Source organism: Phenylobacterium sp. (assembly GCF_030698145.1).
Classification (GTDB): Bacteria; Pseudomonadota; Alphaproteobacteria; order Caulobacterales; family Caulobacteraceae; genus Phenylobacterium.
Window position 1 is genome coordinate 1 of sequence record NZ_JAUYNW010000070.1, and the last position, 56,540, is coordinate 56,540.

46 protein-coding genes (1 of these 46 running past the window's edge) are annotated in these 56,540 nt (G+C 68.9%); 28 read left to right on the forward strand and 18 right to left on the reverse strand.

Annotated features, from left to right (window positions below; all coding sequences use genetic code 11):
• Positions 1-226: 226 nt before the first annotated feature.
• From Q8Q77_RS10275 to Q8Q77_RS10285, 3 genes are all read right to left on the reverse strand, one after another.
• Entirely contained in the window at positions 227-3,319 is a 3,093-nt protein-coding gene (locus Q8Q77_RS10275; RefSeq protein ID WP_305583480.1) for a TonB-dependent receptor domain-containing protein, read from the reverse strand.
• A gap of 387 nt (positions 3,320-3,706) precedes the next feature.
• The gene (locus tag Q8Q77_RS10280) at positions 3,707-6,646 is read right to left on the reverse strand and encodes a TonB-dependent siderophore receptor (RefSeq protein WP_305583481.1); all 2,940 of its coding nucleotides are present in this window, start codon (positions 6,644-6,646) and stop codon (positions 3,707-3,709) included.
• A gap of 374 nt (positions 6,647-7,020) precedes the next feature.
• The gene (locus tag Q8Q77_RS10285; RefSeq protein ID WP_305583482.1) at positions 7,021-8,028 is read right to left on the reverse strand and encodes a beta-eliminating lyase-related protein; all 1,008 of its coding nucleotides are present in this window, start codon (positions 8,026-8,028) and stop codon (positions 7,021-7,023) included.
• 133 nt (positions 8,029-8,161) lie between these two features.
• Between Q8Q77_RS10285 and Q8Q77_RS10290 the strand changes: the two genes are divergently transcribed.
• Together Q8Q77_RS10290 and Q8Q77_RS10295 are read left to right on the forward strand one after the other, a co-directional pair.
• On the forward strand, positions 8,162-10,486 hold the full coding sequence (locus Q8Q77_RS10290; protein ID WP_305583483.1) for an ATP-binding protein: 2,325 nt from the start codon (positions 8,162-8,164) through the stop codon (positions 10,484-10,486).
• A 35-nt stretch (positions 10,487-10,521) separates the two neighbouring features.
• Positions 10,522-11,136 (forward strand): excalibur calcium-binding domain-containing protein, encoded by a 615-nt coding sequence (locus Q8Q77_RS10295; protein ID WP_305583484.1) that lies wholly within the window; start codon positions 10,522-10,524, stop codon positions 11,134-11,136.
• Position 11,137: 1 nt separating this feature from the next.
• On the opposite strand, the gene Q8Q77_RS10300 is transcribed toward Q8Q77_RS10295, so the two are convergent.
• Complete coding sequence (locus tag Q8Q77_RS10300; protein ID WP_305583485.1) at positions 11,138-12,286, reverse strand: epoxide hydrolase family protein; 1,149 nt, start codon at positions 12,284-12,286, stop codon at positions 11,138-11,140.
• 49 nt (positions 12,287-12,335) lie between these two features.
• Positions 12,336-12,935 carry a TetR/AcrR family transcriptional regulator gene (locus Q8Q77_RS10305; RefSeq protein ID WP_305583486.1) on the reverse strand — a complete coding sequence of 200 codons (600 nt, stop codon included), beginning with the start codon at positions 12,933-12,935 and terminating at the stop codon, positions 12,336-12,338.
• 89 nt (positions 12,936-13,024) lie between these two features.
• On the opposite strand from Q8Q77_RS10305, the gene Q8Q77_RS10310 reads away from it, so the two are divergent.
• From Q8Q77_RS10310 to Q8Q77_RS10325, 4 genes are read left to right on the forward strand one after another with little or no spacing between them, the layout of a single operon-like run.
• Positions 13,025-14,074, forward strand: a complete 1,050-nt coding sequence (locus Q8Q77_RS10310; RefSeq protein WP_305583487.1) for a DUF2855 family protein — start codon at positions 13,025-13,027, stop codon at positions 14,072-14,074.
• Between the two features lie 26 nt (positions 14,075-14,100).
• On the forward strand, positions 14,101-15,489 hold the full coding sequence (locus Q8Q77_RS10315) for a carotenoid oxygenase family protein (protein WP_305583488.1): 1,389 nt from the start codon (positions 14,101-14,103) through the stop codon (positions 15,487-15,489).
• Between the two features lie 34 nt (positions 15,490-15,523).
• Positions 15,524-16,507 (forward strand): NADPH:quinone reductase, encoded by a 984-nt coding sequence (locus Q8Q77_RS10320; protein ID WP_305583489.1) that lies wholly within the window; start codon positions 15,524-15,526, stop codon positions 16,505-16,507.
• The gene (locus Q8Q77_RS10325) at positions 16,504-16,878 is read left to right on the forward strand and encodes a nuclear transport factor 2 family protein (RefSeq protein WP_305583490.1); all 375 of its coding nucleotides are present in this window, start codon (positions 16,504-16,506) and stop codon (positions 16,876-16,878) included. The genes Q8Q77_RS10320 and Q8Q77_RS10325 overlap by 4 nt, the downstream gene beginning before the upstream one ends.
• On the opposite strand, the gene Q8Q77_RS10330 is transcribed toward Q8Q77_RS10325, so the two are convergent.
• Together Q8Q77_RS10330 and Q8Q77_RS10335 are read right to left on the reverse strand one after the other, a co-directional pair.
• Complete coding sequence (locus tag Q8Q77_RS10330; protein ID WP_305583491.1) at positions 16,875-17,534, reverse strand: energy transducer TonB; 660 nt, start codon at positions 17,532-17,534, stop codon at positions 16,875-16,877. The two genes, Q8Q77_RS10325 and Q8Q77_RS10330, sit on opposite strands and share 4 nt — an antisense overlap.
• Before the next feature lie 2 nt (positions 17,535-17,536).
• A complete protein-coding gene (locus Q8Q77_RS10335) occupies positions 17,537-19,609 on the reverse strand; it encodes a TonB-dependent receptor domain-containing protein (RefSeq protein WP_305583492.1) in 2,073 nt (690 codons plus the stop codon).
• Positions 19,610-19,771: 162 nt separating this feature from the next.
• Here Q8Q77_RS10335 and Q8Q77_RS10340 point away from each other — a divergent pair, with 162 nt between their 5' ends.
• Positions 19,772-20,572: a DUF4198 domain-containing protein gene (locus Q8Q77_RS10340; protein WP_305583493.1), complete on the forward strand. Its 801-nt coding sequence runs from the start codon at positions 19,772-19,774 to the stop codon at positions 20,570-20,572.
• Between the two features lie 8 nt (positions 20,573-20,580).
• Positions 20,581-21,042 (forward strand): hypothetical protein, encoded by a 462-nt coding sequence (locus Q8Q77_RS10345; protein ID WP_305583494.1) that lies wholly within the window; start codon positions 20,581-20,583, stop codon positions 21,040-21,042.
• Position 21,043: 1 nt separating this feature from the next.
• Here Q8Q77_RS10345 and Q8Q77_RS10350 read toward each other — a convergent pair whose 3' ends face one another.
• The 5 genes from Q8Q77_RS10350 to Q8Q77_RS10370 all read right to left on the reverse strand — a co-directional run bounded on the left by Q8Q77_RS10350 (position 21,044) and on the right by Q8Q77_RS10370 (position 28,788).
• Positions 21,044-22,537 (reverse strand): serine hydrolase, encoded by a 1,494-nt coding sequence (locus Q8Q77_RS10350; RefSeq protein WP_305583495.1) that lies wholly within the window; start codon positions 22,535-22,537, stop codon positions 21,044-21,046.
• A gap of 28 nt (positions 22,538-22,565) precedes the next feature.
• Positions 22,566-23,813, reverse strand: a complete 1,248-nt coding sequence (locus tag Q8Q77_RS10355) for a flavin-dependent oxidoreductase (RefSeq protein ID WP_305583496.1) — start codon at positions 23,811-23,813, stop codon at positions 22,566-22,568.
• A gap of 37 nt (positions 23,814-23,850) precedes the next feature.
• Positions 23,851-24,540 (reverse strand): class I SAM-dependent methyltransferase, encoded by a 690-nt coding sequence (locus tag Q8Q77_RS10360; protein WP_371130443.1) that lies wholly within the window; start codon positions 24,538-24,540, stop codon positions 23,851-23,853.
• A 111-nt stretch (positions 24,541-24,651) separates the two neighbouring features.
• On the reverse strand, positions 24,652-27,357 hold the full coding sequence (secA, locus tag Q8Q77_RS10365) for a preprotein translocase subunit SecA (protein ID WP_371130444.1): 2,706 nt from the start codon (positions 27,355-27,357) through the stop codon (positions 24,652-24,654).
• Between the two features lie 255 nt (positions 27,358-27,612).
• A complete protein-coding gene (locus tag Q8Q77_RS10370; RefSeq protein ID WP_305583498.1) occupies positions 27,613-28,788 on the reverse strand; it encodes an acetyl-CoA C-acyltransferase in 1,176 nt (391 codons plus the stop codon).
• 153 nt (positions 28,789-28,941) lie between these two features.
• Here Q8Q77_RS10370 and Q8Q77_RS10375 point away from each other — a divergent pair, with 153 nt between their 5' ends.
• From Q8Q77_RS10375 to Q8Q77_RS10395, 5 genes are all read left to right on the forward strand, one after another.
• A complete protein-coding gene (locus Q8Q77_RS10375) occupies positions 28,942-29,928 on the forward strand; it encodes a peptidylprolyl isomerase (RefSeq protein WP_371130441.1) in 987 nt (328 codons plus the stop codon).
• Positions 29,925-31,385 (forward strand): bifunctional glutamate N-acetyltransferase/amino-acid acetyltransferase ArgJ, encoded by a 1,461-nt coding sequence (gene argJ, locus Q8Q77_RS10380; protein WP_305583499.1) that lies wholly within the window; start codon positions 29,925-29,927, stop codon positions 31,383-31,385. Before Q8Q77_RS10375 ends, argJ begins: the two co-directional genes overlap by 4 nt.
• A 101-nt stretch (positions 31,386-31,486) precedes the next feature.
• Positions 31,487-32,956 carry a serine hydrolase gene (locus tag Q8Q77_RS10385; protein WP_305583500.1) on the forward strand — a complete coding sequence of 490 codons (1,470 nt, stop codon included), beginning with the start codon at positions 31,487-31,489 and terminating at the stop codon, positions 32,954-32,956.
• Between the two features lie 106 nt (positions 32,957-33,062).
• A complete protein-coding gene (locus Q8Q77_RS10390; RefSeq protein ID WP_305583501.1) occupies positions 33,063-35,285 on the forward strand; it encodes a S9 family peptidase in 2,223 nt (740 codons plus the stop codon).
• Between the two features lie 136 nt (positions 35,286-35,421).
• Positions 35,422-36,366, forward strand: coding sequence for a hypothetical protein (locus tag Q8Q77_RS10395; RefSeq protein WP_305583502.1), 945 nt, complete (start codon positions 35,422-35,424; stop codon positions 36,364-36,366).
• On the opposite strand, the gene Q8Q77_RS10400 is transcribed toward Q8Q77_RS10395, so the two are convergent.
• From Q8Q77_RS10400 to Q8Q77_RS10410, 3 genes are all read right to left on the reverse strand, one after another.
• A complete protein-coding gene (locus tag Q8Q77_RS10400; RefSeq protein ID WP_305583503.1) occupies positions 36,363-37,967 on the reverse strand; it encodes a hypothetical protein in 1,605 nt (534 codons plus the stop codon). The two genes, Q8Q77_RS10395 and Q8Q77_RS10400, sit on opposite strands and share 4 nt — an antisense overlap.
• Before the next feature lie 229 nt (positions 37,968-38,196).
• Positions 38,197-39,663 carry a DEAD/DEAH box helicase gene (locus tag Q8Q77_RS10405; RefSeq protein ID WP_305583504.1) on the reverse strand — a complete coding sequence of 489 codons (1,467 nt, stop codon included), beginning with the start codon at positions 39,661-39,663 and terminating at the stop codon, positions 38,197-38,199.
• A 298-nt stretch (positions 39,664-39,961) separates the two neighbouring features.
• On the reverse strand, positions 39,962-41,488 hold the full coding sequence (locus Q8Q77_RS10410; RefSeq protein WP_305583505.1) for a M10 family metallopeptidase C-terminal domain-containing protein: 1,527 nt from the start codon (positions 41,486-41,488) through the stop codon (positions 39,962-39,964).
• Between the two features lie 326 nt (positions 41,489-41,814).
• Here Q8Q77_RS10410 and mutT point away from each other — a divergent pair, with 326 nt between their 5' ends.
• The 4 genes from mutT to Q8Q77_RS10430 all read left to right on the forward strand — a co-directional run bounded on the left by mutT (position 41,815) and on the right by Q8Q77_RS10430 (position 44,086).
• Positions 41,815-42,219 carry an 8-oxo-dGTP diphosphatase MutT gene (gene mutT, locus Q8Q77_RS10415; RefSeq protein ID WP_305583506.1) on the forward strand — a complete coding sequence of 135 codons (405 nt, stop codon included), beginning with the start codon at positions 41,815-41,817 and terminating at the stop codon, positions 42,217-42,219.
• A 35-nt stretch (positions 42,220-42,254) separates the two neighbouring features.
• Positions 42,255-42,383: a hypothetical protein gene (locus Q8Q77_RS10420; RefSeq protein ID WP_305583507.1), complete on the forward strand. Its 129-nt coding sequence runs from the start codon at positions 42,255-42,257 to the stop codon at positions 42,381-42,383.
• A 185-nt stretch (positions 42,384-42,568) separates the two neighbouring features.
• Positions 42,569-43,648: a ribosome small subunit-dependent GTPase A gene (rsgA, locus tag Q8Q77_RS10425; protein ID WP_305583508.1), complete on the forward strand. Its 1,080-nt coding sequence runs from the start codon at positions 42,569-42,571 to the stop codon at positions 43,646-43,648.
• A gap of 21 nt (positions 43,649-43,669) precedes the next feature.
• Positions 43,670-44,086: a secondary thiamine-phosphate synthase enzyme YjbQ gene (locus tag Q8Q77_RS10430; protein ID WP_305583509.1), complete on the forward strand. Its 417-nt coding sequence runs from the start codon at positions 43,670-43,672 to the stop codon at positions 44,084-44,086.
• Between the two features lie 61 nt (positions 44,087-44,147).
• Here Q8Q77_RS10430 and Q8Q77_RS10435 read toward each other — a convergent pair whose 3' ends face one another.
• Positions 44,148-45,602 (reverse strand): catalase, encoded by a 1,455-nt coding sequence (locus tag Q8Q77_RS10435; RefSeq protein WP_305583510.1) that lies wholly within the window; start codon positions 45,600-45,602, stop codon positions 44,148-44,150.
• A 94-nt stretch (positions 45,603-45,696) separates the two neighbouring features.
• On the opposite strand from Q8Q77_RS10435, the gene Q8Q77_RS10440 reads away from it, so the two are divergent.
• Positions 45,697-46,566 carry a hydrogen peroxide-inducible genes activator gene (locus Q8Q77_RS10440; protein ID WP_305583511.1) on the forward strand — a complete coding sequence of 290 codons (870 nt, stop codon included), beginning with the start codon at positions 45,697-45,699 and terminating at the stop codon, positions 46,564-46,566.
• On the forward strand, positions 46,563-47,426 hold the full coding sequence (locus tag Q8Q77_RS10445) for a kinase (RefSeq protein WP_305583512.1): 864 nt from the start codon (positions 46,563-46,565) through the stop codon (positions 47,424-47,426). The genes Q8Q77_RS10440 and Q8Q77_RS10445 overlap by 4 nt, the downstream gene beginning before the upstream one ends.
• Positions 47,427-47,531: 105 nt before the next feature.
• On the opposite strand, the gene Q8Q77_RS10450 is transcribed toward Q8Q77_RS10445, so the two are convergent.
• Positions 47,532-47,909, reverse strand: coding sequence for a DUF4168 domain-containing protein (locus Q8Q77_RS10450; protein WP_305583513.1), 378 nt, complete (start codon positions 47,907-47,909; stop codon positions 47,532-47,534).
• Between the two features lie 244 nt (positions 47,910-48,153).
• Between Q8Q77_RS10450 and Q8Q77_RS10455 the strand changes: the two genes are divergently transcribed.
• The 3 genes from Q8Q77_RS10455 to Q8Q77_RS10465 are packed head-to-tail and all read left to right on the forward strand — an operon-like array spanning position 48,154 to position 50,663.
• Positions 48,154-48,840, forward strand: a complete 687-nt coding sequence (locus Q8Q77_RS10455) for a hypothetical protein (RefSeq protein ID WP_305583514.1) — start codon at positions 48,154-48,156, stop codon at positions 48,838-48,840.
• Between the two features lie 3 nt (positions 48,841-48,843).
• Positions 48,844-50,073: a M48 family metallopeptidase gene (locus Q8Q77_RS10460; protein WP_305583515.1), complete on the forward strand. Its 1,230-nt coding sequence runs from the start codon at positions 48,844-48,846 to the stop codon at positions 50,071-50,073.
• A gap of 2 nt (positions 50,074-50,075) precedes the next feature.
• Entirely contained in the window at positions 50,076-50,663 is a 588-nt protein-coding gene (locus Q8Q77_RS10465; RefSeq protein WP_305583516.1) for a hypothetical protein, read from the forward strand.
• A 36-nt stretch (positions 50,664-50,699) separates the two neighbouring features.
• Here the strand turns inward: Q8Q77_RS10465 and Q8Q77_RS10470 are convergent, their stop codons facing one another.
• Positions 50,700-51,611 (reverse strand): methyltransferase domain-containing protein, encoded by a 912-nt coding sequence (locus Q8Q77_RS10470; RefSeq protein ID WP_305583517.1) that lies wholly within the window; start codon positions 51,609-51,611, stop codon positions 50,700-50,702.
• Between Q8Q77_RS10470 and Q8Q77_RS10475 the strand changes: the two genes are divergently transcribed.
• From Q8Q77_RS10475 to Q8Q77_RS10500, 6 genes are all read left to right on the forward strand, one after another.
• Positions 51,611-52,396 (forward strand): ComF family protein, encoded by a 786-nt coding sequence (locus tag Q8Q77_RS10475; RefSeq protein ID WP_371130442.1) that lies wholly within the window; start codon positions 51,611-51,613, stop codon positions 52,394-52,396. The two genes, Q8Q77_RS10470 and Q8Q77_RS10475, sit on opposite strands and share 1 nt — an antisense overlap.
• Positions 52,397-52,429: 33 nt before the next feature.
• The gene (gene grxC / locus Q8Q77_RS10480; RefSeq protein ID WP_305583518.1) at positions 52,430-52,687 is read left to right on the forward strand and encodes a glutaredoxin 3; all 258 of its coding nucleotides are present in this window, start codon (positions 52,430-52,432) and stop codon (positions 52,685-52,687) included.
• Between the two features lie 32 nt (positions 52,688-52,719).
• Positions 52,720-53,553, forward strand: coding sequence for a carbon-nitrogen hydrolase family protein (locus Q8Q77_RS10485; RefSeq protein WP_305583519.1), 834 nt, complete (start codon positions 52,720-52,722; stop codon positions 53,551-53,553).
• A complete protein-coding gene (locus Q8Q77_RS10490) occupies positions 53,550-53,978 on the forward strand; it encodes a DUF1178 family protein (RefSeq protein WP_305583520.1) in 429 nt (142 codons plus the stop codon). The genes Q8Q77_RS10485 and Q8Q77_RS10490 overlap by 4 nt, the downstream gene beginning before the upstream one ends.
• 234 nt (positions 53,979-54,212) lie before the next feature.
• On the forward strand, positions 54,213-55,622 hold the full coding sequence (locus Q8Q77_RS10495; protein ID WP_305583521.1) for a M20/M25/M40 family metallo-hydrolase: 1,410 nt from the start codon (positions 54,213-54,215) through the stop codon (positions 55,620-55,622).
• An 11-nt stretch (positions 55,623-55,633) separates the two neighbouring features.
• Positions 55,634-56,540, forward strand: the beginning of a protein-coding gene (locus tag Q8Q77_RS10500; RefSeq protein WP_305583522.1) for an arylsulfatase. Its footprint extends 1,319 nt past the window's final position; the window shows 907 of its 2,226 coding nt (coding positions 1-907); it begins with the start codon at positions 55,634-55,636; the stop codon falls past the right edge of the window.

Sequence of the window (56,540 nt, forward strand, 5' to 3'; positions counted from 1 at the left end):
CGACCGCCCGGCACGAACGGCTCGATCCGCGCCCACTGATCGTCCCGAAGAACCTCGCCTTCCAACACACCCTCCAAAGAGAAGCGTTGAATCAGAACAGCGCCAGTCAGGGAATCCTAAATCGTCACTACCGCCTAGACCCAAAACAAAGCCGCCGGCGCGAACGCCGGCGGCTCCGTTGCTTTCCTTTCAGGCCGCCCGCCAAAGCCGGCGGCCCATCTGGATCTTAGAAGCGAGCGGTCAGGCCCACCTGATAGTAGCGGCCGAGCACGTCGTAGGTCCCCAGGCCGGTGGTGCCGAACGGCGCCTCGACATCGGCCACGTTGCGGACGATGAAGCGCGCCGTCATGTTGTCGAGACCCATGCCCCAGTTCTCCACCAGGCTGTCCAGCTTGTAGGAGAAGGCCAGGTCGTGGACCATGTAGGAGTCCACCTTCAGCGGCAGGCGGGTCTCCAGGGTGAAGTCGTTGTTGAACTCCGACTGGCCGATGTAGTTGACCGTCCAGATCACCGAGAACGGGTCGCGCTTGTAGGTCGACTCTAGGTTCCACTGCAGGTCGGAGTTGCCGATCTCGTTTTTGTCGTCGTTGAGATCGAAGCCCAGGCCGGTGACCGAGGTCTCCTGCTTGTTCACGTGGAACAGGTCAAGGCTGAACCCCAGGCTGCCGGGATTGCCGCCCAGCCAGTCGCGCATGTCCGACAGGTCGCCCAGGTCGACGCGGTAGTCGAGGCCCAGGGTGAAGCCCTGGAAGTTGGTGTAGCCGGCGTTGACGAAGCCGGTCTGCGGACCGATCGAGGTGACGCCGGCGCCGTTGGACTCGCCGTTGGTCAGGATCTGGCCGGGACGGGCCGCCGCCGCAGTGCCGCGCAGGAAGCGGTTGCAGGTGTCGACCGGCGGGGTCGGGGAGTCGTAGCAGACCTGCAGAATGGCCCCCAGGTTGAAGTTCCCGATGGCATTGGTCAGGTCGATATTGACCCAGTCGAACGACACCGCGAGACCCGGGGCGAACGACGGCTGATAGACGAAGCCGGCCGACCATTGCTCGGCGATTTCGTTGACCAGGTTCGGGTTGCCCGAGGTCGCGCCCTGCGCCGTCGCCACCTGAATCTGCGAGGTCAGCGAGAAGGTCGCCGGCAGGCCGAGCGCCGTGAAGGCCGCGCGGCAATTGGCTGTTCGGTTGGCGGGGCTAGGACCGCTGGCGATGTTGCGGAAGTCACAGGGGTCGACGGCGGCGGACACGAAGGACGTAGCGGTCGGCAGATTCACCTCGGTGATCGCCGGAGCGCGGAACGAGCGGCTCTTCTGGGCGCGGAGCATCAGGTCCGCGACCGGCTTCCAGCGGAGGCCATAGGTCCAGGCCTTGTCCTTGCCCGCCTGGCTATGGTCGATCTTGCGATAAGAGCCTTCGACCTCCAGGCTGTTGAAGAAGGGCAGGGTGAAGTCGCCGCCGAAGATCGGCACCAGCAGCTCGGCGGCAAGTTCTTTGGTGTCGAACTCGCCCTGGAGCGCCGTGATCGCGGCCGAACGGCCGATACCGAGGCGCTGGGGATTGTTCGGCGAGAAGTCCGACTCTTCCTTGCGGTACTCGAAGCCGACGGAGCCCTTGACTGGACCCGCCGGCAAGTCGAACAGGGCGCCGTTCAGATTGCCTTCGTAGACAGTCTGGACGAGCTCGAAGTCGCTCTGGAACTGGACCTGGATATAGGCCAGGGCCGCGGCGCTGGGCGAACCGAAGCCGAACATGTTCAGCGGTGCGCAGCCGGCCGCGCGGGCGGTGGCGTCACGGCAGACGACGGCACCGCTGGCGTCACGCACCGCATCGATGGCCTGGACGAACCGGGACTGGTCGATGTTGGGGCTCTTGAAGTTGCCCTGGGAGCGGCCGCGGTTGGCCGAGATGTTCCACGCATAGTCGCGGCCCATCAGGTCGAACTCGCCTTCCAGGTTCACGACGACGCGCAGGGTGTCGCCTTCGGCCGTGGTCTTGTTGGTGCCGATGTCGGTGGATGCGCGCGACAGGAAGAAGACGCCGTCGCCGGGGCTGGCCGCATCGGGGGTCAGGGCCGTCGGCTGCGCCAGCAGGGTCGCGCGGGTCGCCGCCGAGAGGAACGGGTTGGCGGTCGAAAAGCGCAGGGCCGCCGAGTTCCCGCCGAACAGCGGCGCGTTGTAGATCGGCTGGTTGAACGGTTCGACAGAGTCCAGGGTCGAGTAGAACAGCTCGCCGGTCACCCGCACCTTGTCGGTGAAGTCGTACTTGGCGAAGCCGGTGAAGACATGGCGCTCGACGGGCGACTGCAGCGCGGCCAGCTCAGCCAGGTTCAGGCCGTCGCCGCCCGAGGCGACCGAGGCCTGGTAGAAGGTGCCGGTCTTGAACGGGATGAGCGTGCCGCCCGGGCCGAACTGCGCGGCGATGCGCTGACCGGGATTGGCGGGATCGGGCATGGTCAGGATGCCCGAGAGGGCCGCGCCGCCGGCGCGGGACGGCAGGCCGCCGAGGGTGACCTCGGGGATCCGGCGGTTGAAGATGAGGATCGAGCCGGGGATGCCGTCGCTGCCGCTGGTGTTCTGCGGATTGGCGGCAAAGGCGATCTGGCGGGACGTCACGTCCCGGTCGGTGAAGGCCAGCTGGCTGGTCTTATCGTACTCGTAGCTGCCCGACAGGTTCAGCCTGTTGTCGAGGAAGTTGCGGCCGGCGGTGATGCGGGCGCGGTAGCCCTCGGCGTCGCCCTTGTCGGAGATGCCGTACCGGCCGTCGATCTCGACGCCGTCATATTCGCGCTTGGTGATGATGTTGATGACGCCGGCGATGGCGTCCGAGCCGTAGACCGCGCCGCCGCTCGCCTGGATCGTCTCGATCCGTTCGACGAGGCCGGTGGGGATGGCGTTCAGGTCGACCTGACCGCCGGCGGGAGCGCCGCTGAAGATCGAGCCGGCGTTGCCGCCGACGAACCGGCGGCCGTTGACCAGGGTCAGGGTCCGGTTTGTGCCGAGGTTGAAGATGTTGATGAAGTTTCGGCCGGTGCCGAACGAGCCCTGGTCGCCGATCGGGTTGATCGGAATGCCCGACGACGGCAGTTCGTTGAGCGCATCGGCGACGTTGGTGAACCCGCGCTCGTCGATGGTCTCGGTGGTGATGATCTGGATCGGCTGAACCGAGGTCAGGTCGCTGCGTCGGATGCGCGAACCGGTGACGACGATTTCGTCGACGTCGACGGCCGCCTTGGGAGCGGGCTGGGTTTGGGCGAAGGCGGAGTTCGGCAAGGCCACGCAGGCCACCGCGGCGGAACCGAGCAGAGCGGTTCGGAGCAGGTTTTTCATCACAATCTTCATCTGGCCCCCCGGCCTTAAGCTTGAACGTGAGGTCGCCGGATGGGTGCTCCGACGCCGCGATTCGTTCGCCGGACGACACGTCCAAACTGTTCTCATCGACGCTCTAAGCGAGGATGGTCATGGAGCATGTCGTTACGGCGGTCGCGAACGCTGTCACGCTGGTGTTACCTCCGCAAATAGAAAGTGACACTGATGTATTCAGCGGCGCACGGTCCTTGCACAAACCGCGGTGACTGCGGCGTTGCGGTCACACACGAGCGACCTAGGCGGCTATTCCATGCCCGCGCAGCGGCCGACCCGAGCATGAGAAGACCCGCCGGCGTGGAGCGCCGACGGGTCTCAAGGCTCAGGGATTCGCGCCGCAGCGGCGAAAGCCTAGTAACGCAGGGTAGCGCCGACGAAGAAGAAGCGGCCCCTGTTGTCGTACATCGACGACCCTGTCCCGGTGCCGGTGAACACCTCCGGGAGCTCGGGCGGATGTTCGTCGGTGAGGTTCTGGATCCCCGCGCGGACATCCAGCTGGTCGTTGACCTTGGCCCTGATCCGCAGGTCGTGGATGAAGTAGTCGCCGGTGTAGTAGGGCGACAATGCGGTAGGCGCGAAGGCGGTGGTGGAGGCCAGCGAGCCAATGAACCGGGTGGTCCAGTTGACGCCGATGTCGCCGCGGGTCCACTGCGCCGTAGCCGACGCCCGCCATTCGGGCGCCGTGCTGCTGGTGATGGTGTTGGCGAGTTGGGTATAGGCCTGCCCCGGCAGGCCCTGCAGGGCGAACCGGTACATCCAGGTGGCGTCCAGCCGCACGGCCAGGCGGCCCCAGTCCTTCTGCAGCCACTCCTCGAAGTCCACGCCGTACTGCACCGAGGCGTCGTAGCCCTCGATCTTCATGCTGGCCACGTTCTGGGCGGTGAGCGTCACAAGTGTGACCCCGCCGGGCACGCCGGCCTGGGCGCCGGTCGGGTCACGGGTGATCAGCCGGCACAGGGGGTTTGAAGCGTATGGCGTCGCCGACTGGTAGCAGAGGTCCTGCAGCAGCGTGTTCACGGGTACGTTGCCGACCATTTCGGTCAGATTGTACTTGAAGTAGTCCAGCGAGAACTTGAGGTCCGGGATCCAGCGCGGCTGGATCACGACACCGAGGTTATAGGTGTTGGCGGTTTCCGGGCCGAGGTCCGGGTTGCCGCCCTGGCGCAGCTGCAGCGACGAACGGCCGGGCCCGAAGTTCGAGACGAAGGTCAGGGGATTGTAGCCGGAGATCGCCGCCGAACAGGTGGCCAGGCGCAGGGCCTTGTTGGCCGCGCTGGCCGTGGCGTAGCTGTCCCTGTCGCAGGGGTCGACCGCCGCGATGGTGAAGTTCTGCGACTGCGGCGCGAAGAGTTCGACGATGTTGGGCGCACGCACGGCCGTGCCCTGGGAGGCGCGGAAACGGATGTCCTCGATCGGCGCCCATTCCAGGCGGGCCTGATACTGGTCGGTCTTGCCGATGGTCGAATAGTCGGCCAGGCGGCCGGCGACCTCGAAGGTCAGCTCCTTGGCGAACGGCAGGTCGCGCAGCAACGGGACGCGCAGTTCGGCATAGCCCTCCCAGGTGTCGTACTCGCCGCCCCGTGCGCCGATCGCGTTGAAGAACAGTTCACCCGAGGCGCCGGCCGCATCCTGGAAGAACTGGCTCTCCTCCTTGCGATATTCCGCGCCCATGGCGAACCCGATCGGACCGGCCGGGAGCTCGAAGAGGTCGGTGGCGACATTGCCCGAGACCACGGTCTGCTTGACCTCCTGGTCGGAGGTCGACTGGGCGTTGGCCCAGGCCACGGCCTGCTGGTTCGGGCCATTGACCAGGTCCCAGGGCACGCAGCCGGCGGCGCGGGCGGCGACATCGCGGCAGACCGGCGCGCCGCCCACCAGGATGACGTCGGTGGCGTGCTGGACGCGCAGGATCCGCGGCACGTTGAACGACGTGGTCGAGCCGCTGGTCTTACCGAGCTGGGCGTACCAGTCCCAGTTGACCTCGCGTCCGAGGGCCTCGAAGTCGCCTTCCATGCCGACCACGAAGCGGACGGTCTCGCGCTCGGTCTTGACGTCCCGGCCGCCGAACTCCAGCCAGAACTTGCCCACCTGCGCGCTCGAGGTCGCGGTGAAGGTCTTGCCCGCGGCGAGCCACTCGGTCCGCAAGGCCGCGGCGGTGGCGCCGGCGCCGTTCAGGTAGGCGTTGTCGCCCTTCAGGGTAACCGGCATCAGGCCGCCGCCCACGGCGCTGGAGAACGCCGGCTGGAACATGCCGTAGCCGTCGACCTTGGAACGGGTGAGGTCGACGAAGGCCTTCACATTGGCGGTCAGCTCATAGTCGGCGTAGCCGCGCACGGTCCCGCGCTGCGACTTGGCCTGCAGGGTGTTGAAGACCTGGCTGTAGATCAGAGCCTCGTCCTGGCAGGTCGGCTGAACGGTGGGCGTGGCGCAGGCCGCGCTCAGACGGACCACGTTCGACGGATTGCGAGCATCGAGCGTCACGGCGCGCGCCGCGCCGAGCTGGAAGGTCGCGAACGGCGAGGAGTTCGACCTGGACTGCGGGATCACGGTCTGGGGGTTGAGCAGATTGTTGCGGCGGATGCCGGGATAGGCCCAGTCGCGGTCCTTCTGCATCACCGGCTCTTCGCGCGAGACCTCGCCGCCGACCAGGATGTTCAGCCGGTCGTCCAGCAACTTCGCGCCGTACAGGCTGGAGACGCGGAAGCTCTCGCCGTCGCCTTCCTGTGAGACGCCCATCTGGCCCTCGATCTGAAAGCCTTCGAACTCCTTCTTCATGATCAGGTTGACCACGCCGGCGATGGCTTCGGAGCCGTAGACCGCCGAAGCGCCGCCCGCGACGGTCTCGATGCGCTCGACCATCATGGCCGGGATCAGGTTGAGGTCTACGGCGGGCGAGGAGGCGTCGGAGAAGACGATCCGGCGGCCGTCGGCCAGCACCAGCGTGCGGCTGGGCCCGATGCCGCGGATGTCGGCGCGGGCCTGTCCGGCCAGGAACAGGGTGCCCGAGGTGTTCTGGGCGTTGCTGGCGGCGTTGATGATCGGCGCGTCCATCAGCATGTCGCCGATCGAAAGGTTGCCCGACTCCACGATCTGCTCGGCGCTGATCACCGACACGGGCACCGGGGCGTTGAAGGTGTCGCGGCGGATGCGCGACCCGGTGATCACGACCTCGTCGACCTCGGCGGCGGCTCCCATGCCCGCGTCAGTCGCCTGGGCGAGGGCGAAATTCGGCAGGGCCATGGCGGCCACCGCGCCGGAGCCGAGCAGTACGGCGCGAAGTGCGTTTCTCATCATTCTCATCAATCTGGGCCCCCCGGCCGCTACGGGATCGAGACGCGGCGCCGGTCGGGTTTCCCGACGCCATTTCGGTCGCGCTCCGCCGCAGCGCGCCGCCCGCCGAGGGACCGCGCCGCGCGTCCCGCGACCCCGACCCACTGTCACGCGGTTAAAAACCCGGCAAATTCAATTTCGAGAAAATCCTGCAATTTGTGCAAGTAAATTGCTATATAAGGTCAGCATTAGGCATATATATCACTCAAGTAACTCATGAGAGACAAATTTTGCCTATCTGCATGTTTTTGAGGCGCTGCATTTGGCCCGCGCGGAGGCGCCTCGCGGCCGACCCGTAGCCGCGCAGTTTCAGCCTCGGTCTGGGAAGGCTTGGCCTAGGTCAGGGCCGTCAACGCGGCGCCGATCTCGTCGACGGCCTCGGGAGTCGTCGCCCAGGAGCACATGAAGCGGACCGAGCCGTCGAGGAACCGGTAGACGAACCAGCCGGCCTCATGAAGGCGCTTCAGGGCCGCTTCGTCCATCTCCACGAAGACGGCGTTGGCCTCCACCGGATGGCGCAGGACGAAGGGCATGAGGCCGGCCAGTCGCCTGGCCATGGCGTTGGCGTGCGCCGCCCGATCGACGAAGGCGCCGGTCTCCAGCATGCCGATGAACGGCGCTGCGTAGAACCGTCCCTTGGAGGGCAACTGACCGGCCTGCTTCAGCCGCGCGTCGAAACGATGGGCGAGCTTGCGGTCGAAAATGACCACCGCCTCCGAGGGGGTCATGCCCGCCTTGGTCCCGCCGACCACCAGGATGTCGACGCCGAGGGCCTTGATCTGCTTCAAGTCGAAGCCGGCCGCCGCGGCGTTGGCCAGGCGCGCGCCGTCCAGATGGACGCCCAGACCCTTGGCCTTGGCCGCACCGACCAGGTTGGCCAGGGCGTCGTGGGCATAGACCGTGCCGTACTCCGTGGCGTTGGTGACCGACAGGGCGGCCGGCGACTGGCGATGAGCGACGTCGGGCTCGGCCAGCGCGCCGGCGAGGGCGGCGGGATCGATCCGCCCGGAGAGGCCGGGCAGGCTGATAAGGCCCAGGCCCTGGCCGAAGAAGCCGGGCGCCCCCGTCTCGTCGGTGCAGACATGGGCGTGCTCGTGGGCGAGCACCGCTTCGAACGGACGGCAGAGCGCCGCCAGGGCAAGGGCGTTGGCCGCCGTCCCGGAGGCCACGAACCGCACCTCGGCGTCTGCGTCGAGCAGCTTGCGCACGGCGTCGGCCGCCCGGGAGCTGACAAGATCGGCTCCGTAGCCGGGGGTGAACCCGGAATTGGCGGCGGTCAGCGCCGCCATCGCCTCGGGGGCGGCGGGCGCGGTGTTGTCGGAGGCGAAGTCGTAGCGAGCCATCAGACCAGGGTTCTAACGGCCTCGACCGCAAGGTGGGAACCGGTTTCGCGCGGCCATGGCGGCGTTCGCCAAACGGCGGAGAATTTCTGCTTTCTTCACGGGACTTGCGGCATCGTCCGCGAGGGAGCGCTGGATGGACGTCGCACGAGTACCGGATCTGAGTTCACGGCTTGCGGACATGGTGCGCACGACCTCGCGCGCTGTCATGCTTTGCGACTGCGAAGGGCGGATCGAGTGGGTCAACGACGGCTTCGGCCAGCTCAGCGGCTATGGCCTGGACGAGGTGGTGGGCCGCCGCCCGGCGGGCTTCCTGCAATGTCCGGAGACCGACCCCCAGACCATCGCGCAGATGTCCGCGGCCTTGGCGGCGGGCGAGGGGTTCCGGGTCGAGATCCTGAACCGCGCCAAGAGCGGCCGCACCTACTGGATCGATCTCGACGTCCGGCCGAGCTTCGACGCCCAAGGGGTGCGGATCGGCACGACCTCGGTGCAGACCGAGATCACCGCGGCCTACGAGCTGCAGGGCCGCCTGCACGCGACGACCGTGGCGCTGCGCCAGGCCGGCGCCCTGGCGCGCCTGGGCGGCTGGGAAGTCGATCTGAAAGAAGGCGTGGTGCGCTGGAGCCCGGAGCTGGCCCGGCTGCTCGGCCGGCCGGCCCTGGTGGAATCGCATATCGACTCCCTGGAGCTCTATGACGCCAGCGAACGTGAGCGGGTCCGCGAACACCTTCGGGTGGCGGTCCGCACCGGCGAGCGGGTCGATTTCGAGTCCTCGGCCGTAACCGGCGCGGGAGAACGGATCTGGCTGCGGGTCATCGGCGAGCCCGAGATGCTCGACGGCGTGTGCGTGGCCCTTCACGGCGCGAGCCAGGACGTCACCGCCCAGCGCGCCGCCACGGCCGAACTGGCTGAGGCCGAGCGGTTCGGGCGCGGTGTAATCGACGGCATGGCGGCCATGCTCACCGTGATCGACGAGTCCGGTGCGATCATCGCGGCCAATTCGGCCTTCAAGAAGCTGGGCGCCGAGATCGTCCATAGCGAGGTCTATCCCATGGGCCGCAACCTGTTCGCCGTCCTGGCGAAATTGCCGGACGGCCATGGTCGGGCGATGGAGCGTGGCGTCCGCGCCGTGCTGGACGGCCGCCAGGAAAGTTTCGTGCGGGCCTATTCCGCCCAGTCTGGCGAGTGGTTCCGGATGACGGCGGCGCGCTTCGCGGGCGAGGGCCCGGTTCGCTGCGTGGTGATCACCCAGTCGATCGAGGACATCAAGCGCTCGGAGCGGCGGCTGAAGGTGGTCAACGCCCGGCTCAAGCGCGCCCGCGACGAGGCTAACGCCGCCAACGCCGCCAAGTCCGCCTTCCTGGCCACCATGAGCCACGAAATCCGCACGCCATTGAACGGGGTGCTAGGCATGGCCCAGGCCATGACCCGCGACGAGTTGCCCGAACACCAGCGCGAACGCCTCACGGTCATCCGGCAGGCGGGGGAGACCCTACTGGCCCTGCTGAACGACCTGCTGGACCTGTCACGCATCGAGGCCGGGCGCCTGGACCTCGAGGACGGGCTGGTCGATGTCGGCGCCCTAATGCTGGGCGCCCAGGCCACCTTCACGACTCTGGCCAGCGAGAAGGACGTCTCCTTCACCCTGAACGTTGCGCCGGACGCGGCGGGTGTCTGGCGCGGCGATCCGACCCGGGTTCGCCAGGTCGTCTACAACCTGATCTCCAACGCGGTGAAGTTCACCGGCCGCGGCGAGGTCGCCGTCTCGGTCGCCCATGACGTGGCGAACCTGGTGTTCGAGGTCACCGACACTGGACCGGGGATCGCCGCCGACCGCCTGGGCAAGCTGTTCCAGAAGTTCGTTCAGGAGGACGCCTCGACCACCCGCCGGTTCGGCGGATCGGGCCTGGGCCTGGCCATCTGCCGCGAACTCGCCGGCCTGATGGGCGGAGAAATCACGGTCCGCTCCAAGGTGGGCGAGGGCTCGGTGTTCACCGTGCGCCTGCCCCTGGTCCGCGCGGAGGGCGCGGCGCCGGTCGCGTCGGCGGTCGAGGCCGGCCCCGCCGCAGGGATCGGCGAACTGAAGATCCTCGCCGCCGAGGACAATCCGATGAACCAGCTGGTGCTGAAGACCCTGATGGCCCAGCTCGGCGTCAACGTGCGCTGCGTCGACGACGGCCAGGCCGCGGTCGAGGCCAGCGCCGCCGAGGCCTGGGACGTGATCCTGATGGATGTCCAGATGCCGGTGATGGACGGTCCCACCGCCACGCGCCTGATCCGCCAGCGGGAGCTGGAACAGGGCCTGCGCCGCACCCCGATCATCGCGCTCACCGCCAACGCCATGGCCCATCACCAGGTCGAGTACCTGGCCGCCGGCATGGATGTGCTGGTGCCGAAGCCCCTGGAGCTCGACCGTCTGCTGAGCGCGATCCAGACCGCCCTGGACGACGCGGCCTAGCTTGACACGCAGCGGCGCGAGATCAGCAATGCTCCATGCGCCGTCTCCTGGTCCTGACCGCCGCACTGTTCCTGCTCCAGGCGCAGCGGGCCCATGCCGATCCCTGCGAGGCCATACCTGAGGGCGGGCCCATGCCCGCGAGCCTTGGCTTCGGCGCCACGTTCTCGGGCCCAGTGGTCCACGTCATCGACGGAGACTCGCTCTGCGTCGCCGTCGGGCCGGGCCATGAGAACTGGGTGGAAGTTCGACTGGGCGACTTCTACGCGGCCGAGGCGAGCGAGCCCGGCGGCCCAGCGGCCAGGGCGGCGCTGGAGCGACTCGCCCTGGGCCGTCAGGCGGTGTGCGTGGCCAGCCTTGGGACCCACGACCGCATCGCCGCCAGATGTCGCATCGACGGCCGCCCGCTGGGCGACCTGATGCGGGCCGCGGGCATATCCGAGGGTGGGCGGGCCGCCGGCGACGGCGCGCCGAGGACCAGGGCCAGGACATCAATGCCCGCAAGGTCACCGGTGAGCGCGGGCGCCTTCAGGAGCTGCGACGCCGCACGCGCGGCCGGCGCGGCCCCCGTCCATCGCGGCCACCCTGGCTTTAATCCCAACCTCGACGGCGATCACGACGGCATAGCCTGCGAGCCCGTCAGGGGGCGCTGACCTAGGTCCCGCGTCCCCACTCGCGGACGTCGGCGACGAAGAGGTCGGGCTCCTCCATGGCGGCGAAGTGGCCGCCCCGCGGCTGGTCGGACCAGCGGACGATGTTGTAGGCGCGCTCGGCCCAGGCCCGCGGCGGGGCGGTGTAGAGCGGCTCGCCGGGGAAGTTGGCGAAGGCGGTCGGGGTCTCGCACCGCTCGCCGTCCTTCAGCGCCACGCCGCCCTCCTCGAGGAAGCCGCGATAGTACCAGGCGCCGGTCGCGAAGCTGTCGGTCATCACATAGAGCATGATGTTTGTGAGCAGCCGGTCTTTCGGGTGGGCCTGGTCGAAGGACTTCTCGCGCAGGTCGGACCAGTCGTGGAATCGCTCGGCGATCCAGGCGGCCTGGCCGACCGGATTGCCCGCGCCCATCCAGGCCAGGGACTGGGGCTTGGACGCCTGCAGGCGAAAATAGGCGCCCATCAGGTCCATCATCGCGCCCTGGCGGGTGATCCAGGCGATCTCGGCCTCGTCCTTCGGCCCGCCGAACGGGCGGAATGCCATCATGTTGAGGTGTATGGCGGTCACATGGTCGCCGTGGTCGCGGCCGAGCCAGGAGGTAACCATGGCCCCCCAGTCGCCGCCCTGGGCGAGGTAGCGGTGGTAGCCCAACACCTCGGTCATCAGGGTGTTGAACAGCCGCGCGGTGGTCCGCTGGCCGATGGGGCGGGCCGGCTTGGATGAGAAGCCGAAGCCGGGCAGGGACGGGATCACCAGGTCGAAGGCGTCTTCCGCCCGCCCGCCATGGCGCGAAGGGAAGGCCAGCTTCTCGATCGTCCCCCAGAACTCGTAGTGCGACCCCGGCCAGCCGTGGGTCAGGATCAGCGGTCGCTTGCCCTTGGCCTCGCCGACCACGTGCAGGAAGTGGAGGTCGTCGTCCTCCACCTTGGCCGTGAACTGCGGATAGCGGTTGAGGTCGGCCACGGCCGCGCGCCAATCATAGCGGTCGGTCCAGTGGGCGCAGAGGTCCTTAAGGTAACCCCCGTCGCAGCCATAGGCCCAGCCATCGGGAACCTGCGGGACCGGCGGCCAGGGATAGGCGCGGACCTGGTCCAGCACCGTCTGGACCTCGGTCTCACCCCAGCGGACCTCGAACGGCGCGATCTTGCTCATGGCGTTCCCGGATTTTGCGGGGCAGTTGGGCGTCCTGCCGTTGGGGCCGTCAAGCGCCGGGGCGCAGGCCCTTGGCCAGCGCGCCGTTCATGTGGCGGTGCAGGCCCCGCGCGGCGCCCGCCGGCAGCTTGCCGGCCAGCTCCAGCCCGACCGCGCCGTGGGCCGCGGCCCAGAACATGCGGCCGATCTCCTCGGGGTCTCCGGCCAGGATGCCCTCGGCGATCAGGTCCTTCACGTAGGAGGTCTGGGTCGCCCGTGCGCGCAGGGCGGCGGCCACCAGGTCGGGATAGTTCTGCTCGTGCGGCTGGTTCAGGTCGAACATGGCCTTGTAGGTCTGTGGGTGCTCGAAGGCGAAGGTCACATAGGCCTCGCCCACGGCCGCGCCCTTGGCCCGCACGCCCTTGGCCGCGGCGTAGGCGCCTTCGAGGGCGTCGGCGAAACGGTTGAACCCGTTGGTCCGAACCGCGGCCAGGATATCTTCCTTGTCGGTGAAGTAGCGGTAGGGGGTCATGGGGCTGACCCCCAGCTCGGCGGCGAGCTGGCGCATCGTCACCGCGTCCGGACCCTTCTCGGCGAACAGCTTTTCGGCCACCTCGCAAAGGCGTTCGCGGAAGTCGGTGACATCGGACTCGGACAGGACGCGGGGCATTGTGGACTCGGGCCAAAGAAATCGCTTGCCCAGGCCTAACTCTTACGCAATAAATTTACAACGTAAAAAGGCGAGATGGAGCGCGAACGATGGCTGCCTGGGACATCCTGATCGATCGCAAGGACCTTCGCCGCATTGAAGTGCGCCCGGCGCCCGATCCCGCGCCGCTCGCCGAGGGCGAGGCGCGGCTGGAGATCGAGCGGTTCGCGCTCACCGCCAACAACATCACCTACGGAATCATCGGCGACAGCTTCGGCTACTGGAAGTTCTTCCCTGCCGAGGACGGCCTCGGCCGCATCCCCGTCTGGGGCTTCGCAAAGGTCGTGGAGTCCAGGGTCGCCGATGCGCCGGTCGGCCTGCGCCTGTTTGGCTACCTGCCCATGTCGACCCATTTCGTCGCCCGCTTGGCCAAGGGGCGGCACGGCTATGTCGACACCGCCGCCCATCGCGCCGAACTGCCGCCGACCTACAACGCCTATGCCGAGGCGCCCGCCGACGCCCTGGACGACCATCGCGCCCTGCTGCGGCCGCTGTTCATGACCTCCTGGCTGCTGGACGACCTGCTGTCGGAGGACACGGGCATTGCCTCGCTGGTGCTTTCCAGCGGATCCAGCAAGACCGCCATGGGCCTGGCCAGCCTGGCGCGGAAGCGCGGGGTGGAGGTCGTCGGCCTGACCTCGCCCGGCAATGCTGATAAACTCGCCCAGTTCGGCCTCTACGACCGGGTCGTGACCTATGACAAGCTGGATGGACTGTCGGCCAAGGCGCCGGCCTGCTACGTCGATTTCGCGGGCGATCCGCAGGTGACCCGCGCCGTGCACACGGCGCTCGGCGAGGGCTTGACGCGCAGCCTGATCGTCGGCGTCACCCATTGGCAGGACGGCGGCGCGGCGGGCGACCTGCCGGGCCCGACGCCCACCCTGTTCTTCGCCCCCGACCAGATCCGCAAGCGCGCGGCGGAGTGGGGCGCGGCCGAGCTGGACGCCCGGTTCGACGCGGCCCTGCGCGCCTTCGTGACTGAGTCCGACTGGCTCAGACTGACCTACCACACCGGCCCCGACGCGCTTGTCGCGGCCTATGGCGACGTTCTGGAAGGCCGCGCGCGGCCCGACCAGGGCCACATCATTCGACCGGTCTGAAACCGGCTCAAAGCGGGAGACGCACCATGGACGGCGACGTTCGCATCAATCCCTATCTGTCAGGCAATTTCGCGCCCGTCCGTAGCGAGGACGACTTCGACCTGGAGGTGACGGGCGAGATCCCCGCCGGCCTGAAGGGCACGCTCTATCGCACCGGTCCCAACCCGCAGTTCGATCCGCGCGGCGACTATCATTGGTTCGGCGGCGACGGGATGATCCACGCCTTCCACGTCGAGGACGGGAAGGTGGCCTATCGCAACCGCTATGTGCGCACGCCCAAGTGGGAATTGGAGAACAGCCACGGGCGGGCCCTGTTCGGCTCGTTGGGCAACCCGATGACCACCGACCCCGTCGCCATGGGCCAGGACAGCGGCGTCGCCAACACCAACATCGTCCACCATGCGGGGCGGCTGCTGGCCCTGGAAGAGGGACACATGCCCTTCGAGATGGCCGAGCGGACGTTGGAGTCCAAGGGCTACGCCACCGACTACCGCGGCAAGGTCACGGCTCACCCGAAGATCGACGCCAAGACCGGCGAGATGGTCTGGTTCGGCTACGGCGTCGGCGACATGCCGCTGTCGGCGGGAATGAGCTACGGCGTCACCGACGCCTCGGGCAAGGTGGTCCGCCGCGACGACTTCCAGGCCCCCTTCGCCGCCATGGTCCACGATTTCATGGTGACGGAGACCTACGTCCTGTTCCCGATCCTGCCGCTGACCGCCAGCCTGGAACGGGCGATGAGCGGGCGTCCGGCCTTCGCCTGGGAGCCCGAGAAGGGCGGCCGGGTCGGCGTCATGCGGCGCGACGGCGACGTTTCGTCGATCCGCTGGTTCAATGTCGAGGCCTGCTACGTCTTCCACCCGATGAACGCCTGGGAGGCGGACGGGAAGCTGTTCGCCGACGTGATGCGCTATGACTCGGCGCCGCTGTTCCCCCTGGCCGACGGCTCGCCCGGCCAGAGGACGGCCGCGCGACTGGTCCGCTGGACCTTCGACCTCTCAGGCGCCAGCGACGCCATCAAGGAGGAGGCCCTCGACGACCTGGACGGTGAGTTCCCCCGCTTCGACGAGCGTCTGTCGGGCCTGGCCTATCGCCACGGTTGGTACGCCGCAGATCCGACCAACGCCAAGACCATCAAGCAGACCGCCATCGCCCACCTGGACCACAAGACCGGCAAGCGTCAGGTCTATGAGCTGAACGGCGGCGACATGACCTCCGAGCCGGTGTTCACCCCGCGCTCGGCGGACGCCGACGAGGGCGACGGCTGGCTGACCGCGGTGGTCTGGCGGGCCGGCGAGAACCGCAGCGACTTCCTGGTGTTCGACGCCCAGGACGTGGCCAAGGGTCCGATCGCCACGGCCAAGCTGCCCCGCCGCGTGCCCTTCGGCTTCCACGGCAACTGGGTCGCGGGGTAGAACGTCCGCTCATTCCCTGAGTGGGCGGAGCGCGATGAAGGCAGTCTGGTACGACCGAACGGGTCCGGCCCGCGCGGTGCTGCAATATGGCGACCTGCCCACGCCCGTCGCCGGGCAAGGGCAGGCGCTGATCGCCATCAAGGCCTCGGGGGTCAATCCCTCCGATGTCGGCATGCGCGGCGGCGGGGCGGGCCCCATGGCCTATCCGCGCATCACCCCCAACAGCGACGGCGCCGGGATCGTCGAGGCGGTGGGACCCGGCGTCTCGCCGCGTTGGGTCGGCAAGCGGGTCTGGTTCTACAACGGCCAGCGCAACGGCCGGGCGTTCGGCTCGGCCGCGGAATATATCGAGCTCGACGTCGACTTGCTGAGCGAGCTGCCCGACGAGGTCTCCTTTGCGCAGGGCGCGACCCTGGGCATCCCCTGCATGACCGCCCACCGCAGCCTGTTCGTGGCCGGCCCCGTCCAGGGGCGCACCGTGCTGGTCACGGGGGGCGCCGGCGCGGTCGGCCACTACGCCGTCCAGCTCGCCAAGTGGGCCGGCGCCAGCGTGATCGCCACGGTGAGCTCGGCGGAGAAGGCCGAGCGCGCCAGGGCCGGGGGCGCGGACCACGTGATCGACTACCGCACGGAGGACGTCGCCGCGCGGGCGCGCGAGCTGACCGGCGGGGAGGGCGTGCATCACGTGGTCGACGTCGACTTCGGCGGCAATCTCGCCGCGAGCCTGGCCTGCGTGCGAGTGAACGGCTCCATCGCCTATTACGCCACCCGGGGCGAGGCGGCGCCGCAGGTTCCGGCCGCCGCCCTGATGCGGCTGAACCTCGCCGTCCACGGCGTCCTGCTGCCGACCTCGCCGCATGAGGCGCGCCGCCGCGCCCAGGCCGACATCACCCGCTGGATCGGCACGGGCGAGCGCATCCTATCGGTGGCCGGACGCTTCCCGCTCAAGGACTGCGCCGCGGCCCACGAACTGGTCGAGGCCGGCGGCAAGGTCGGCACCTGCGTGGTCGAGCCGTGACGGCGCCGGAGGACGCCATCCGTGCCCGGCGCAGGCTGACCAACAAGCTGATCGCCGCCCATGACGCGGCGCGCCTGCGCCCGTTCCTGGCGCCCGACATGAACCTGATCGCCGGCGAGGGAGGGTTGCTAATGGGCGCCGAAGCGGTGCTCCAGGCCTTCGCCAGCCAGTTCAAGGACCCGAGCTTCGTCACCTATGTGCGCACGTCGCGGGACGTGACCCTGGACGCCGAGGGCCTGCGCGCCGCCGAGACCGGCGACTGGGTGGCGACCTGGAAGGATGCGGCCTCGTCGGGGACCTATCTGGCGGTCTGGAAGAAATCGGTCGGCCAGTGGGTGCTGGAGAGCGAGACCTACGTCACCCTGGCCTAGCGCTGCAGCGAGAACTCGACCGGCGTCGAGACCTCGATCCGTTCGCCGCGCACCGAGTGCGGGGCGCCGGGGAAGGGATTGGAGCGGTCCAGCATGGCCATGGCCTCGGCGTCCAGGCTGGCGTGGCCGGAGCTGCGCACCACGTCGCCGGTGAGCAGTCGGCCCTGGCGGTCGACCGCGAAGGCGACCTCGACGATCCCCTCCTCCCGCCGCATCCGCGCCCGTTTCGGATAGGTCTTGTGCGCCTCCAGCCAGGCGCGGAGCTGGGCGGCGTAGTTCAGGCTCTCGCCCCGCGGCGCGTCCAGGTTGAGGCCTTCGCGGGTTCCGGCGCGCTGAACGACCGGGGCCGCCGGTGGGGACGGTGTGGCGGGCGCGACGGCCGGCGCGGGGCGCGCGGCGCTCGGCGGGGTCGCGAGCGGTGTCGCCGCAGGGACGGGAAGGCTGGGCGCGGGCTTGCTGGGGAGGCTCTCGGCCCGGGCCGAGGGGGCCGGGACGGATATCTCCCCGCCCCGGACCGCGACCAGTTCGACGGTCATGATCAGGTCCTCCCGCATCGGCGGGGCCTCCGCGCCCGTGCGCATCACCAGGGCGATGAGCGCCAGGTTGAACGCCGTGGACGCCAGCCCCGCGAAGAGCCGCATGCGGGCGGGGGCCATGGTCAGAAGGTCCGCGCCAGGGCGAACTTGAAGGTCCGACCCTCGGCGTCCAGCGACGAGAGGTGGCGGCGGAACTGCTTGTCCAGCAGGTCGTCCACCGCCAGCCGCACCTCCAGGCCTTCCAGCGCCCCGTCCTGGGGTTTCCAGGTGAGGAACAGGTTGTGGACGCCGTATCCGCCGGTGCGCAGGGCGGCCGTGGCGACCTCCTCCTGGTCGGCGGCGAACTCGCCTCTCCAGCCGAGCGTGACGCCGCGCTCGGCGAAGCGGTAGCCGACTGTCAGGTCCAGCTCGTCGGCGGGGATGGTGTTGAGCGGCAGGCCGGTGATCTCGTTCTCGCCGTCGATCATCGCCAGGCCGGCGCGGGCGAACAGACCGCGCGAGGCGTACTCGGCCTCGATCTCGACGCCGCTGAAGCGCGACTCGCCGACATTGACGAAGTAGGGCGCTCCGACGGCGCCGCGGGTGATCAGGTTGGAGACGTCGTTGCGGAAGGCCGTGGCCTTGACCCGGATCGCGTCTCGCGGGGCGAAGACCCCGTCCAGCGACAGCGTCGCCCCGACCTCGTAATTGTCCGACTCCTCGGGCTCGAGATTGAGGTTGAAGTTCGAGGCCGCGGCGCTGGTGCGGCTGTAGATCTCGTCCAGAACCGGCATCCGGACGGTGCGCGCCGCCGATCCGAACACCGAGATCTGGTCGGTCAGGGCGTACATGACGGCGATCTTCGGCGAGGCGGCGGTGTCCTCGACCACCGTGCGGGTGGTGACCCCGGCGCCGGGCTTGAGCCTGCTCTTGTCGACCCGGACGCCTGGGATGATGGTCAGCTTGTCCGACCAGATCAGCTCGGCCTGGGCGAAGGCGCCGTACTTGTCCATGTCGCCTTCGGGATGGGTGGCCGCGCCCGGCGTGACCGTTCCCGCCGCCGTGGTGCGCGGATTGCGCCGCTCCTGCTGGTAGGCCTGCAGGCCGACGAACAGGAAGCCCGTCCAGTCCGGCCCCATGTCGAAGCGGGAGGTGTTCTCGATCCGCGCCTGGCGGGTCTTGTAGGAGAACTCCGAATAGATGACGCCGGGCAGGAAGGTGGTCTCGCGCTGCTCGACCTTGGAGTCGGCGAAGGAGACCTGGGCCTTGAGGTCGAAGACCTTGCTGCCCCCGAAATCGTTCTCGTAGCCGACCACGGCGGTGTCGTCGTCGACCTTGCGCCGCACCGGCGTGGTCCCGAAAGCCTCGGCCTGGTCGTAGATCTGGACGCTGTCGGAGAGCCAGTTCTGGTACGAGGCCCAGAGGTTGTGGCCCTTGTCGCCGCCGATATTGTAGCGGCCTTTCAGCAGGCAGGAGCTGGAGGTGGCGTTCGACGGGACCACGGTCTTGCCGTCGCCGCTCTCATAGTGGTCGGCCTCGCGGGCGGTGTAGACGGCCAGAAGGTCCAGATTGTCGCTCGGCTTCACAGCGGCGATGACAGAGCCGAAGCGGCCGTTGGAATTGGTCTCGTAGCCGCCGCGCAGGCGCACGGTGAAGGTGTCTCCCTCGGTCAGGAAGTCCGACGCGTCCTTGGTGGTGAAGTTGATCACCCCGGCCAGGGCGCCCGCGCCATAGAGGGTGGAGGAGGCCGGCCCGCGCAGCACCTCGACGCGCTTGTAGAGCTCGGGCTCGGTGAACAGGGCGCCCATCCGGTACTGCTCGTAGAACTTCGTCACCCCGTCGATCTGGGTGAGGATGCGGCTGTCGGAGTCGGCAAGGCCGGTGCCCAGGCCGCGGATGTTGAAGCCCTGGCCCAGAGCGCTCACCCCGCCTACGGCGCTGACCCCCGGCATGGCCTCCAGCAGGTCGCCGACGGTGGTGGCCTGGGTCTGGTCGATGTCCTCCTGGTCCAGCGCCGTCACCGCCTGGGGCGTGTCGATGGCGACCTTCTCGGCGCCGGCCGAGACCACGATCCGGCCGAGGGACAGCTGGGCGGCGGCCTCGCTCTTGGCCGCGGGCTTGGGATGGGCCGTTTGGGCGTCGGCGGCTCCCGCCACCAGGAGGCAGGAGGTCCCCGCGAGGAGCGCCGCTCTGCGTCGCCAAGCCGATCGGGCCATGAAATCTCTCCAAAACTTGTGCAAATGCGAGTCAATCGCATACCATGCGCATGACGCCCCCAAGGCGACCGGCGAGGGGTGAATGCCGCATCAGAAAGGTATTTGCAAGTGAGTCGCAATTGCACTAATCGGCGTCATCGATCGAACAGGGGATGTGGGCTTATGGACGCGAGACGAATGGGCGGGGTCGCCGGGGCCGGGCTGCTGCTCGTGGCCGCGCCGGGCGCGGCGCTGGCGCACATGCCCTATCTGCTGCCCAATGTGTTCGACACCGTCGAGCGCGACCACGTGACGGTGCAGGCGAGCTTCACCGAGGACCCGTTCATCCCCGAGGTGGTGATGAAGTCGGACGCCTTCCATGTTCTGGGCGCGAACGGCCGCACGCCGATCACCGCGGTGACCTATCTGCGCGACCTGGCGGTGTTCGAGGCGCCGATACCGGCCAAGGGCGCCTACCGCATCTCGTCGGGCGAACGGCTCGGCCGCAAGGGCAAGATGTTCAAGTCGGCCGCCGGCCAGTGGGAGATGACCGGGGAGGGGGCCGAGCGTCCTGCCGGGGTGGAGCTGGTCGACGTCCAGAGCGTGACCCTGGCCGAGGTCTATGTCAGCCGCGGGGCCCCCACCAATGAAGCCCTGACGGTCACCGGCAAGGGCCTGGAGCTCAGGCCGATCACCCATCCCAGCGCGATTTTCGCGGACCAGCCGGCTCGGTTCGAACTGACCTTCGACGGCAAGCCCGTCTCCGGCGCCGACGTCGAGGTCTATCGCAGCGCCGGGATCTATGACGGCCGCAAGAAGCTGGACGGCGAGATCAAGACCGACGCCAAGGGCGGCTTCGCGCTCACCCCGCCGGACGCCGGGACCTATCTGGCCTTGATCCGTCACCGCACGGCGGCCCCGGTCGGCGCCGAGACCCCCTACCGCAGCTACAGCTACAGCCTCACCTTCGAAGCCACCGAATAGGACGTCCCATGACCACTCTGCGTCTGCCCCTCGCCGTGACCGCCGCCCTGCTGGCGCTCACCACCTCCGCCCAAGCCGCGCCGCACGAAGCCTCGGCCTTCATCACCGACTACGACCTGAACAAGGACGGCAAGGTCACCTCCGCCGAGTTCAAAACGGTCCGCGACAAGCGGTTCGCCGCGATGGACGTCTCCAAGGACGGCGGCCTCAACGAGGCCGAATACGTCGGGGAATACGAGGGTCGGCTCGAAGCCCAGCTCGCCGTCTCCACCGAGAGCGCCGAGCGCAAGGCCGAGGAGCGGACGCGCCAGATGCGCCAGGCCCACGTCCGCTTCGGTGTCCTCGACAAGGACAAGGATCAGAAGATCTCCGCCCAGGAATACGCTGCATCCGGCGGGCGCGCCTTCGCCGAGCAGGACGGCGACAAGGACGGTGTGGTCAGCACGGGCGAGAAGAAGGCCGGGGCCTGAACTATCTCACCACCGACAGCTGGTAGACCTGCAGGCTGACCGGCGTCGTCGGGGCCAGCAGCACCTGGGCGCGCAGGCGGCCCTTCTCGCAGGGATAGGTGATGGCGCCGGACATCGCGGTCTCGGCCGCGACCTCCTGCGCCGGCTGGCAGGCGCCGAGCTCGGCCTTGAGCCTGGCGAGCTCGGCGTTGCGGTGGGCCCCGTCGCTGTCCAGCAGGACGTTCATGGCCAGGCCGTCCCGGGCGGCCATGACGTCGCTTGCCGCGTAGATCTTCGCAACGATCCCGGCCGCCGCGGTCAGCCGCTCGCCGGCCGGCGTCGGCCGCGCCGGAAAGGCGCCGGACTTCACCAGCGCCACCGCGGCGTCGCGGACATAGGGCGAGGCGCCGGCATAGGTGCGGTTGGCCAAGGCGAAGACCCCGACCCCGCGCTCGGGCAGGAAGAGTACGTTGGAGCCGTAGCCCGGCAGGCCGCCCGAATGGGTGAAGTGCGGGCCCAGCACGCAGTCGGCCAGGACGATCATGCCCATGCCATAGACCCGCGCCCGGTCGCAGGCGGCTGGGTCGGCCTTGTCCGAACGGGGGACGATGGCCGGGAAGTTGGAGCCCTGGGCGATCTCGCGCACCGAGCTGCGTTTCAGGATCGCATCCTCGGCGCCGTCGCGCGGCGGCCAGGCGGCGAGCACCCAGGCGATGTATTTCGCGTAGTCGTTAGCGCTGACCGCCAGGCCGCCCATCGCCCCGAAGACGCCGGGCCCCAGGGCCGGCTCCTCGACCCAGACCTCGTCCTCCCAGCGATAGCCGATGGCGCGGTGCGCGGCGGGAATCTTGGCCACGTCATAGACCGAGGCCGTCATGCCCAGAGGCCGCAGGATCTTGCGCTCGATATAGGCGTCGTAGGGCTGGCGGGCGACGTTGGTCACCACCCGGCCGGCCAGGGCGTAGCCGAAGTTGGAGTATTCCATCGCCATGGCCGGCGGCCGCGAGAAGGGGACGCCGGCCTTGAGGAAGCGGGAGAAGTCGGCCTCGCCCATGGGAAGCTGGCGGTCGCCCCAGGGGTCGTCGGTGACGAAGCCGCCGGTGTGGTTCAGCAGGTCGCGCACCCGGATCTTCGGGCTGTCGGTGGTGGGATAGGTCAGGCCCCTCAGTTCCGGGATCAGGGTCTCGGCTGGCGCGTCCAGGGAGAGTTTGCCTTCGTCGCGCAGCTTCAGGACCGCCAGCGCCGTGAAATTCTTGGACATGCTGGCGATGCGGAAGACGCTGTCGGCCGTCACCGGGCGCTTGGCCACAGTGTCCTGGACGCCCATGGCCTTCACATAGGCCAGCTTGCCGTCGACCACGACGCCGTAGACCAGGCCCGGCACATGCCGCTCGGCGGCGAACTTCTCGAAGATCGGATCGAGCTGGTCGTAGGCGGCGGCGCGGTCGGGCGTCTGGGCGGCGGCGGGCGGCGCCAGCATCGCCGCCATGGTGAGGATCGCCAGCAATCCGCGCATTCCATTCCCTCCGGCCGAAGCGGCGAGCCTAGCCGAGGGTGGCGGGCGGCGTAAGGGAGGCCCGGCTGTTCAGCGCTTCGCGATCGAAGCCCGCCATCTTCTTGTAGGTCTCGGCGGCGGTCTCCAGCTCGTCGCGGCTGAGGACCTCATGGACGTCGGCGAAGCCGTCCGGCGCGCGGTCCTCGGCCAGTTGCATCACCTGTTCGGGCCCGTTGCCGCGATTGGCCAGGACGATAGCGCTGGTGGGCGGCCGCCGGGCCGCCTCGTAGGCCGCCAGGGCCGCGTCGACGCTGGTCCGGGTCGCCAGCTCATAGGCCAGGGTGCGGGCGTCCAGGACGGCCTGGGAGGCCCCGTTCGAGCCGATCGGATACATGGGATGCGCCGCGTCGCCCAGCAGGGTCAGGCGCCCGAAGGTCCAGCGATCCAGCGGATCGCGGTCGACCATCGGGTACTCGAAGATCCGCTCCGCGCCCCGGATGACCCGGGGAACATCCAGCCAGCCGAAGTCCCAGGTCTCGAAGCGCGGCAGGAAGTCAGCCAGGACCCCCGGGCGGTTCCAGTCCTCGCGGCGCCACTCGACGGTGTCGGTAAAACGCAGCTCGGCGATCCAGTTGATCAGCGAGCGCCCCTGCGAGGCCAGCACCGGATCGATGGGATAGGCCACGAACTTCATGTCCTGGTGTCCGGCCATGATCATGGTCGCTCCACCCAGGAACGGCGCGTCCTGCGTCACGCCGCGCCACAGCACCCGGTGGTTCCAGATGGGCGGGCCCTCGTGCGGATGGAGGTGGGCGCGCAGGGCGGAATGGACGCCGTCGGCGGCGACCACGACGTCGCCCCGTGCCGTCTCGCCCGACGCGAAGGTGACGACGCCGCCCTCCGGATCGACGCTCGTCGCAGCCTGGCCCAGCCGCACGGCGGCCGCACCCAGGCGCCCGCGGACCGCCTCGAAGAGCATCATCTGCAACTGGCCGCGGTGGATCGAGTACTGCGGCCAGTCATAGCCCGCGTGGCGCCCGCGCGGCTCGCGCCAGATCTCCTGGCCATGGCGGTTGGCGTAGGCCAGGGCCTGGGTCTCCACGCCCAGTTCGGCCAGGGCCGGCCCGAGGCCCAGTTCGGTCAGTTCGCGCACGGCATGGGGCAGGAGGTTGATCCCCACGCCCAAGGGCTTGAGCTCGGCCACGGCCTCATGCACCTGCGCGGAGATCCCGGCCGCGTGCAGGCTGAGCGCCAGGCTGAGGCCGCCGATCCCGGCGCCGACGATGATCACCTTCATGGCGCCAGCATCGCCGCCCGGCGGCGGCTGGCAAGGCCTAGCCGAACAACTTCCGCAGAAGGCCGGGCTTCGAGCGCGCGGGCGCCACGTCGCCGGAGAGGTCCGGGACCCCTAGCTTCCGCGAGACCAGCACCTCGATGTACTCGGCCTGGATGCCGCGGGCGGCATCCTCGATGGTCCAGATGGTGGTCGAGAGACCGCTGGCGCGGTCCCAGTAGGCGGCGATGTCGTAACCCCAGTCGACCGTGACCAGTGAGCCGTTGGGGTCCATCGGGTTGCCGTGGAACACCGGGTCCAGCAGGTGTTCCACGCTGCCGTCGGCCTTGCGCCGGGCGCGGCGGACCGAGGGGTTTTCCTTGTTCACGATCGGCACCGTGCAGACGTGCAGGCCGCCGGGCTTGAGCGTGCGGGCGATCTCGGCGAGGGCGCGGTCGGGGGCGAAGACGTGCTCCATGACGTCCTGGGTGACGACCAGGTCAAAGCTCGCATCGGCGAAGGTCTGGGCTTCCAGGTCCTCCGAACGCCAGCCGCCGGTCTTGTGCGTCGAGCCCCAGGGAATGGACGGATCGTACTGGCTGGCCAGGTAGCCCGGCGCCTGGTCGGCGAGGCGCCGGCTGGCCGCCGTGCCGGGCGAGCTCTCATGGATCTTCAGCGCGCGCCAGTTCGGGCGGAGCTGGGTCAGGACGGAGAACAGCGCCCGCTCACGCGGCTGGCCGTTGCAGTTCAGGCAGAGCTAGGGGTCGCGCAGCCATTCGGCCTTCGCCGCGAAGGTCGAGGCCTGCTCGCAGACCGGGCAGAAGCCATCGACCTTCAGGACGTAGCCGTCCTTGTCCGGCATCTAGATCAGTGCGCCGTGGCAGTGCTTGAACTTCCTGCCCGAGCCGCAGGGGCAGGCCTGGTTGCGGCCGGTCTGTTCCCATCCGTCCGGCAGGGACGAGACGGGCAGGGCCTGGCGCTGTTCGGCCGACAGCCCGTCGGGCAGGGCGCCCATCATGGCCGCGTTCTCGCCGGTCAGCGGGTCAAGGTGGACCTCGGTCAGGCCGGTCAGCGGCGCAGGCTCCGGTTCGGCGAACTGGAACTCCACGGTCATCAGCCACTTGGTCACGTTCTGGCGCAGGTCGACCAACAGCTTCTCGAACAGCGAGAAGGCCTCGGTCTTGTATTCGTTGAGCGGGTCGCGCTGGCCGTAGCCGCGCAGGCCGATGACGTTGCGCAGGTGGTCCAGGTGCATCAGGTGCTCGCGCCACTGCATGTCGATCATCTGCAGCAGGAAGCTCTTCTCGATGGTGCGCATCTGGTCGGGGCCGAGAAGCTGCTCGCGTTCGGTGACGCGGGCGTCGGCGGCCTGGGTCAGGCGCTCCTGGATCTCCTCGTTGGCGATGCCGTCCTCGGCCGCCCAGGCGGCGATCGGCAGGTCCAGGCCCAGCAGTTCGCGGGTCCGTTCCTCCAGCCCCGCCACGTCCCACTGCTCGGCATAGGCCTTGGGCGGCAGGTGGCGGGCGACCAAGTCCTCGACGGTGTCGATCCGCATCTCGCCGATCACCTCGGAGAGGTCCAGCGCGGTCATGAACTCGGCGCGCTGTTCGAACACCGCCTTGCGCTGGTCGTTCACGACGTCGTCGTACTTCAGCAGGTTCTTGCGGATCTCGTAGTTGCGCTGCTCGACCCGCTTCTGGGCCGTGGCGATGGCGCCGTTCAGCCACTTGTGGGTGATCGCCTCACCCTCCTGGACGCCGAAGGTGCGCATGATCGAGTCCAGGCGCTCGCCGGCAAAGATGCGCAGCAGGTCGTCTTCGCAGGACAGGAAGAACTTCGAGTGGCCAGGGTCGCCCTGACGGCCGGTCCGGCCGCGGAGCTGGTTGTCGATCCGCCGGCTCTCGTGGCGCTCGGTGCCCAGGACGAACAGGCCGCCGGCGGCGAGCGCCTGCTCCTTCAGGCCCTTGATCTCGGCTTCGAGCTCGATCTTGTGGGCGATGGCCGCCTCGGGCGTCACCTCGATGCCCAGGCCGCGCTGCTCTTCCTGCCACTTCAGGACGCGCATATCGATATTGCCGCCGAGCTGGATGTCGGTGCCGCGGCCGGCCATGTTGGTGGCGATGGTCACCGCGCCGGGCACGCCGGCGTCGGCCACGATCAGGGCTTCCTGCTCGTGATAGCGGGCGTTCAGCACGTTGTGCGGGATGCCCTTGATGGTCTTGCCGTCCTGCTGGAACGTGTGGGTCTTCAGCAGTTCGGAGAGCTGTTCGGACTTCTCGATGGAGACGGTGCCCACCAGGATGGGCTGGCCTCGCAGGTGGCATTCCTCGATCTGCTTGAGGATCGCCTCGTTCTTCTCGCGCGCGGTGCGATAGACCTCGTCGTCGTCGTCCTTCCGCGCCACCGGGCGGTTGGTCGGGATCTCCATGACGTCCATCTTGTAGATGTCGCCGAATTCCTGGGCCTCGGTGGAGGCCGTGCCGGTCATGCCCGACAGCTTCGAATAGAGCCGGAAGTAGTTCTGGATGGTGACCGAGGCCAGGGTCTGGTTCTCGGGCTGTATGTGGGCGCCTTCCTTGGCCTCGATGGCCTGGTGCAGGCCTTCGGACAGGCGGCGGCCCTGCATCATGCGGCCGGTGAACTCGTCGATCAGGATCACCTCACCGGCGCGGACGATGTAGTCCTTCTCGCGGGTGTAGAGCACGTTGGCGCGCAGGGCCTGGTTGACGTGGTGCACCACCGAGACGTTGGCGGCGTCGTAGAGGCCGGTGGTTTCCTCTTCCAGGTGGCCGCCGGCCAGCAGGATTTCCTCGATCTTCTCGGCGCCTTCCTCGGTGAGGATCACCTGGCGCTGCTTTTCGTCGAAGTCGTAGGTCGAAGCGTCGGTGATGAGCTCTTTCACCAGGACGTCGATGGTCTTGTAGAACTCCGAGCGGTCCTCGGTGGGGCCCGAGATGATCAAGGGCGTGCGCGCCTCGTCGATCAGGATGGAGTCCACCTCGTCGACGATCACGAAGTTATGGCCCCGCTGGACCATCTCGTCGGCCTCGTAGACCAGGTTGTCGCGCAGATAGTCGAAGCCGAACTCGTTGTTGGTCCCGTAGGTGATGTCGGAGTTGTAGGCGGCCTTGCGCTGGCCCTGGCTCAGGCCGTGTACGATGGTGCCGACGCTCATGCCCAGGAACCGGTAGACTTGGCCCATCCAGTCGCCGTGCAGTTGGGCGAGGTAGTCGTTGACGGTGATGACGTGGACGCCCTTGCCGGGTAGGGCGTTCAGATAGACCGGCGCGGTGGCGACCAGGGTCTTGCCCTCGCCGGTGCGCATCTCCGAGATGCCGCCCTCGTGCAGGACGATCCCGCCCACAAGCTGGACGTCGAAATGGCGCTGGCCCAGCACTCGGCGCGCGGCCTCGCGCACCACGGCGAAGGTCTCTTCCAGGAGCTGGTCGAGGGTCTCGCCCTTGCCCAGGCGATCGCGGAATTCCTGGGTCTTGCCCCGGAGCTGTTCGTCGGAAAGCGCTTGGATCGCGGGTTCCAGGGCGTTGATCTTGGCGACGCGCGCCGCCATCGCCTTGACCTTGCGGTCGTTGCTGGAGCCGAAGAACCGTTGGAAGATGCTCAAGGGAAAATATTCCGGATCATGCGGGAGGGGCCCGGCGCGGCGCTTTAAGCCCTTCGCCTGCCCGGAGATTCCGCTCTTTTCAGGGCGCGCGAGACTTAAGCAGGCGCCCCCCAAGTGTCAACGCGGGGACTGTTCACACGCGAAAACGAAAAGGCCCTCCCGGTGAGGGGAGGGCCGATCCGAACAGCTAAGTCGAACAGCTTAGTTATAGACTTCGAACAGCCCGGCCGCGCCCATGCCGCCGCCGATGCACATCGAAACCACGGCCCACTTGGCCTTGCGGCGCTGGCCTTCCTGCAGCACGTGGCCGGCGAGACGCGCGCCGGTCATGCCGAAGGGGTGGCCGATGGCGATCGAGCCGCCGTTGACGTTGTACTTCTCCGGGTCGATGCCCAGGAAGTCGCGGGCGTAGAGGCACTGGGAGGCGAAGGCCTCGTTCAGTTCCCACAGGTCGATGTCGGAGACTTTCAGGCCGTGGCGTTCCAGCAGGCGCGGCACGGCGAAGACCGGGCCGATGCCCATTTCGTCGGGCGCGCAGCCGGCGACGGCCCAGCCCTTGAACGCGCCCAGCGGCGACAGGCCGGCCTTCTCGGCGGCCTTGGAGTCCATCAGCACCACGGCGGCGGCTCCGTCGGAGAGCTGGCTGGCGTTGCCGGCGGTGATGAACTTGCCCTCGCCGCGCACGGGCTGGAGCTTCTGCAGGCCTTCCAGGGTGGTGTCGACGCGGTTGCACTCGTCGCGATCGACCACGTAGTCGACGACGGTTTCTTCCTTCGTCTCCTTGTTGACGACCTTCATCTTGGACTTCATCGGGACGATTTCGTTGGCGAACTTGCCACCCTGCTGGGCCGCGGCCATGCGGCGCTGGCTTTCCAGGCTGTACTCGTCCTGGGCTTCGCGGCTGACCTTGTAGCGCTCGGCCACGATGTCGGCGGTGTCGATCATCGGCATGAAGATGGCCGGATATTCCGAGACCAGGCGCGGATCGACATTGTCCTTGCCGGCGCCGCCGCCGGGAATGCTGATCGACTCCACGCCGCCGGCCACGACCACGTCGGCGCCGTCGTTGCGGATGTAGTTGGCGGCCGTGGCGATGGTGTTCAGGCCCGACGAGCAGAAGCGGTTGACGGTGACTCCGGAGGTGGTGATCGGCAGGCCGGCCAGCAGGCCCACCTGACGGCCCAGGTTGCCCGCGCCGTGCGAGACATTGCCCATGACCACGTCTTCCACCGACGCCTTGTCGAGGCCCGAGCGCTCGACCGCGTGCTTCACCGCATGCGCGCCCATCGACATGGTCGGCGTCATGTTGAACCCGCCACGGCCGGACTTGGCCAGGCCCGTGCGGGCATACGAAACGACTACGGCTTCACGCGTCATGAAAATATCCTCCCTGAAAATATAGAGCCCCCGACGTTCGTCATGGGGTTTGGCGCCATCATGGATCGGCGGCGACCTTTGCATCCCGGGCGCGAAATGGCTAGGGACGGGCGGGCCCTCCAGTCCGGTTTTTGCATTCGAGGTATGGTCCCCATGGCGCACCCGGCCTTCCGCCGCCTCCCATCCGCCCTTGGCGCCGTCACCGTCATGCTGATCGCCAGCCTCATGCTGGCCGGCTGCGGCGACCGTGGCGTGGCCGAGCGGCCGCCGGAACCGGGGGACGTGGCGGTGGCCAAGGTCGACGGAAAGACCGTGTGGACGTCCGACGTGAAGCGCGAGGCGGTGGCGCAGGGGCTGATCGGCGACGGCGAGCCGCTGGACGCGTCGTCCGACCTCTTCCGCCGGGTGCTGGACGAGGTGGTCGACCAGAAGCTGCTGGCCGCCGAGGCGCTGAAGCGCAAGCTGGACAAGGACCCCATCGCCCAGAAGCGGCTGGCCGCGGCCCGCGAGCGCATCCTGGGCGACATGCTGGTGGAGAGCGTGGTCTCCGACGCCGTCAACGACAACGCCATCCGCGGCCTCTATCAGGAGCAGTTGAAGCTCGCCAAACAGTCGGAGGAGATTCGCGCCCGTCAGATCGTGGTGACAGCCCAGGCCGACGCCGAGGCGATCAAGAAGCTGCTGACCACCGGCGCCTCGTTCGAGGCCCTGGCCATGGAGCGCTCCACCGACGCGGCGACCCGGTTCAACGGTGGCGATCTCGGCTATTTCACCACCGACGTCATGCCCGAAGCCTATGAGGCCAATCTGAAGGCCGCCAAGGTCGGCGAGATCGTCGGCCCCTTCGCCGTCGACGGCGGCTTCGCGGTGGTCAAGGTCGAGGACCGCCGGCTGGAGCAGCCGATCACCCTGGAGGCCGCCCGGCCGCAGATCGTCCGGTTCCTGACCTATGACCAGGTCCGCGACCTGCTGGAGAAGCTGCGCAGTCGCGCCAAGGTCCAGACCCTGATCCGCGCCCCGCAGGACGTGCCCGGCCAGCCCAAAGAGCCCGCCGACGCGCCGAAGGTCGCGCCCACGCCCGCCGCGACGCCCGCTCAACCGGCCCTGAAGGCCGCTCCCGCCAAGGCCGCCAAGCCATGACCCGCAAGCCTACGGCCAAGCCCGCCGCCAAGAAGATGACGCCTGCCGCCAAGGCCCTGGACGTCGCCTCCATCCCGGTCGACGTGGTCGGCCAGACCATCGAGCGCGCCCTGGATCCGCTGACCAGCGCGATCAAGCGCGCGGCGCTCAAGCGGGCCGACAAGCAGGCCAGCCAGTTCACCGAGAAGAAGCCGGCGGTCGAGCCCCCAGTCGCCAAGGGCGTCCTTCCGGTCTCGCCCCTGGCCGTGCCGTTCCCGAAGATGCCGCCGATCCCGGGCGTGCAGCTCGCCACCGGCCGGGCCGGGTTCTACAAGCACGAGCGCGAGGATCTGCTGGTCATGCGCTTCGCTCGCGGCACCTCCGCGGCCGGGGTGTTCACTCGCCACGGGATCGGCTCGGCGCCGGTCGACTGGTGCAAGAAGCATCTGGAGATGACCAAGGGCGTCGACGTCCGCGCCCTGGTGGTCAACGCCGGCTGCGCCAACTCCTTCACCGGCAAGCCGGGCGCCGACGCGGTGCGCCGGGTGGCCTCGGCCGTGGCCAAGCGCTTCGACTGTCGCCAACGCGACGTGATGGTCGCCTCGACCGGCGTGATCGGCGTGCTGCTGGATGACGCCAAGATCACCCACCGCCTGCCCGACATCGAGCAGAAGCTCACCGACGACGGCTGGGTCGGCGCGGCCAACGCCATCATGACCACCGACACCTTCCCGAAGGGCGCCTACGCCGAGGCGGTCATCGACGGGGAAAAGGTGCGCATCGCCGGGATCTGCAAGGGTTCAGGCATGATCGCGCCGGACATGGCCACCATGCTGGCCTTCGTGGCCACCGACGCGGCGATCTCGCCCACGGCGCTGCAGACCCTGGCCAGCCTCTACACGCGGACCACCTTCAACTGCGTGACGGTGGACGGCGACCGGTCCACCAACGACACCCTGCTGCTGTTCGCCACCGGCCAGTCCGGCGCGCCGAACATCGCCCGGGCCGGCGACAAGCGCCTGGCCGACTTCCGCGACAAGTTGGAAGCCGTGCTGCTCGACCTGGCCCTCCAACTCGTCCGGGACGGCGAGGGCGCCAGCAAGTTCGTCAAGATCACCGTGACCGGCGCCGAGAGCCCGGCCTCGGCCCGCAAGATCGCCCGCACCATCGCCGAGAGCCCCCTGGTCAAGACCGCTTTCGCCGGCGAGGACGCCAACTGGGGCCGCATCGTCATGGCCGTGGGCCGCGCCGACGAACCCATCGACCGCGACCGGGTCAGCGTGAAGTTCGGCTCCCTGGTCGCCGCGCATGAGGGCCTCATCTCGCCTACCTACGACGAGGCCAAGATGAGCGCCTACATGAAGAACCAAGAGCTTGAGGTCGCCGTCGAGGTGGGCGTGGGCAAGGGTTCGGCCACCGTCTGGACCTGCGATCTGACCAAGCAGTACGTGGCCATCAACGGCGACTACCGCTCGTGATGGGTTCAGCGCCCCGGTTCGGCCAGGGCGCGGTAAACTAGGTCGGATCGCCAGGCCGGTTCGCGACTGTTAGGCTTTCAGCCATATCGGGGGAGGCCAGCATGAAGTCGTTGATTGTCGCCGTGGCGCTGCTGGCCTTGGTGGCGGGCCCCACCAGGGCGCAGCCGAGTTCCGCCGAGGACCGCGCTCACATCGCCGCCATCGAGAACGGCCTCCTACCCGCGGTGGTGATCAAGGGGCGTCCGTTCCCCGCCGCGACGCTGGACGGTCGCATGCGGGCCACCAAGACCCCAGGGGTCAGCATCGCCTTCTTCGAGGACGGCCGCATCCGTTGGACGAGGACCTACGGTCTGGCGGACGTGGCCTCGGGCCGGCCGGTCACCGCAGAGACGCTGTTCCAGGCGGCCTCGATCAGCAAGCCGGTCGCGGCGACCGCAGCCCTGCGGCTCATGCAGGACGGTCGGCTGAGCCTCGACGACGACGTCAATATGCAGTTGAAGGATTGGAGGCTGCCGGACAGCGCCTTCACCGCGGACCGCAAGGTCACCCTGCGTGGCCTGCTGAGCCACACTGCCGGCCTGACCGTCTCTGGCTTTCCCGGCTATCCGCCCGGCGGCGCATTGCCCGAGGTGGTGCAAATTCTGAACGGTCAGGCGCCGGCCAATACGCGGGCGGTGATTTCAAACGCGGTGCCCGGGGCGCGATGGTCCTATTCCGGCGGCGGCTACACGGTCGTCCAGCAGATGATGACCGAGGCGACCGGCAAGCCGTTCCCGGACGTCATGCGCGACTTGGTGCTCAAGCCGGCCGGGATGAGCCGATCGACCTTCGCCCAGCCACTGCCTGAGAGCCTCGGCGGACAGGCCGCGACGGGCTACCTCGCCAATGGCCAGCCGCTGCCCGGTTTACGCTACGCCCATCCCGAGCTGGCCGCCGCCGGGCTTTGGACCACGCCCTCGGATCTCGCCCGGTTCGCCATCGCGCTGCAGAACGCCCACGCGGGGTCTTCGCGCAAGATACTGAACCAGGCGACCGCGCGGACCATGCTCACGCGCCAGATGAGCAACTATGGGCTCGGGCCGAACCTGGGACCGGCCGAAGGCCCGGCCATGTTCCAGCACGGCGGCAGCAACCAGGGTTTTCGGTCGGAGCTGCGAGCGTTCACCAGCGGGTCCCGACAGGGGGTCGTCATCATGGCCAATGGCGACGGCGCCGACGTGCTGATCGGCGAAATCCGCCGGGCGGTGGCGCAGGCCTACGGCTGGAAGGGCTCGGGACCGGAGGAGCGCACCGTCGTTCAGGTGGAGCCTACGGTGCTTTCGACCTACCTCGGCCTCTACGAGGTTCCCGGCCTGACGACCCTGAACGTCACCGCCGCCGATGGCCGACTCTATGTCGCCGCGTCCGCGCTAGGGCCCGACTCTCGGGAGCTGCTGGCGGCTTCGCCAGCGAAGTTCTTCGTTCTGGAGAACGGCGTGACCATCGAGTTCGTCAAGGACGCGCAAGGCGTGGCGACCACAGCCAAGATCGGCGGCCCGTTCGGAGCTTACGAGGCGACTCGGAAGCCTTGAAGGGTGCGGTCGCACCGCGTCCTGGGACCCGCCGAGCGTCCTCGAGGCGCCCTTGTGCGGCCCCTCGCCTCTGGTAGCTTCCGCCCCCCAAGCTATCGGAGCGGGCATGAAATTTGTGGCGGAGGGCCTGATCGTGGCCCTGATGGCGTGTGGCGTGGCTCAAGCTGAAAAACTGACCCCCGAACGGGTGTTCGCGGACCCCGACCTGTCAGGCCCCATCGCGCGGGGCGTGAAGGTTTCGCCCGACGGCTCGGCGGTGACCTATCTGCGCGCCAAGGCCGACGATCAGCGGATGACCGACCTCTGGATCGCCGACGTGAAGGGCGGCGACCCGCGCCTGCTGATCGACGCCCGGGCGCTCGCCCCCAAGGACAAGGTGCTGTCGGAGGCCGAGAAGAGCCGCCGCGAACGCCAGGGCGTCCAGACCCGGGGCGTGGTCGACTACGCCTGGGACGACCAGGGCCGGTTCATCCTGGTCCCGGTGGAGGGCGACCTCTTCCTCTACAGGCTGAAGGGCGGGCGGATCGCTCAATTGACCCAGACGCCCGGCGACGAGATCGACGCCAAGGTCTCGCCCAAGGGCGCGTTCGTCTCCTTCGTGCGCGACGACAATCTCTTCGTCATGCCCTCGGCCGGAGGCGCCGAGCGGGCGCTCACCACCGGCGGCGAGGAGTTGAAGAGCTGGGCCACGGCCGAGTTCATCGCCCAGGAGGAGATGAGCCGCCCGACCGGCTACTGGTGGAGCCCCGACGAGGCGAAGATCGCGCTGACCTTCGTCGACCAGACCGGCGTCGACGTGGTCGAGCGGCTGGACGTCAACGCGGTCGGCGCCACCATCGTGCGCCAGCGCTATCCGCGGGTGGGCCGCCCCAACGCCAAGGTCGAGCTCTACGTCGCCGATGTCGCGACCGGTGCGCGGACCAAGGTCGACCTGGGGGCAGAGAGCGACATCTACCTGGCCCGGGTCGCCTGGGCGAAGGACGGCAAGACCCTCTATGTCCAGCGCCAGAGCCGCGACCAGCGCAGGCTGGACATCCTGGCGGTCGATCCGGCCACCGGTGCGGCCAAGGTCATCCTCACCGAGACCAGTCCGCACTGGGTCGATATCACTGACGACTTCAAGCCCCTGAAGGACGGGACCTTCCTGTGGTCCTCCGAGCGGTCGGGAAACCGCCACCTCTACCTCTACGAGGCCGACGGGACGCTGGTGCGCCAGGTGACTCAAGGCGCGTGGCCGGTGGACGTGCTGGAGGGCGTCGACGAGGCGCGCGGCGTGGCGATCTTCGGGGCCAGCAAGGACTCGCCGGTCGAGCGGCGGATCTACGAGGTGTCCTACAAGGCGCCCGCCGAACCCAACGCGCTGACCTCCGCCGGCGGCTGGTGGCGGGTCGACGTGGCCCAGTCCGGCAAGGCCTTCGCCGCCACCTATCAGGACCCCCGCACGCCGCCCCAGACCGGTTTCCACAAGGCCGACGGGACCCGGGTGCGCTGGATCGAGGAGAACAAGCTCGCGGCGGGCCATCCCTACCAGCCCTATGCCGCCCGTCTGCGTGAGCCGACCTACGGGACCATCAAGGCCGCCGACGGCCAGGACCTCTGGTGGTCGATGCGCACTCCGCCCGGGTTCGATCCCGCCAAGCGCTATCCGGTGATCGTCCAGGTCTATGGCGGCCCCGCCGGCGCCCTGGTCTCGAAGGTCTGGAAGTCGCCCGAGGACCAGCTGATGCTGGAGGCCGGGTACATCCTGTTCAGCCTCGACAACCGCGGCACGCCCAACCGCTCCGTGGCCTTCAAGACCGCCATCGACCGCCGGATGGGCAAGGTCGAGGTCGAGGACCAACTGGCCGGCGTCGCCCACCTGGCGTCGCTGCCCCATGTCGATCCGGCCCGCATCGGCATCACCGGCTGGTCCAATGGCGGGTACATGACGATGATGGTGCTGACCGCCGACAACTCGCCCTATGCGGCGGGGGTGGCCGGGGCGCCGGTGGTCGACTGGTCGCTCTACGACACCCACTACACAGAGCGCTACATGGGTACGACGGCGGACAATGCGGCCGGCTACGCCGCCGGCGAGGTCACCGCGCGGCTTGGCAAGCTGAAGCCCGGCGTGCTGATGATCATGCACGGCATGGCCGATGACAACGTCACCTTCGACAACTCGACCAAGGCCATGGCGGCCCTGCAGGCGTCGGGAACGACCTTCGAGCTGATGACCTATCCGGGCCTGCGCCACCGCGCCGGCTGGACCCAGGCCAACCGCCTGCATCGCGCCCGGACCACCCTGGACTTCTTCGAGCGGAAGCTGAAACCGACGGCGGCTCCCTAGGCAGGGGCGCTCAGGATCGGGCGCCCCGGGTCCCGGAATCGGCCCAGGCCGTCAGAGGGCTTGCCAATCTCCGATCACGAGCGGAGAGTCTGTGCACACCTATGGGTTGCCTTCAATTCCCTGAGAGGAGCGCTCGATGCTCGCTTCCGCCGCCACGCTCGGCGCGACCCAGGTCGGCCGGGCTGCGACCTTGCCCCAGCGGGCGGCCGCGGCGCCGGCCCGCGCCGCATGGCTGGAGGGCGTGCGCCAGCGCAACGCCGTGCTGGACGCGCTGTTCTACGATGTCGGCGTGGTCGGCCAGGACGAGGCGGTGTCCATCAGCCCCTGGCTCGCGGCCGAGGGCGCGATCCTGGTCGTGCCGCCGTCGGGCGCCGGCGCGTTGAAGCTCTACAACTCGGTTGATGGGTTCGTCGCTAGTGGAGGGGCGGAGGTGTCCATCCTGGCGGTGGCGGGGGTCGGCAGTTCGGCCCTGGGTTCAGCGGCCTTCGCGCGAAATGTCGCCGACGCGCTCGGCAAGCCGGTGGCCGCGGTGGTCTCCGGCTATGGCCTGGCCGACATGGCCGCCGAGGCGCTGGGCGGCTTCTTTTGGTTCGGGATGCTGAACGGCGTGCGCCACGCCTTTGAGGGGATCGATCGCCTGACGGAGATCGGCGTCGTGCAGGAGCCCTGGCCGTTCGCGGCGGCCGGCGACCTGCCGGTCCGGCAGAGCCGCGACACGCGCACGGTGCTCGCCATGCTCATGGAGCCGGGATTGAGCTTCGACCTGCTGGTCGGCCATTCCAAGGGCAATCTCGTGATCTCCGAAGCGCTCTTCGACCTGAGGCGCCAGGATCCCGGGAACGCGACGGCCTTGGCCGCGGCGGCGACCATCGTCACCATCAGCGCGCGGATCGCGATGCCGACGGGCTTTCGGACCCTCGATGTGATGGGCGCCTTGGACTGGTTCGGCGGCATGAACTCGCGCCTCGACATCGCCCCGGACCACTTGGTCGCGGGCGCGTGGCACCACACCAACACCGAACTTGCCGCACACCTGCCGGTGACGTCGACCCTGCGCGCGGTCCTCGGCCAGGACTCCTAGCGCGGCGTGATCTTGTAGATCGCGTTCTCGACGTCCGAGGTGACGTAGATTGCGCCAGACGATCCGACCGCGATGCCGCCGGCCAGAGGGAAGGGCTTGGTGACCAGGCCCAGCGGAAGGTCCTTCGCGACCACCTTCACGGCGCCGGTCTTGGGGTCGATCGAGACCACTTGGCGCGCGCCGACCTCCAGCACCGCCAGCCGGCCGTCGGGTCCGACCGCCACGGCCTTGGGTAGGTTGAGCCCGGAGGCGACCGCGGTCTTGGCGCCGCTGGCGAGATCGACGCGGGTGATGCGCCCGCCGGCCACCTCGGCCACATAGACGCTTCCCTCCGGCCCCAGCGCCAGGCTGGACGGCGCGGCCAGGCCGTCGGCCACCGTCCTGCGGTCCTCGGCCTTGACCTTGACGAGCTTACCGCTGGCCAACTCGGCCACCAGGATCGAGCCATCCGCCAGCTCCAGGGCGTCGGACGGCGAGGCGAAGCCGTGCATCACCGAGAGCGCCTTGCCGGTCTTGCGGTCGTAGATCAGCACCGCGCCGGTGGGGGCGCTGGCGAGCACCACCCGCTCAGCCCCGACGCTGACGCCGGTGGGGTATTCGAGCTGGCTGCCCTTGGTGTGGACCCGAGCGATGTCGCGCACCGCGCCGCTCACGCCGTCCACCCCGCGATAGGAAAACACGTCGGCGACGAACAGGCTCTCCTTGCCGACGTCTGAGGCCACGGCGATGTCGGCCGGGAAGGCCAGGGCCCCCTTCATCACCTGGCGCACGGCGCCGGTGACCGGGTCCACGATCTGCAGGCCGTTGTCGGCCATGTTGGAAACCACGACCTGGTCCTTGGCGTCGATGGCCAGGTTGTCGAGGGCGCTCGAAAGCTGCGCCACCCTGGTCTTGCCGCCGGTCTTGATGTCGATCCGGATCAGTTCGCCCAGGTGGGTGTCGAGGGCGTAGAGGTTGTCCCTGGAGTCGAACTTGGCGGCGGCCGGCGTGTCGAAACCGTCGGCCACCAGGACCATGTCGCCGGTGTCAGGATTGATCTTCACGACCTGGCCCTTGAACCACAGCGGCCCATAGAGCCAGCCGTCGGGGCCGGCGGCGAAGCTGTTGAAGCCGCCCATGCCCTCGCGGATCTTTCGCGGCGGGGTCTTGCCGGCGGGATCGAGCTCCCACAGGGCGTCGCCGCCGAACACCTGGGCGGCGAACAGCCGCTTGCCGTCGCGGCTGAAGGTGATGGAATTGATGCTGACCAGGTCCTTGGCCAGGACCTCGACCGGCCCGTCGCCGCGCCGACTGTAGACGATGTTGTCGGAGATGGCGGTCCAGACGACCTGGCCGCCCGGCCCGAAGGCCATGTCGTCGGCCATGCCCTGGGGCGGTCCCACCAGGACCTTGGCCTTACCGGTGGCGAGATCGACGCTGTAGAGGCTCTGGCCGGCGACGCTGCCGGCATAGAGCTCGCCCCTGGGGCTGAAGCGGATGCCGTGCACCCCGTGGAAGTCCGACCCCGGAACCAGCCGGGTGACCTTGGCGTCCTGCGCCGCCGCGCCGCTCGCGACGACGGCCAGTCCGGCCAGCAACGTCACTCCCTTGAGAAAGCCCATCTGTCTCGCCCCCGTCTTGTCGTTGGGAGCGAGCTTGGCCCTCGGCGCGGCATGCGACAAGTGCGGGCGCCAGTTGCTCCCCCACTGGGGGAGCTGTCAGCGAAGCTGACTGAGGGGGACTTTGACTCGCTTCAATGAGCTTCAACCCCCACCGTCCCGTCGCCGAAGAGGGCGACGCGCCACCTCCCCCAAACCGCGCTGCGCGCTGGGGGAGGATCTAGATCGCGTCTTAGTCCAGCGGGGTCCAGCGCTTGGCCGGGGCCGAGCTGCCATCGCGCTTGGGACCCTTGAAGGCGGCTTGGCTGATCGGGGTGGTGGAAGCCCGCTCGCCGCCCTTACGGACATTGTGCGGATGGCGATCACCGCCGCCGCCATTGCCGCCGCCCTGGCCCTGACGCTGGCCGCCGCCGTTGCTGGGGCGGTTGCGCTGGGCGCGCAGGCCGCCCGGCAGGTCGCTGCGGCCCTGCGGCTTGCGCTGGCCGCGGTCGCCGTTGTTCTTGCGGCCGGCTTCGGCGCGCTCGGCGGCGACCTCGGGCATGGCCTGGGTCATGACGTGCAGGCCGCGGTCGTTGCGGCGGTCCTCGGCGGGGATGGTCTGGCGCGTGACCTTCTGGATGTCGCGCAGCAGGTTGCGTTCGTCGTCGGCGCAGAAGGCCACGGCCGTGCCGTCGGCGCCGGCCCGGGCCGTCCGGCCGATCCGGTGGACGTAGGATTCCGGCACGTTGGGCAGCTCGTACTGGACCACGTGGCTGACCGCGTCGATGTCGATGCCGCGGGCGGCGATGTCGGTGGCCACCAGGGCGCGGACTTCACCGGCCTTGAACGAGGCCAGCGAGCGTTCGCGCTGGCCCTGGCTCTTGTCGCCATGGATGGCCGCGGCCTCGACGCCGGCGGCCTCGAGGGACTTGGCCACCCGGTCGGCGCCGCGCTTGGTGCGGGTGAAGACGATGACGCGCTTGAACTTCTGTTCGGCGAACAGTTCGCAGAGCAGGGCGCGCTTCCGCGCCGTCTCGACGAAGATCACCTTCTGCGACACGCGTTCGACCGTGGTCGATTCCGGCGCCACGGCGACCTTGTGCGGGTTGGGGTTCTGGAGTTCGCTGGCCAGCTTGCCGATCTCGGTGGGCATGGTGGCCGAGAAGAACAGGTTCTGCCGGTCCTTCGGCAGGTACTTCACGATCCGGCGGATGGGCAGGATGAAGCCCATGTCCAGCATCTGGTCGGCCTCGTCGAGGACGAAGATCTCGACGCCGCCGAGGGTGATGGTCTTTTCGCCCAGGTGGTCGATCAGGCGGCCCGGGGTGGCCACCAGAACGTCGACGCCGCCGGCGAGGGCGCGCATCTGGCCGCCGTACTTCACGCCGCCGAACACCACGGCGACGGAGACGCCCATGTGCTTGCCGTAGGTCTTGAAGCTCTCACCGATCTGGGTGGCGAGTTCGCGGGTGGGGGAGAGCACCAGCACGCGGCAGCCGCGGCGCGGCGCGGCCTTACGGTCGGCGGCCAGGCGGTGCAGGATGGGAAGGGCGAAGGCGGCGGTCTTGCCGGTGCCGGTCTGGGCGATGCCCAGCAGGTCGCGGCCGCTCATCACGCCCGGGATGGCTTGCGCCTGGATCGGGGTAGGAACGGTGTAGCCTTCGTCGGCCAGGGCCTTCAGAAGCGACTTGTCGAGGCCGAGGTCGGTGAACTTGGTCAAAGCGGGTATCTTTCACGAATGCGCCAAACGCGGCCTCTCGGCTCAAGCCAAGGGTCGCGAGGGTCGCGGGTCAGTTTGGGGAAAGCCCCCGCGTGGCGGGGCGATCTATGCGATCTTTTCAGGGCGCTCGACAGGCTAGGTTCGACTTAGAACCCATCACGCGACTGGAGCGCCGATAGCGCTGCGGATGTTGCGGCGCAGCGGGGAGATGGCGGCTGCGGCCCGGAAAGTCAAGCTAAACCGGGATTTGGGCTTTGGTGGGAGCGGCGCCAAGGCCGCTCCCACCACGCCGGTTCACTTAAGCGAAAATGAAGTCGTCGGCGTCCAGGCTGGCGGCCGAGACCCCGGTCAGGGTCACAGATCCCGTCCCAAGCGCGATGACGGCTTCGCCGCCCACCTCGTTGATGATCAAGGTGGCGAAGGTCAGGCCGGCCACTGAACTCAGGTCGATGCGGTCGCCCGCGCCTGCGCCGCCTTCGAAGTCGGCGATGACGTCGGCGCCGGCGTTCGACGAGAGCACGAACACGTCGTTCCCGCCGTTGCCGGTCAGGACGTTGTCAGCCGAGTTGCCAACGATGGTGTCGGTTCCGCCGCCGCCCTTGGCGTTCTCGATGGTGGCGCCATAGGCGATGCTGATGTTGTCCTTCATCAGCGGGCTGGTGACCCCGGCGATCTCCTTCCAGCTTTCGCCGCCGTTCACGCCCTCGACGCCGTTGTTGTAGATCTCGTAGAGCAGAGCCGAGCGCGCGGGCAGGCCCGCGGCGGCGTTGTTGGCGTTGATCTCCGCGAGGGTCAGGAACGCCTCGATGCCGCCGGCGCTGCTGAACGAGCCCGGATTGAGGTCGATGAAGGACGGGGTGTCGTACCCGGACAGGTCCAGGGTGTCCTCGCCGCCGGCATCCCAGATCGTGAAGATCGGGGCGATCTTGTTCTCCGCGATCTGGAAGGCCGTGCGGTTGTCCAGGTCGGCGCTCCAGTTGAATCCGTAGGTCGTGTCGCCGGTCCGGGTCGTGGTGTCGACGCCGTAGAGTTTTTGGATCGCCAGGATGTCGTGGACGCCGGGCGTGGTGGAATAGGCGAACCGCATCAGCGACCAGTCGATGTGCTGGGCCCCGGTCTCATAGGCGTCCCAATAGGACATCACCGAATACTGACGGCTGTCCTGGTAGTAGTCGGCGAGCTCGTAGCTCAGCGGCACCCCGTCGCCGGCGTCGTAGTCGCCCGGGTGCGACAGACCGAGCGCATGCCCGATCTCGTGGGTCAGGGTCTGCATGCCGTAGAAGCCGTCCAGCAGTTGCACCCCGCTGACCGGCCCCGGATTGATCCAGACGTCGCCCTGGATGTGCTGGTACTGGGGGCCGTAGGCTTTTCCGTGCGGCAGGTAGGCCCAGGCCTGGCCCGGTCCCGTGGTGGTAGTGGCGAAGGACATGTCCCAGGAGCCGGCGCCGTTAGCGTCTTCCTGGAACCGCAAGGGGATCAGGTCATCCCAATAGGCCAGGGCCTCGCGGGTGCCCTCCTGCTGAGCAGCTGTCATCGGCGCGTAGCCGTATTTCTCGGCCGCGCCGTGCGGGTTGTTGTAGACGCCGGTCGTGGTCGGGCCGCTGTAGAAGCCGTAGGTCAGGACGCCGTCGGCGGTGGCCTTCACGTCCCAGGAGAAGCCCGAACGGGTGATCTGAGCGGCGACCTGTTCCGGCGTGAAGATCGGCAGGTCGCGAAGCGTGCCGCCCGCCAAGGGGTCGGCGGAGCCTTCGTAGCGGAGGTCGGTTTCGAGCGGGTGGTCGGATTCCAGGGTGACCGCCGTTCGCGGGGTCGTCGGATTTGCCATTTTACAGCCCTATCAAAGCTCACGAGGAGAGGTCGGCATCTCGGACGGCGCGCTATACAGTTCTTCTCAGTTGCATTATTAAGAACTGTTAGATTATCGCCCTATATATACGGTAAAGCTTCCGTTGTTGCCGCCCATCGGTGAGTCATCAGCGCATGGGTCTTGCATTCGGGCAAGATTGTTCGAACAAGTTTCGGAATGTGATCCACAATTGCGTGTCGGGCCTCGATCCGAGGGACGCCTCACCTGCGGCTTCCCTGCCCGCCGGTTCGCAAAGCCCGCGCCACGCCGGTTGCAATTCGCGTGCGAGGCGGCGAGGAAGCGGCATGGCCAAACCCATGCTGTTCGTCGCCGCCGCCGCCCTGATCGATTCCGACGGCCGGGTGCTGATCTGCCAGAGGCCGCAGGGCAAGCAGCTCGCGGGTCTCTGGGAGTTTCCCGGCGGCAAGGTCGAGCCCGGCGAAACGCCCGAGGAATGCCTGATCCGCGAACTGGACGAGGAGCTGGGGATCAAGGTGACCCATGCCTGCCTGGCCCCCTTCGTGTTCGCCAGCCACGGTTACGAAAGCTTTCACCTCCTGATGCCACTGTACCTCGTCCGTCGCTGGGAAGGCTTTGTGACGGCCAAGGAACACGAGGCTGTCGCATGGGTGAAACCCGCGAAACTCGCCGACTATCCGATGCCGCCGGCCGACGCGCCCTTGGTGGCCTGGTTGCGCGACTTGATCTGAAATTCCTGATCGCCGACACGCGGGGTTCGGCCCTGGTGATCTATGCGGTGGTGGCCGGCCTGGTGTCGGTGGGCGCGATCAGCGCCATCAGCGCCTTCGACGGAGAGATCAGCGACCTGCTGCTCGCCATCGGCGACGCCGCCCGCGCGATGTTCAACGGCTGAGCCGGTTTCCTTGACGCCTTGGGCGCTCGCGCCTAGCCTCCCCGTGTCCCAACGACCGGAAAGGAGGGGTTGTCACATGACTGTTCTCACCCGCGCCCCTCGCCGCGCCGCCGATCGGCTTGCCTGACATTTCGGGCGCCTCGTCGGACGCCAAACCAGGCCTTCCGATCCAAGGATGTCCAGCCTTGCTCGACACATATGGTTGGAGCGAAACGCTCCAGAACCTCTTCCATGGCCACGCCGCCCGCGGGCTGATCCCGGGCCGCGTCACCGTTCAACAGCGCGGGCACTACCGGCTCGTCATCGAGGCCGGCGACGTCGCCGGCGAACTGTCCGGCCGCTTCCACTTCGAGGCCGAGGCCACCGGCTATCCGGTGGCGGGCGACTGGGTGGCCTGCACGCCGCCCGCCGACGCCGGTCCGGCGATGATCCAGGCCCTGCTGCCCCGCTCCACCAGCTTCGTGCGCCGCGAGGCCAACGACGGGCGGGCCCAGGTGGTGGCGGCTAATATCGACCTGGCCCTGCTGGTCGCCTCGCTGAACGCCGACCTCAATCCCCGGCGCATCGAGCGCTATCTCGCCACCGCCTGGGAGAGCGGCGCCCAGCCGGTGGTCGTGCTGACCAAGGCCGACATGTGCGAGGACGCCGAGCCCCGGATCGCGGAGATCGCCGCCGTGGCCAACGGCGTGCCGATCCACGCCGTCTCGGCGGTGAGCGGGCAGGGGATCGCGGCCCTCGCGGCGCTGTTGACCCCCGGCGTGACCGCCGTCCTGCTCGGCTCCTCCGGGGTGGGCAAGTCGACCCTGGTCAACGCCCTGGCCGGCCAGGAGCTGATGGCCACCCAGGGCATCCGTGAGGACGACGCCCGGGGCCGCCACACCACCTCCCACCGGGAGTTGGTGCTGCTGCCCGGGGGCGGCCTGATCCTGGACACCCCGGGCATGCGCGAGCTCGCCCTCTGGAACGCCGACACGGGGCTCTCCGCCGCCTTCGGCGACATCGAGGCCGAAGTCGAGGCTTTGGCCGAGCGCTGCCGGTTCCGCGATTGCGGCCACGGCAAGGAGCCCGGCTGCGCCGTGCGCGCGGCGCTGGAGAGCGGAGAGCTCGATGCGGAGCGCTGGGAGAGCTACGGCAAGCTGCAGCGCGAACTGGCCCACCTCGACCGCAAGGACAATCCAGCCGCCCAGTCGGAGGCGCGCAAGGTGTGGATCCACCGCCAGAAGGCCATGCGCCAGCGCGCGAAACACCGCGACGCCGAGGACTAGACTCAGGGCAGCGTGGTGACCATGCGCCAGGCCCTCCACACCCTCGACGCCCCCACGCCGGGCGCGGGCCTCACCGACATCACCCCGGGCGTCGCCGCCTGGGTGGAGGCGCAGGCGCTCGCCGAGGGCCTGCTGACGGTGTTCTGCCGCCACACCTCGGCCTCGCTGGTCGTCCAGGGAACCGACGCCGACATGAAGGCCGACCTGGAGGCTTTCTTCGCCCGCCTGGCGCCGGAGGGCGATGGCCTCTACGCGCACCTGACGGACGGGCCGGACGACATGCCTGCCCACATCCGCGCTGCGCTCACCCAGACGCAGATCGCGGTCCCGGTGATCGGGGGCAGGCTGGCCCTGGGCAAGGGTCAGGCCATCTATGTCTTCGAGCACCGTCGGGCGCCGCAGCGCCGCCAGGCCCTGCTGCACTTGATCGGCGAATAGCAAAAGGCCCGCGGCGGGGAGAGAACGCCACGGGCCCTTCGGACCGACCTTCCCCGTCGGCCTATTCCGCGGCGATGGCGCCTTCCGTCAGGCCCAGCCGCTGGGCGACGCCGGCGCCATAGGCGGTATCGGCGCGGCGGAAGTGCTCGACCTGGCGGCGCTGGATCGCCTCGGGGACCGGGGCCATGGCGGCGGCGATGTTGTCCATCAGCAGCTCCTGCTGCGCCGGGCTCATCAGGCGGAACAGGTTCCCGGGCTGGGTGTAGTCGTCATTGCCGGTGCGGTGGTTGAACCGGTCGGCGTCGCCCGTGATCCGCAGGGCCGGCTCGGTCACGCTCGGGTCCTCTTTCGGTCCGCCGAACGAGTTGGGCTCGTAATAGGCGTCGGTGCGCGGCGGGGCGTCGAAGCGCATGGCGCCGTCCATGTGGTAGTGGGCGACCGGCGACTTCGGACGGTTCACCGGCAGGGCCTCATAGTGGGTCCCCACCCGGTAGCGGTGGGCGTCGGCATAGGCGAACAGCCGGCCCTGCAGCACCTTGTCCGGAGAGAAGCCGATACCCGGGACGATGTTGGACGGGCTGAACGAAGCCTGCTCCACCTCGGCGAAATAGTTGTCCGGATTGCGGTTGAGCTCGAGCACGCCGACCTCGATCAGCGGGAAGTCGGCGTGCGGCCAGACCTTGGTCAGGTCGAACGGGTCGTAGGACGTCAGCTCGGCCTGCGCCTCCGTCATGATCTGCACGCAGACCCTCCAGCGCGGATAGTCGCCGCCCTCGATGGCCTCGAACAGGTCGCGCTGAGCGCTCTCGCGGTCGGCGGCGATGGTCGCGGAGGCCTGGTCGTTGGTGAGGTTCCTGATCCCGGCCAGGTTCTTGAAGTGGAACTTCACCCAGTGGCGTTCCCCCTGGGCGTTGAGGAACGAATAGGTGTGGCTGCCGAAGCCATGCATGAACCGATAACCGTCCGGCTGGCCGCGGTCGGAAAACAAGATGGTGACCTGGTGCAGGCTCTCCGGCGAGAGGCTCCAGAAGTCCCACATGGCGGTCGGTGAGCGCAGGTTGCTCACCGGGTGGCGCTTCTGGGTGCGGATGAAGTCGGGGAACTTCATGGGGTCGCGGATGAAGAAGACCGGGGTGTTGTTGCCCACCAGGTCCCAGTTGCCCTCCTGCGTGTAGAACTTCAGCGCGAAGCCGCGCACGTCGCGTTCGGCGTCAGCCGCGCCGCGCTCGCCGGCCACGGTGGAGAACCGCAGCAGCACCTCCGTCTCCTTGCCGACCTCGCCGAACAGCCTGGCCTTGGAATAGCGGCTGATGTCCTGGGTGACCCGGAACCTCCCGTAGGCGGCCGAGCCCTTGGCGTGGACCACACGCTCGGGAATGCGCTCGCGGTTCTGGTGGGCCAGCTTCTCGATGAGCTGATAGTCCTGCATCAGGAGCGGCCCGCGCGGCCCGGCGCTGAGTGAGTTCTGGTTGTCGGGAACCGGAGCCCCCGCGGTGGTGGTCAGTCGCTCGGTCATGGCAATTCCTCCTGAGGTGGAGGCCAGGGTGTGCCTCACCTCCCATCAGGTCCAATCAGTTCACAAACCTTGGAGATCAGGTTAGCTTATCGCCATGCCGACCCTTCGACAGCTCCGCTACCTCGCCGCCCTGGCCGAACACGGCCACTTCGGGCGCGCCGCCGCCGCCTGCAACGTCACCCAGCCGGCGCTCTCCATGCAGATCAAGGAGCTGGAGGCCGAGCTCGACCTGCCGCTGGTCGAGCGAGGCCGGGGCGGGGCCGTCCTGACCGACGAGGGCGTCGAGCTGGCCGAGCGGGCCCGGGCGCTCAACGCCGGGGTCAAGGATCTGGAGGACTTCGCCCGCGAGCGGCGCGGCGACCGGGCCCAGCGCCTGGCCCTCGGGATCATCCCCTCGGTCGCCCCCTACCTGCTGCCGCGCCTGCTGCCGCTGTTGCAGGCCGCCATCCCCGGCCTGGACCTCAAGGTGCGCGAGACCCAGACGGCGGTCCTGATGGCCGAGCTGGCCGGCGGGGATCTGGACGCGGTGATCGCCGCCCTGCCGCTGGCCGGCGAGGGGATCGAGGCCACCGCCCTGTTCGAGGACGCCTTCCTGCTGGCCAGCCCCGCCGACGATCCGGTCGCCGCGACCTCGCCGCGCGACCTGCCGCCCGACCGCCTGCTGCTGCTGGAGGAGGGCCACTGCCTGCGCGACCAGGCCCTGGGCGCCTGCGAGATCAGCGACCTCTCAACTTTCGGCGCCACCTCGCTCACCACCCTCGTGCAGCTCGTGGCCCACGGCCAGGGCGTGACCCTGCTGCCGGCCATGGCGGCCGACGACCTGGCCGATCCGCGCATCGCCCTGTCGCGTTTCGCCGACCCCGCGCCCAGCCGCACCATCGCGCTCGCCTGGCGCACGGCCTCGCCGCGCAAGCGCCAGCTCAAGGCCCTGGCCGCGCGCATCGTCGAGCAAGCCGCGTCATGAGCGACTGGTTGGAGCGCTTCGTCGCCGCGGAGTCCTTGCCGCCGGACTTCTCCAACGTCGCCCGGGCCATCTGCGCGCCCCTGGCCGGTCAGGTCGCCGCCCGCGCCGCCGCCACGCCGGGCCTGGTGGTCGGGGTCTGCGGGGCCCAGGCCAGCGGCAAGTCGACCCTGACGGCGGTGACGCGGCGGCTGCTGGAGGACCGGGGCCTGAAGGTCGCCCTGTTCTCGCTGGACGATCTCTACCTGACCCACGATGAGCGTCAGGCCCTGGCCCGAGACGTCCACCCGCTGCTGGCCACGCGCGGCGTTCCCGGCACCCACGATGTGGCGCTGGGCCTGGCCCTGATCGAAGCCCTGAAGCGGCCCGGCGAGATCGCCTTGCCGGCCTTCGACAAGGCCCGCGACGATCGCCGCCCCCGGGCTGACTGGCCGCGGTTCGAAGGCCCGGCCGAGGTGATCCTGTTTGAGGGCTGGTGTGTGGGCGCTAGGCCGCAGGGAGCAGAGGCCCTGGCCGAGCCGCTCAACGATCTGGAGCGGACGCGCGACCCGGATGGGACTTGGCGCGGCTTCGCCAACGCGGCCCTGGCGGGTCCGTACCGCGACCTCTTCAGCCGTATCGACCTGCAGGTCCTGCTACGCGCGCCGGGCTTCGAGGTGGTGCTGGAATGGCGCCGCGAGCAGGAGCGCAAGCTGCGCGCCCGCCTTGCCCGCGAGGGCGCCGACACCAGCCGGACGATGAGCGATGCGCAGGTCACCGACTTCATCGCCCACTATGAGCGGCTGACCCGCTGGATCCTGGAAGAGATGCCGGGGCGGGCCGACCTGGTCATCGGCCTGGACGCCGCCCGCCGGCCGATCTGACCTAGCTGCGCCAGGGCGGATCACCGTGCCAACCTGGCCCAGGACGTCGCCGTCTCTGGCGAGGCGGGCAGGCGACCGCCCGCCTCGTTCAGTCTGGAGTCTGGCTTAGGCCGCCGGCGGGCCGTTCAGCACTTCGGTCAGGTGCTGGCGCAGGGCCGGGTCCTTGCTGACCGCGGCCGAGATCTCGTTGTACTTCTGCGGGGTCAGGCCGCTGGCCGAGACCGCGGCGCCCATCTTGGCGATCATTTCCTTCTGGACGGAGATCTTGGTGGGGCCGTCGGCGCCGACCATCTTGGGGCTGTACTCGGCGCTGAGCTTGGAGACCTCGGTCATGGCTCCGCCGAAGGCCTTCAGCTCGTCGTCGGTGAAGCCACCGACGGCGGGGGCCGTCGGGGCGGCGGCCGGAGCCGGCGTCTGGGCCTGGGCGATGGAAGTGCAGGCGAGGGCGGTGAAGAGGCCGGCGGCCAGGATGGAAGTCCGCATCAATCGAGCTCCTGTGGTGCGGTGGATCTGGGTCGGGGGTGGATAAAGCCCACCCGGGGTCAAAATGCGACCCGAATGTGGTTGGCTTGCGTGACAGTGCGGCGAAACGCCCAGGACTTACGCAGCCTTCCGTCGCGGCGCTGCAATCTTCGCGGGAAGGACGCGCAGTTTCACATCGACAAGTTTAGCGGGCTGCGAATAGTCTAGCTCCGCGGCGCGCGCTCACGCGCCGCGCGGGGGTCTCATGAAGAAGCTGATTGCGACGATCGTCGCCTGCGCGCTGTTGTCGGCGTGCACCACGACCAACACCCGGCTGGCGGTCAATCCGGTCAAGCCCGCGGCGGGGGCCCGCATCATCCTGATCGATCCCGACATCGAACTGTCGGTGTTGACGGCCGCCGGGATGCAGGAACCGAAGGCCGACTGGACCGAACAGGGCCGCGCCAATATCGCCGGCCACATCGAAGCCCAGATGAAGGCCCGCGCGCACAACTATCGCCTGCTTGACCCGAACGACGCCATGGCGGGCCGCACCGGCCAGTTGCTGCGCCTGCATCAGGCGGTCGGTCAGTCGATCATGATGTTCAACTACGGCTATGTGGCGCTGCCCACCAAGAAGGCCAGCTTCGACTGGACCTTGGGCGAGGGCGCCCAGGCGCTGGGAACGGCCTATCAGGCCGACTACGCCCTGTTCGTGTTCGGCCGCGGCTCCTACGCCAGCGGCGGACGGGTCGCCGTGGCCGTGGGCATGGCCATGCTGGGCGCCGCCGTGCCGATGGGCAGCCAGCAGTGCTTCGCCTCCCTGGTCGACCTGAAGACCGGACAGGTGGTCTGGTTCAATGTCGCGGTCGCCGGCCCCAACGCCGACATGCGCAAGCCGGAGGGCGCCGCGGCCCTGGTGGCCGCGGTGCTGAAGGACGCCCCGCTCTAGGTCATGTTCCGCCGCGCAGCTTCCCTTCTCGCCCTGACGGCGGCGCTGGCCGCCGCCTGCCCCGCCCAGGCCCAGCGGCTCGCCGGTGCGCGTCCCGACGCGTCGACGGTGGAGGGCGGCATTTGGGCGGTTTCCGACAAGGCCGAGCAGGAGGCCCGCACCAAGGCCGAGCTCAACGCCGATCCCGCGCTCAACGCCTATGTCCGCGGGGTGATGTGCAAGGTCGCCGCCAGCCACTGCGCCGACCTGCGGCTCTATGTGATGGATCGCCCGTTCTTCAACGCATCGATGGCGCCTAACGGCTATGCGGAGGTCTGGTCGGGTCTGCTGCTGCGGACCGCCGACGAGGCCGAGCTGGGCTTCGTCCTGGGCCATGAGACCAGCCATTTCACCCAGAGTCACAGCCTGGTGGCGCATCAGGCGGCGAAGAACCGGGCCAATATCGGCCTGGCGGTAAGCGTCGCCGTCGCCGTGGTGGGCGTGGCGTCCGCCGCTGGCGCCTCGACCGCCAACGAGGCGCAATCGATCATGGACGCCACGGGCAACCTGATCGACCTGCTCTATCTCGGCCAGGTGGCCGCCTATTTCCGGTTCTCCCGCCAGCAGGAGGCCGAGGCCGATCGCCTGGGCCTGGAGAAGGCCGCGGCGGCCGGATACGAGTCTGAGGCCGCGGCGGGGAGCTGGCGCGGACTGGTCGCTGAGACCCAGGGCTCGGACTTCAAGCGTGTCCGCCAGAGCCTGGCGCGGTCCAGCGTCTTCGCCAGCCATCCCCTGGAGGCCGAGCGCATCCTCGCCCTGGAGACCCAGGCCAAGGTCCTGAAGGCCGGCGGCGAGCGTGGGCGGGCGCGGCACCGCGCGGCGATCCGTCCGCACCTGGCCGCATGGCTGCGCGACGACCTGCGCCGCCGCGACTTCGGCGAGAGCCTGGTGCTGATCGACCGGTTGATCGAGGGCGGCGAGGACGCCGGCGTGCTGAACTTCTATCGGGGCGAGGCCTATCGGCTTCGCCGCGGCGACGGCGACCTGGCCAAGGCGCGCGACGCCTACCTGGTCGCCGCCGTCCATCCCGACGTCCCCGCCGCCGTCTGGCGCGAGCTGGGCGACATCCGCCGCCGCGATGGCGACAAGGCCGGCGCCAAGGCCGCCTATCAATCCTATCTGACCAAAGCGCCCCAGGCCGAGGACGCCTGGATGGTGCAGGACAGCCTCACGAACCTGGAACGGGAAAATTGAACATGCGCAATGTCTTCCGGGTGTTTCTTCCGGTCCTTGCGGCGTTGGCGCTCACCGCCTGCGTGAGCGTCACCCTGGCCCCGGTCGGGCCGCTGAAGGTGGGCGCCGCCTACGAGGTGGCCCTGGGCCGCGAGTGGTCCGACATCAGCGTCATCATGGTCGGCCGGCCCAAGAAGGTGCGGCTGCTGTCCATCGACGGCCCGCTGCTCAACCGCCTCTACCTGACCGACGGCCTGGTCCCCGGGGAGTTCCTGGTCAAGCCGGTCCGCAAGGAGCAGCCGACCCCCACCGTGCGCAAGGACATGTCGGCCAGCGAGCGCCTGGAGTTCGTCTCCGACAGCGTCGCGGCGCTGGACTATCAGCGGGTGGTGCTGGTCAAGCCGCGGCCCGCCAAGTTCGGCCAGGCCTCGGCGGTGCGCTACGACCTTACCGCCCAGACCCAGGAGGGCCTGGAGATCAAGGGCACGGGCCTGGTCAGCGAGGCCGGCGGCAAGGTCTATGTGATCCTCTACCTGGCCCCGGCCGAACATTATTTCGCGGCCAACCTGGCCGAGGTGGAGACGATCCTGGGCTCGGCGCGGCTGAACTAGGCGTCCCGATCAACCCGCGCGGCTCGCGCGAGGAATTCAGTCCTCGCCTCGCGGCAGCGGCGTTTCCACCACCCCCAGGGCGTCGGCCAGGCGCATCTTGGCCGAGCCGGGCTTCAGCGGCTGCTGCTGGCTGGGATCGGGCGCCCAGCCGGTCAGGGTGAGGATCTCGAAGGTGGCCGGCACGCGGCCATCGGGCTCGGCGAAGCGCGCGACATAGAGCTCGCAGGCCCGGGCCAGGACCGCGCGGGTCAGCGGCTTGGGATGGCGTTCGGCCAGGACGCTGGTCTCGCCCATGGCCCGCAGGTCGGCCAGCAGCTTGAGGGGATGGGCGTAGCGGACGGTGACCGTGTCCACGTCGGCCACGGGAAGGGCGAAGCCGGCCCGCTGCAGCAGGCCCGCGGCGTCATAGGCGTCAGCGAAGGGCGAGACGCGGGGGCCGGCCCCGCCGGTCAGCTCGGCCTCGGCGTCCAGCAGACAGCGGCGCAGTTCGGTGAGCGTCGCGCCGCCCAGCATCGAGCCGATGAACAGGCCGTCCGGCTTCAGCGCCCGGCGGACCTGGATCAGGGCGCCGACCACGTCGTTGGTCCAGTGCAACGCCAGGGTCGAGACCACCAGGTCGAGGCTGGCGAAGGCGAAGGGCAGGCGCTCCTCGTCGGCCACTAGGCGCGGACCCGCGCGGCCGGCCAGCATCCGGGGCGACAGGTCGGCCTCGATGAGGAAGCCCACCCGCGCCTGGGCGTCGCTCTGGGCCAGGGCCTCGCGGAAGGCGCCCGTCCTCGACCCGAGGTCGACGGCGAGCGGGAACTCGCGCATGATCGCCTCGAGGCGGACCACGGCGTCCTCGGCGGCCCGGCGCTTCAGGAAGTCGGCCCCCGGATAGGCGCGCGCGGCGCGATCCAGGCGGGTGCGCAGCAGGGCGCGGTCAAAGAGGCGGGGCGGGGCGGACATTGTCTTTGCAAGATGAGGATGCGCGCGGCCGTTGGAAACCCGGCGTCCGCGTGAAGGCCGCGGTTCGTACCGCGCTCGATCTCATTTTCCCACCGCAATCCCTCGACGCCGGACCCCTGCCGCAGTCGCCGGGCTTTTCCGCCGAGGCCTGGAGCCGGATCAGCTTCATCGACGGGCCGTTGTGCGACGGCTGCGGGACACCCTTCGAATACGACCTGGGCGAGGGGGTACGCTGCGCCGACTGCTTGGCCAAGCCGCGGGCCTTCTCACGGGCGCGGGCGGCCTGCCTCTATGACGACGCCTCGCGCGGGCCGATCCTGCAGCTCAAGCACGCCGATCGCACGGACCTGGCGCCGCTGTTCGCCCGCTGGCTGTCGCGGGCGGCCCGCGATCTGTTGGGCGACGCCGACGCTATCGTCCCGGTGCCGCTGCACCCCAGCCGCCTGCTGGGCCGGCGCTACAACCAGGCCGCCGAGATCGCCCGGCCGCTGAGCCGTCTCTCGGGCGTGGCCTATCTGCCCGACGCCCTGGTGCGGGTGCGCTCAACGGGCACCCAGGGCGGCAAGTCCGGTTCCGGCCGGCGACGCAATGTTGCAGCCGCCTTTGCGGTGCCGGAGGCCCGCCTGGCCCAGGTGGCCGGCAAGCGGGTCCTGCTGATCGATGACGTCATGACCACCGGCGCCACTTTGGAAGGCTGTTGCCGCGCTTTGCTGGCCGCCGGAGCCGCCTGCGTCGATGTGGCGGTCATCGCGAGGGTGAAAGAAACCGCGAACCGCTCCATATGAGACCCTTAGGATTCTTCTGCGTTCATATGAGCCATGGCCCAGATCACCATCTATACGAAGCCCTACTGCCCCTATTGCATCCGCGCGGTCTCGCTGCTGGAGAAGAAGGGAGCCCCGTTCACCGAGATCGAGGCCGCCTTCGATCCCGCCAAGCGCCAGGAGATGGTGCAGCGCGCCGGCGGGCGGGCGACCTTTCCCCAGATCTTCATCGACGAGCGCCATATCGGCGGCTGCGACGACATGATGGCCCTGGAGTACGACGGCAAGCTGGACGCGCTTCTCGCCGCTTGAGCTTGAGGGCGGCCTGACCTAACGCTCTGCCCATGAGCCTCCGCGTCGGACTGATCCAGACCCGAACCCCCGCCGGCCATGCGGCCGCATTGGCCCATGTCGCGCCGCTGGTGCGCGAGGCCGCCGCCCAGGGCGCGACCTTCGTCGTCACCCCCGAGGGGACCAACATCCTCCAGCGCGACAAGGCGGCCCTGCTGCCGCAGCTGACCCTGCTGGAGGACGATCCCGTGGTGGTCGGGCTGCAGGCCCTCGCATACGAACTTTCGATAGGTGTCTTGATCGGTTCGGCCCTCGTCAAGCGCGACGATGGCAAGCCCGTCAACCGATCGGTGCTTATTTCACCGCACGGTGAAATCACAGCGACCTACGACAAAATACATATGTTTGATGTCGATTTGCCCACCGGCGAGACGGCGCGGGAGAGCGCGACCTACGAACCCGGCGACCGGGCGGTGGCGGTCCAGGCCGCCGAGATGAAGCTCGGCCTGACCATCTGCTACGACGTCCGCTTCCCGGCCCTCTACCGGGCGCTGGCGCTCGCCGGGGCCGAGGTGATCGTGACGCCTGCGGCCTTTACGCGGCCCACCGGCGAGGCGCACTGGGAGATCCTGCTGCGCGCCCGGGCCATCGAGACCGGGAGCTTCGTCTTGGCCCCGGCCCAGGGCGGGTTCCACGAGGACGGCCGCGGCACCTATGGGCGGAGCATCGCAATCGGTCCATGGGGGGAAGTGCTGGGCAAGCTGGATCACGACGAGCCCGGCGTGCTGGTCGTCGACCTGGACCTCTCAGCCGTGGCCAAGGCGCGCACGGCGATCCCGGCGCTGGCCAATGCAATGGCGTTCGAAGCCCCCATATCTCTTTCATGATCCGCTACGCGCTCGCCTGCGACGCCGCCCATGAGTTCGAGGGCTGGTTCGCCTCGTCGGACGCCTTCGACGACCAGTTGGCGCGCGGCCTGGTGACCTGCCCGGTCTGCGACTCCAAGGCCGTGGCCAAGCAGATCATGGCCCCCGCCGTGGCCGGCACGAAGCGCGAGACACCGGACCTGCCGGCGCCCATGCGGGCCATGGTCATGGAGGCCATGAGCCAGGTGCGCCGGCATGTGGAGGAGAACTTCGACGACGTGGGCGACGCCTTCGCCGTCGAGGCCCGCGCCATCCACGAGGGCAAGGCCGAGGACCGGGGCATCTATGGCGAGGCCACGCCCGCCGAGATCAAGGCGCTCACCGAGGACGGGGTGAAGATCGCGCCCCTACCGCCCGCCCCGCCGAAGAAGTCCGAAGTGAACTAGCTCTCAGATCCTCCCCCAGCGCGCAGCGCGTAGAGGGGGAGGTGGCGCGTCGCCTTTTCGGCGACGTGACGGTGGGGGCTGACGCCCACAAGCAAGAGTCAAAGCCCCCCTCAGTCACCTACGGTGACAGCTCCCCCAAAAGGGGAGCATCTTGGGGGGGAAGAAGCTGCGCCATGGCCGTTGCCCGGCGCGGGCCCGCCCCATAGGGTCGCTCCACCTCGTTTGGAGTGCTTCATGATCCGTCTGTTTTCCGCCGCCGCGCTGGCGGCGATGGTGCTGGCCAGCCCGGCCGCGGCGCAAACCCCCCGCCCTGACCAGCTTGCCTTCCGCGACCTCTACAAGGAGCTGATCGAGATCAACACGACGCTCTCCTCGGGGAGTTGCACGGCCGCGGCGCAGGCCATGGCGGCGCGCCTGAAGGCCGCGGGCTTCGCCGACGAGGACCTGAAGATCATCGCCCCGCCCGAGCGTCCCAAGGACGGCGCCCTGATCGCCGTGCTGAAGGGCTCGGACGCCAAGGCCAAGCCGATCCTGCTGCTGGCCCATATCGACGTGGTCGAGGCCAACCGGGCCGACTGGGAGCGCGATCCGTTCAAGCTCGTGGAGGAGGACGGCTTCTTCTACGCCCGCGGCGCCAGCGACGACAAAGCCCAGGCGGCGATCTGGACCGACAGCCTGGTCCGCTACAAGACCGAAGGCTTCAAGCCGCGCCGGACCATCAAGATGGCGCTGACCTGCGGCGAGGAGACCCCGGACACCTTCAACGGCGTCCAGTACCTGATCGCCAATCACAGGGACCTGATGGACGCCGCCTTCGTGCTGAACGAGGGCGCGGGCGGCCGGTTGGACAAGGACGGCAAGCGCGTCTCACTGGGCGTCCAGGCTGGCGAGAAGGTCTATCAGGACTACACCCTGGAAGTGACCAACAAGGGCGGCCACTCCTCGGTCCCGGTCCGCGACAACGCCATCTATCACCTGGCCGGCGGCCTCGCGCGGCTAGGGGTCCACGACTTCCCGGTGAAGCTCAACGACGCGGTGCGCGGCAACTTCGAACGCATGGCGGTGATCGAGGGCGGCGAGTTCGGCGCGGCCATGGCCACGGTGGCCAAGAACCCCGCCGACGTCGAGGCGGTGGCGAAGGTCGCCCGCGATCCGGGCCGCAACTCGATGATGCGCACCACCTGCGTCGCCACCATGGCCAACGCCGGCCACGCGCCCAATGCCCTGCCGCAGCGCGCGCGGGCCAATGTGAACTGCCGCATCCTGCCGGGCGAGGGCGTGGAGGACGTGCGCCAGGCCCTGATCGCCGTGCTGGCCGATGACGCCATCAAGGTGACCACGGTGGGCGTGCCCAGCCCCGTCTCGCCGCCCCCTTCGCTCGGCAAGTCCATGACCGGTCCGATCGAGCAGGTTTCCGGGAAGATGTGGCCCGGCGTGCCGCTGGTGCCGGTGATGGCGACCGGGGCCACCGACGGGCGGTTCCTGAACGCGGTCGGCATCCCGACCTATGGCCTGTCGGGTCTGTTCGGGGAGCCGGAGGGCAACGGGGCCCATGGCCTGAACGAGAAGATGCGGGTGCGTTCGCTCTATGAAGGCCGCGACTTCCTCCACGAGGTGGTCAGACTCTACGCCAACCAGAAGTAGGGGAGGCCATGATGGCGGCGAAGATTGGACGGACGCTGGCGGACTCGACTCCGCACTGGCCGCAGCGACCCGCACCGCCGAAGGGCGCGCCCAACATCCTGGTGGTGCTGTTCGACGATGTCGGGTTCTCGGATTTCGGCTGCTACGGCTCGCCGATCAAGACCCCGACCATCGACGCCATCGCCGGCGCCGGCCTGCGCTACACCGGCTTCCACACCACGGCCATGTGCTCGACCACCCGGGCGGCCCTGCTGACCGGGCGCAACCACCATTCCGTGGGGATGGGCTGCCTGGCCAACTTCGATTCAGGCTTCCCCGGCTACCGCGGCAAGATCGCCAGGGAAGCCGGGACCCTGCCGGAGATGCTGCGGGCCAACGGCTATGGGACCTACATGGTCGGCAAGTGGCACGCGACGCCGCTGACCGAGACGGGCGCGGCGGGGCCTTTCGACGGCTGGCCGCTGGGCCGGGGCTTCGACCGTTACTACGGCTTCATGGACGCCGAGACCGACCAGTATTCCCCCGAGCTGGTGCGCGACAACACGCCGATCGAGGCGCCGGCGACCTTTCCCGAGGGCTATCACCTCACCACCGACCTGGTGGACCAGTCGATCCGCTATGTGGCCGATCACGTGGCCGACGCGCCCGACAAGCCCTGGCTGCTGTGGCTGGCGTTCGGGGCCTGCCACGCGCCCCACCAGGCGCCAAGGGAGATCATCGAGAGCTACGACGTCGTCTTCGAGGGCGGCTGGGACGTGGAGCGTGAACGCCGGCTGGAGCGCCAGAAGGCCCTGGGGATCGTGCCGCCCGACACCCGCCTTCCGGCCCGCAACGACGGCGTGAAGGCCTGGGCCGATCACGGCCCGGACGAACAGCGCGTCTTCACCCGCCTGCAGAGCGCCTTCGCCGGCATGCTGG

Excerpts from the sequence above, each read along its gene's own strand:
- Q8Q77_RS10350 (WP_305583495.1), bottom strand. The coding sequence starts at position 22,537 with ATGCGCGGATTGCTGGCGATCCTCACCATGGCGGCGATGCTGGCGCCG.
- Q8Q77_RS10440 (WP_305583511.1), top strand. The coding sequence starts at position 45,697 with ATGCCGACCCTTCGACAGCTCCGCTACCTCGCCGCCCTGGCCGAACAC.
- Q8Q77_RS10455 (WP_305583514.1), top strand. The coding sequence starts at position 48,154 with ATGAAGAAGCTGATTGCGACGATCGTCGCCTGCGCGCTGTTGTCGGCG.
- Q8Q77_RS10330 (WP_305583491.1), bottom strand. The coding sequence starts at position 17,534 with ATGGCCCCCGCCCGCATGCGGCTCTTCGCGGGGCTGGCGTCCACGGCG.
- mutT (WP_305583506.1), top strand. The coding sequence starts at position 41,815 with ATGGCCAAACCCATGCTGTTCGTCGCCGCCGCCGCCCTGATCGATTCC.
- Q8Q77_RS10470 (WP_305583517.1), bottom strand. The coding sequence starts at position 51,611 with ATGTCCGCCCCGCCCCGCCTCTTTGACCGCGCCCTGCTGCGCACCCGC.
- Q8Q77_RS10295 (WP_305583484.1), top strand. The coding sequence starts at position 10,522 with ATGCGCCGTCTCCTGGTCCTGACCGCCGCACTGTTCCTGCTCCAGGCG.
- Q8Q77_RS10280 (WP_305583481.1), bottom strand. The coding sequence starts at position 6,646 with ATGAGAAACGCACTTCGCGCCGTACTGCTCGGCTCCGGCGCGGTGGCC.
- Q8Q77_RS10320 (WP_305583489.1), top strand. The coding sequence starts at position 15,524 with ATGAAGGCAGTCTGGTACGACCGAACGGGTCCGGCCCGCGCGGTGCTG.
- Q8Q77_RS10305 (WP_305583486.1), bottom strand. The coding sequence starts at position 12,935 with ATGCCCCGCGTCCTGTCCGAGTCCGATGTCACCGACTTCCGCGAACGC.
- Q8Q77_RS10460 (WP_305583515.1), top strand. The coding sequence starts at position 48,844 with ATGTTCCGCCGCGCAGCTTCCCTTCTCGCCCTGACGGCGGCGCTGGCC.
- Q8Q77_RS10370 (WP_305583498.1), bottom strand. The coding sequence starts at position 28,788 with ATGACGCGTGAAGCCGTAGTCGTTTCGTATGCCCGCACGGGCCTGGCC.
- Q8Q77_RS10495 (WP_305583521.1), top strand. The coding sequence starts at position 54,213 with ATGATCCGTCTGTTTTCCGCCGCCGCGCTGGCGGCGATGGTGCTGGCC.
- Q8Q77_RS10485 (WP_305583519.1), top strand. The coding sequence starts at position 52,720 with ATGAGCCTCCGCGTCGGACTGATCCAGACCCGAACCCCCGCCGGCCAT.
- Q8Q77_RS10450 (WP_305583513.1), bottom strand. The coding sequence starts at position 47,909 with ATGCGGACTTCCATCCTGGCCGCCGGCCTCTTCACCGCCCTCGCCTGC.
- Q8Q77_RS10490 (WP_305583520.1), top strand. The coding sequence starts at position 53,550 with ATGATCCGCTACGCGCTCGCCTGCGACGCCGCCCATGAGTTCGAGGGC.
- Q8Q77_RS10375 (WP_371130441.1), top strand. The coding sequence starts at position 28,942 with ATGGCGCACCCGGCCTTCCGCCGCCTCCCATCCGCCCTTGGCGCCGTC.
- grxC (WP_305583518.1), top strand. The coding sequence starts at position 52,430 with ATGGCCCAGATCACCATCTATACGAAGCCCTACTGCCCCTATTGCATC.
- argJ (WP_305583499.1), top strand. The coding sequence starts at position 29,925 with ATGACCCGCAAGCCTACGGCCAAGCCCGCCGCCAAGAAGATGACGCCT.
- Q8Q77_RS10355 (WP_305583496.1), bottom strand. The coding sequence starts at position 23,813 with ATGAAGGTGATCATCGTCGGCGCCGGGATCGGCGGCCTCAGCCTGGCG.
- Q8Q77_RS10310 (WP_305583487.1), top strand. The coding sequence starts at position 13,025 with ATGGCTGCCTGGGACATCCTGATCGATCGCAAGGACCTTCGCCGCATT.
- Q8Q77_RS10290 (WP_305583483.1), top strand. The coding sequence starts at position 8,162 with ATGGACGTCGCACGAGTACCGGATCTGAGTTCACGGCTTGCGGACATG.
- Q8Q77_RS10410 (WP_305583505.1), bottom strand. The coding sequence starts at position 41,488 with ATGGCAAATCCGACGACCCCGCGAACGGCGGTCACCCTGGAATCCGAC.
- Q8Q77_RS10285 (WP_305583482.1), bottom strand. The coding sequence starts at position 8,028 with ATGGCTCGCTACGACTTCGCCTCCGACAACACCGCGCCCGCCGCCCCC.
- Q8Q77_RS10465 (WP_305583516.1), top strand. The coding sequence starts at position 50,076 with ATGCGCAATGTCTTCCGGGTGTTTCTTCCGGTCCTTGCGGCGTTGGCG.
- Q8Q77_RS10300 (WP_305583485.1), bottom strand. The coding sequence starts at position 12,286 with ATGAGCAAGATCGCGCCGTTCGAGGTCCGCTGGGGTGAGACCGAGGTC.
- Q8Q77_RS10275 (WP_305583480.1), bottom strand. The coding sequence starts at position 3,319 with ATGAAAAACCTGCTCCGAACCGCTCTGCTCGGTTCCGCCGCGGTGGCC.
- Q8Q77_RS10390 (WP_305583501.1), top strand. The coding sequence starts at position 33,063 with ATGAAATTTGTGGCGGAGGGCCTGATCGTGGCCCTGATGGCGTGTGGC.
- Q8Q77_RS10335 (WP_305583492.1), bottom strand. The coding sequence starts at position 19,609 with ATGGCCCGATCGGCTTGGCGACGCAGAGCGGCGCTCCTCGCGGGGACC.
- secA (WP_371130444.1), bottom strand. The coding sequence starts at position 27,357 with ATGGCGGCGCGCGTCGCCAAGATCAACGCCCTGGAACCCGCGATCCAA.
- Q8Q77_RS10395 (WP_305583502.1), top strand. The coding sequence starts at position 35,422 with ATGCTCGCTTCCGCCGCCACGCTCGGCGCGACCCAGGTCGGCCGGGCT.
- Q8Q77_RS10345 (WP_305583494.1), top strand. The coding sequence starts at position 20,581 with ATGACCACTCTGCGTCTGCCCCTCGCCGTGACCGCCGCCCTGCTGGCG.
- Q8Q77_RS10385 (WP_305583500.1), top strand. The coding sequence starts at position 31,487 with ATGAAGTCGTTGATTGTCGCCGTGGCGCTGCTGGCCTTGGTGGCGGGC.
- Q8Q77_RS10315 (WP_305583488.1), top strand. The coding sequence starts at position 14,101 with ATGGACGGCGACGTTCGCATCAATCCCTATCTGTCAGGCAATTTCGCG.
- Q8Q77_RS10430 (WP_305583509.1), top strand. The coding sequence starts at position 43,670 with ATGCGCCAGGCCCTCCACACCCTCGACGCCCCCACGCCGGGCGCGGGC.
- Q8Q77_RS10435 (WP_305583510.1), bottom strand. The coding sequence starts at position 45,602 with ATGACCGAGCGACTGACCACCACCGCGGGGGCTCCGGTTCCCGACAAC.
- Q8Q77_RS10400 (WP_305583503.1), bottom strand. The coding sequence starts at position 37,967 with ATGGGCTTTCTCAAGGGAGTGACGTTGCTGGCCGGACTGGCCGTCGTC.
- Q8Q77_RS10445 (WP_305583512.1), top strand. The coding sequence starts at position 46,563 with ATGAGCGACTGGTTGGAGCGCTTCGTCGCCGCGGAGTCCTTGCCGCCG.
- Q8Q77_RS10340 (WP_305583493.1), top strand. The coding sequence starts at position 19,772 with ATGGACGCGAGACGAATGGGCGGGGTCGCCGGGGCCGGGCTGCTGCTC.